General features: G+C 46.0%; 46 protein-coding genes, 5 tRNA genes and 1 rRNA gene. 14 read left to right on the top strand and 38 right to left on the bottom strand.

Translation table 11 applies throughout. The features are described 5' to 3' along the window. Nucleotides 1-213 (top strand): transposase (locus tag M3212_RS18950; RefSeq protein ID WP_251195522.1); only part of this gene is annotated, 213 nt, incomplete at its 5' end. A gap of 136 nt (nucleotides 214-349) precedes the next feature. Here the strand turns inward: M3212_RS18950 and M3212_RS18945 are convergent. The 5 genes from M3212_RS18945 to M3212_RS18925 form a co-directional block, all read right to left on the bottom strand. Beyond that, nucleotides 350-832 (bottom strand): TIR domain-containing protein, encoded by a 483-nt coding sequence (locus M3212_RS18945; protein ID WP_251195521.1) that lies wholly within the window; start codon nucleotides 830-832, stop codon nucleotides 350-352. Further along, nucleotides 832-2,217 (bottom strand): SIR2 family protein, encoded by a 1,386-nt coding sequence (locus tag M3212_RS18940; protein WP_251195520.1) that lies wholly within the window; start codon nucleotides 2,215-2,217, stop codon nucleotides 832-834. Before M3212_RS18940 ends, M3212_RS18945 begins: the two co-directional genes overlap by 1 nt. A 213-nt stretch (nucleotides 2,218-2,430) precedes the next feature. Continuing rightward, a complete protein-coding gene (gene rlmH, locus M3212_RS18935; RefSeq protein WP_251195519.1) occupies nucleotides 2,431-2,910 on the bottom strand; it encodes a 23S rRNA (pseudouridine(1915)-N(3))-methyltransferase RlmH in 480 nt (159 codons plus the stop codon). Between the two features lie 70 nt (nucleotides 2,911-2,980). Beyond that, entirely contained in the window at nucleotides 2,981-3,145 is a 165-nt protein-coding gene (locus tag M3212_RS18930) for a CxxH/CxxC protein (RefSeq protein ID WP_251195518.1), read from the bottom strand. A 138-nt stretch (nucleotides 3,146-3,283) separates the two neighbouring features. Beyond that, a complete protein-coding gene (locus M3212_RS18925) occupies nucleotides 3,284-4,501 on the bottom strand; it encodes a S1C family serine protease (protein WP_251195517.1) in 1,218 nt (405 codons plus the stop codon). A 297-nt stretch (nucleotides 4,502-4,798) separates the two neighbouring features. Here M3212_RS18925 and M3212_RS18920 point away from each other — a divergent pair, with 297 nt between their 5' ends. Then, nucleotides 4,799-5,740, top strand: coding sequence for an iron-hydroxamate ABC transporter substrate-binding protein (locus M3212_RS18920; protein ID WP_251195516.1), 942 nt, complete (start codon nucleotides 4,799-4,801; stop codon nucleotides 5,738-5,740). 120 nt (nucleotides 5,741-5,860) lie between these two features. Here M3212_RS18920 and M3212_RS18915 read toward each other — a convergent pair whose 3' ends face one another. The 22 genes from M3212_RS18915 to M3212_RS18810 all read right to left on the bottom strand — a co-directional run bounded on the left by M3212_RS18915 (nucleotide 5,861) and on the right by M3212_RS18810 (nucleotide 24,679). Further along, nucleotides 5,861-6,658, bottom strand: a complete 798-nt coding sequence (locus M3212_RS18915; protein WP_251195515.1) for an MBL fold metallo-hydrolase — start codon at nucleotides 6,656-6,658, stop codon at nucleotides 5,861-5,863. Between the two features lie 13 nt (nucleotides 6,659-6,671). Then, nucleotides 6,672-7,448, bottom strand: coding sequence for a two-component system regulatory protein YycI (locus tag M3212_RS18910; protein WP_251195514.1), 777 nt, complete (start codon nucleotides 7,446-7,448; stop codon nucleotides 6,672-6,674). After that, complete coding sequence (locus M3212_RS18905) at nucleotides 7,435-8,778, bottom strand: YycH family regulatory protein (RefSeq protein ID WP_251195513.1); 1,344 nt, start codon at nucleotides 8,776-8,778, stop codon at nucleotides 7,435-7,437. Before M3212_RS18905 ends, M3212_RS18910 begins: the two co-directional genes overlap by 14 nt. After that, nucleotides 8,775-10,595 (bottom strand): cell wall metabolism sensor histidine kinase WalK, encoded by a 1,821-nt coding sequence (gene walK / locus M3212_RS18900; protein WP_251195512.1) that lies wholly within the window; start codon nucleotides 10,593-10,595, stop codon nucleotides 8,775-8,777. The genes M3212_RS18905 and walK overlap by 4 nt, the downstream gene beginning before the upstream one ends. Beyond that, entirely contained in the window at nucleotides 10,596-11,306 is a 711-nt protein-coding gene (yycF, locus tag M3212_RS18895) for a response regulator YycF (RefSeq protein ID WP_251195511.1), read from the bottom strand. It abuts the gene before it with no gap. Nucleotides 11,307-11,472: 166 nt separating this feature from the next. After that, on the bottom strand, nucleotides 11,473-12,924 hold the full coding sequence (locus M3212_RS18890; RefSeq protein WP_251195510.1) for a peptidoglycan DD-metalloendopeptidase family protein: 1,452 nt from the start codon (nucleotides 12,922-12,924) through the stop codon (nucleotides 11,473-11,475). Between the two features lie 316 nt (nucleotides 12,925-13,240). Next, nucleotides 13,241-13,313: transfer RNA gene (locus M3212_RS18885), tRNA-Thr, on the bottom strand. Between the two features lie 160 nt (nucleotides 13,314-13,473). Then, a tRNA-Phe gene (locus M3212_RS18880) sits at nucleotides 13,474-13,549 on the bottom strand. A 24-nt stretch (nucleotides 13,550-13,573) separates the two neighbouring features. Further along, nucleotides 13,574-13,650, bottom strand: a tRNA-Asp gene (locus M3212_RS18875). Nucleotides 13,651-13,670: 20 nt separating this feature from the next. Then, nucleotides 13,671-13,745: transfer RNA gene (locus M3212_RS18870), tRNA-Glu, on the bottom strand. A 14-nt stretch (nucleotides 13,746-13,759) separates the two neighbouring features. Next, a tRNA-Lys gene (locus M3212_RS18865) sits at nucleotides 13,760-13,835 on the bottom strand. 313 nt (nucleotides 13,836-14,148) lie between these two features. Beyond that, nucleotides 14,149-15,435: an adenylosuccinate synthase gene (locus M3212_RS18860; RefSeq protein ID WP_251195509.1), complete on the bottom strand. Its 1,287-nt coding sequence runs from the start codon at nucleotides 15,433-15,435 to the stop codon at nucleotides 14,149-14,151. A gap of 236 nt (nucleotides 15,436-15,671) precedes the next feature. Continuing rightward, nucleotides 15,672-17,036 (bottom strand): replicative DNA helicase, encoded by a 1,365-nt coding sequence (gene dnaB / locus M3212_RS18855; RefSeq protein WP_251195508.1) that lies wholly within the window; start codon nucleotides 17,034-17,036, stop codon nucleotides 15,672-15,674. Between the two features lie 271 nt (nucleotides 17,037-17,307). Further along, entirely contained in the window at nucleotides 17,308-17,751 is a 444-nt protein-coding gene (gene rplI, locus M3212_RS18850; RefSeq protein ID WP_251195507.1) for a 50S ribosomal protein L9, read from the bottom strand. Then, nucleotides 17,751-19,718, bottom strand: coding sequence for a DHH family phosphoesterase (locus tag M3212_RS18845; protein WP_251195506.1), 1,968 nt, complete (start codon nucleotides 19,716-19,718; stop codon nucleotides 17,751-17,753). Before M3212_RS18845 ends, rplI begins: the two co-directional genes overlap by 1 nt. A gap of 11 nt (nucleotides 19,719-19,729) precedes the next feature. After that, a complete protein-coding gene (locus M3212_RS18840) occupies nucleotides 19,730-20,656 on the bottom strand; it encodes a YybS family protein (protein WP_251195505.1) in 927 nt (308 codons plus the stop codon). 212 nt (nucleotides 20,657-20,868) lie between these two features. Further along, nucleotides 20,869-21,102 carry a 30S ribosomal protein S18 gene (gene rpsR / locus M3212_RS18835; protein WP_251195504.1) on the bottom strand — a complete coding sequence of 78 codons (234 nt, stop codon included), beginning with the start codon at nucleotides 21,100-21,102 and terminating at the stop codon, nucleotides 20,869-20,871. Nucleotides 21,103-21,175: 73 nt separating this feature from the next. Further along, the gene (gene ssb, locus M3212_RS18830) at nucleotides 21,176-21,667 is read right to left on the bottom strand and encodes a single-stranded DNA-binding protein (protein WP_251195503.1); all 492 of its coding nucleotides are present in this window, start codon (nucleotides 21,665-21,667) and stop codon (nucleotides 21,176-21,178) included. Between the two features lie 24 nt (nucleotides 21,668-21,691). After that, nucleotides 21,692-21,979 (bottom strand): 30S ribosomal protein S6, encoded by a 288-nt coding sequence (gene rpsF, locus M3212_RS18825; RefSeq protein WP_251195502.1) that lies wholly within the window; start codon nucleotides 21,977-21,979, stop codon nucleotides 21,692-21,694. A gap of 194 nt (nucleotides 21,980-22,173) precedes the next feature. Continuing rightward, complete coding sequence (gene ychF / locus M3212_RS18820) at nucleotides 22,174-23,274, bottom strand: redox-regulated ATPase YchF (RefSeq protein WP_251195501.1); 1,101 nt, start codon at nucleotides 23,272-23,274, stop codon at nucleotides 22,174-22,176. A gap of 103 nt (nucleotides 23,275-23,377) precedes the next feature. Beyond that, nucleotides 23,378-23,575, bottom strand: a complete 198-nt coding sequence (locus M3212_RS18815) for a DUF951 domain-containing protein (RefSeq protein ID WP_251195500.1) — start codon at nucleotides 23,573-23,575, stop codon at nucleotides 23,378-23,380. A gap of 87 nt (nucleotides 23,576-23,662) precedes the next feature. Continuing rightward, nucleotides 23,663-24,679: a YkvI family membrane protein gene (locus M3212_RS18810; protein WP_251195499.1), complete on the bottom strand. Its 1,017-nt coding sequence runs from the start codon at nucleotides 24,677-24,679 to the stop codon at nucleotides 23,663-23,665. 83 nt (nucleotides 24,680-24,762) lie between these two features. Between M3212_RS18810 and yyaC the strand changes: the two genes are divergently transcribed. After that, nucleotides 24,763-25,404, top strand: coding sequence for a spore protease YyaC (gene yyaC, locus M3212_RS18805; protein WP_251195498.1), 642 nt, complete (start codon nucleotides 24,763-24,765; stop codon nucleotides 25,402-25,404). A 42-nt stretch (nucleotides 25,405-25,446) separates the two neighbouring features. Here the strand turns inward: yyaC and M3212_RS18800 are convergent, their stop codons facing one another. The 11 genes from M3212_RS18800 to rpmH form a co-directional block, all read right to left on the bottom strand. Further along, nucleotides 25,447-26,598, bottom strand: coding sequence for an aminotransferase class V-fold PLP-dependent enzyme (locus M3212_RS18800; protein ID WP_251195497.1), 1,152 nt, complete (start codon nucleotides 26,596-26,598; stop codon nucleotides 25,447-25,449). A gap of 98 nt (nucleotides 26,599-26,696) precedes the next feature. After that, a complete protein-coding gene (locus tag M3212_RS18795) occupies nucleotides 26,697-27,551 on the bottom strand; it encodes a ParB/RepB/Spo0J family partition protein (protein WP_251195496.1) in 855 nt (284 codons plus the stop codon). After that, nucleotides 27,532-28,332 carry a ParA family protein gene (locus tag M3212_RS18790; RefSeq protein WP_285874746.1) on the bottom strand — a complete coding sequence of 267 codons (801 nt, stop codon included), beginning with the start codon at nucleotides 28,330-28,332 and terminating at the stop codon, nucleotides 27,532-27,534. Before M3212_RS18790 ends, M3212_RS18795 begins: the two co-directional genes overlap by 20 nt. A gap of 352 nt (nucleotides 28,333-28,684) precedes the next feature. After that, nucleotides 28,685-29,524 carry a nucleoid occlusion protein gene (gene noc, locus M3212_RS18785; protein WP_251195495.1) on the bottom strand — a complete coding sequence of 280 codons (840 nt, stop codon included), beginning with the start codon at nucleotides 29,522-29,524 and terminating at the stop codon, nucleotides 28,685-28,687. 187 nt (nucleotides 29,525-29,711) lie between these two features. Next, complete coding sequence (gene rsmG, locus M3212_RS18780; RefSeq protein ID WP_251195494.1) at nucleotides 29,712-30,425, bottom strand: 16S rRNA (guanine(527)-N(7))-methyltransferase RsmG; 714 nt, start codon at nucleotides 30,423-30,425, stop codon at nucleotides 29,712-29,714. A 14-nt stretch (nucleotides 30,426-30,439) separates the two neighbouring features. Then, a complete protein-coding gene (gene mnmG / locus M3212_RS18775; RefSeq protein ID WP_251195493.1) occupies nucleotides 30,440-32,326 on the bottom strand; it encodes a tRNA uridine-5-carboxymethylaminomethyl(34) synthesis enzyme MnmG in 1,887 nt (628 codons plus the stop codon). A 23-nt stretch (nucleotides 32,327-32,349) separates the two neighbouring features. Further along, entirely contained in the window at nucleotides 32,350-33,726 is a 1,377-nt protein-coding gene (gene mnmE / locus M3212_RS18770) for a tRNA uridine-5-carboxymethylaminomethyl(34) synthesis GTPase MnmE (protein ID WP_251195492.1), read from the bottom strand. Nucleotides 33,727-34,072: 346 nt separating this feature from the next. Then, nucleotides 34,073-34,699: an RNA-binding cell elongation regulator Jag/EloR gene (jag, locus tag M3212_RS18765; RefSeq protein ID WP_251195491.1), complete on the bottom strand. Its 627-nt coding sequence runs from the start codon at nucleotides 34,697-34,699 to the stop codon at nucleotides 34,073-34,075. Then, on the bottom strand, nucleotides 34,696-35,469 hold the full coding sequence (gene spoIIIJ / locus M3212_RS18760; RefSeq protein ID WP_251195490.1) for a YidC family membrane integrase SpoIIIJ: 774 nt from the start codon (nucleotides 35,467-35,469) through the stop codon (nucleotides 34,696-34,698). The genes jag and spoIIIJ overlap by 4 nt, the downstream gene beginning before the upstream one ends. Nucleotides 35,470-35,507: 38 nt before the next feature. Continuing rightward, nucleotides 35,508-35,867 (bottom strand): ribonuclease P protein component, encoded by a 360-nt coding sequence (gene rnpA, locus M3212_RS18755; RefSeq protein ID WP_251195489.1) that lies wholly within the window; start codon nucleotides 35,865-35,867, stop codon nucleotides 35,508-35,510. A 102-nt stretch (nucleotides 35,868-35,969) separates the two neighbouring features. Next, nucleotides 35,970-36,107, bottom strand: coding sequence for a 50S ribosomal protein L34 (rpmH, locus tag M3212_RS18750; protein ID WP_003323480.1), 138 nt, complete (start codon nucleotides 36,105-36,107; stop codon nucleotides 35,970-35,972). A gap of 627 nt (nucleotides 36,108-36,734) precedes the next feature. Here rpmH and dnaA point away from each other — a divergent pair. The 11 genes from dnaA to M3212_RS18695 all read left to right on the top strand — a co-directional run. Next, entirely contained in the window at nucleotides 36,735-38,090 is a 1,356-nt protein-coding gene (gene dnaA, locus M3212_RS18745) for a chromosomal replication initiator protein DnaA (RefSeq protein WP_251195488.1), read from the top strand. Between the two features lie 177 nt (nucleotides 38,091-38,267). Next, nucleotides 38,268-39,404 (top strand): DNA polymerase III subunit beta, encoded by a 1,137-nt coding sequence (gene dnaN, locus M3212_RS18740; RefSeq protein WP_251195487.1) that lies wholly within the window; start codon nucleotides 38,268-38,270, stop codon nucleotides 39,402-39,404. Nucleotides 39,405-39,602: 198 nt separating this feature from the next. Continuing rightward, nucleotides 39,603-39,818, top strand: coding sequence for a S4 domain-containing protein YaaA (yaaA, locus tag M3212_RS18735; protein WP_251195486.1), 216 nt, complete (start codon nucleotides 39,603-39,605; stop codon nucleotides 39,816-39,818). Between the two features lie 11 nt (nucleotides 39,819-39,829). Continuing rightward, nucleotides 39,830-40,942 (top strand): DNA replication/repair protein RecF, encoded by a 1,113-nt coding sequence (gene recF, locus M3212_RS18730; RefSeq protein ID WP_251195485.1) that lies wholly within the window; start codon nucleotides 39,830-39,832, stop codon nucleotides 40,940-40,942. An 18-nt stretch (nucleotides 40,943-40,960) separates the two neighbouring features. Further along, nucleotides 40,961-41,236, top strand: coding sequence for an extracellular matrix regulator RemB (gene remB, locus M3212_RS18725; RefSeq protein WP_251195484.1), 276 nt, complete (start codon nucleotides 40,961-40,963; stop codon nucleotides 41,234-41,236). Between the two features lie 52 nt (nucleotides 41,237-41,288). Further along, complete coding sequence (gene gyrB, locus M3212_RS18720; protein ID WP_251195483.1) at nucleotides 41,289-43,229, top strand: DNA topoisomerase (ATP-hydrolyzing) subunit B; 1,941 nt, start codon at nucleotides 41,289-41,291, stop codon at nucleotides 43,227-43,229. Nucleotides 43,230-43,253: 24 nt separating this feature from the next. Continuing rightward, nucleotides 43,254-45,779 (top strand): DNA gyrase subunit A, encoded by a 2,526-nt coding sequence (gyrA, locus tag M3212_RS18715; protein ID WP_251195482.1) that lies wholly within the window; start codon nucleotides 43,254-43,256, stop codon nucleotides 45,777-45,779. Between the two features lie 119 nt (nucleotides 45,780-45,898). After that, nucleotides 45,899-46,996: an HD-GYP domain-containing protein gene (locus M3212_RS18710; RefSeq protein ID WP_251195481.1), complete on the top strand. Its 1,098-nt coding sequence runs from the start codon at nucleotides 45,899-45,901 to the stop codon at nucleotides 46,994-46,996. 142 nt (nucleotides 46,997-47,138) lie between these two features. Further along, nucleotides 47,139-49,784 carry a LuxR C-terminal-related transcriptional regulator gene (locus M3212_RS18705; protein ID WP_349774209.1) on the top strand — a complete coding sequence of 882 codons (2,646 nt, stop codon included), beginning with the start codon at nucleotides 47,139-47,141 and terminating at the stop codon, nucleotides 49,782-49,784. A 74-nt stretch (nucleotides 49,785-49,858) separates the two neighbouring features. Next, nucleotides 49,859-50,833, top strand: a complete 975-nt coding sequence (locus tag M3212_RS18700; protein ID WP_251195480.1) for an NAD(P)-dependent alcohol dehydrogenase — start codon at nucleotides 49,859-49,861, stop codon at nucleotides 50,831-50,833. Between the two features lie 392 nt (nucleotides 50,834-51,225). Then, a 16S ribosomal RNA gene (locus tag M3212_RS18695) occupies nucleotides 51,226-51,328 on the top strand; the annotation flags it as partial.

Genomic DNA, 51,328 nt, shown 5'->3' with positions numbered 1-51,328 from the left:
GCATGGAAAACCCTTTACAAGCAACGAAGTTCAGTCGAGCGAGTCATTGCGTATCTAAAAGAATTCTTCCAATTAAACAATATTCGCTATCGCACAGGAAAACGAGCAAAAGTACAATTTGATTTGACGCATTTGATTTATAACGCGGCGAAGCTCGCGTGTGATCGTATAGCCAAGTCCCTTTCTAGCAAGCAGACTAGTCAAGCCGCGTAATTAATTTTTTAAAAACACTAAAAGCGAAATGGGGGTCGTCTAACAATCGTGAACTAGGCTTTATGAAATTGATTCAATTAAATATCGTTGAATTAGAAAACAACCCCATCCAATATGTCGTTAATTAAGAGATTTTTTATTTATATGAGATTTCAGCCGCTTCTTCTATCCAATCTGAAAAATTATCATAGCCATTATCCAAATCCCAAAAATATGTTTTAAATACGTTTGAAGCTTTTTTGGTTTTTCCATCCACTTCTACATAATAATTATCTAGTGGATTATCACCTCTAGTATCTTTTTCCCCTTTTTGGTTTTTTAGTCGATGTATATAGATGCCCAAAAGCTTATTACCTTTTTTCAAACTTTCTTCAATCTCATATTTCACCCATTTTCTATTTGATGTCTCTTTGCCTATTAAAACTACAGTTACAGAGGTTCCTTTTAATTGTTCTGCTATCCAATCTTTTATTGATTTGTCACCCTTCTTCTTAACTTCTTCCCACTCAGCGGCATCAAGATAACCTTTGATTTCCTGTGTTATATTTGAATTTCTTACCTGTCCTGCTCTCCAAGCATCTCTTTCATAATGAAAACTAAAAAACACTTTCCTCGCCATTATAAACTCCTCCTTATTTTTTCTATAATTTTATGTGTTTCTTCTATTACTTTCTTCTCATCCCTTTCATTTTCTAGAGTATCTAATGAGTCTTCTAAATACCAATACCTATCTATATCTTTTTTAACTTCATTAAAGATTTTTTCTGTAACATATCCTGTAGAACCAATAGGGATAATATATTTATTTTTGTTTTTTGCTATTTGATACTCTTCCATCATCCCATCTGCTTCAATAGTTTTACCATCCTTGTCTTTATTTCCAAACAAAAATATAGTAACACCAGCATCATTAATCATGTCTTTTCTATATTCGGTCCATAGTTCTTTGAGAGTTTTTCCACCAGATTCATTCTGTGGAAATGGCCGAAGAGTTAAAAAGTCATTTGTTTTTTTATTCTTACTATTAAATATTTCTTCAAGAGCACCATTTATTACATAGCTTCCTACTCCTAGTCCAAAACCTGAGATTATATGGTGATTTTTAGATACTAATGATTTAGACAGATTATGTAATAAATTTTTAGCTTCATCCTCAGAATAGTTCCCATATTCTTTTGCACTACCAGAAATAAACACCTGATTTATTTTATGTTTTTTTTCTATATTGTTAAGAATAGTTGTGATATCTGAGTAATTATCAACAAGTACTGCATTAATACCATATCTTTTTAAATCTTTGATTTTTAACTCTTGTTTTACTTTATCGTAGCTAAATTCTTCTTGATTAATTGAACCGTCTTGATTTTTATATCTTTCATCTTGTTCTTTAACTTTCCTAAAAAAGCAATAATGATTTTTGGGACTTTTACCTAATAGCTCTACCCTTATTTTACTTAAGATTTGCTCTAAGTTAGGATCTTCAAAACTAAAACCAATAAACAGAAAAGTCTTAGAAATCAGTTCTCCTTTTAATTGGGTAGTAAAAAGCCTTCTATCATTATCGTATCTTTCATAATCATCTCTGGTTATGACAGCATCATCTGGAAAGTCTTTATCTCCATGCATTTTGTAAATTACAACATCTCTATCTGGCTTATAGTTTTTCATCTGACTTTGACTTATTTTTATATCCGTAACTTTATTAACACTTTGTAATGTATCCTCAATAATAGAATCATAGTTGGTTGTCCAATAAGTATCGATAGGCAATCTAGACAAAATATCCATATTATCATTCTTCTCAGCAGTTCGTTGAAATTCTTGAATAATTGCTTCATTAATAGTCTGTCTACCATTAGCATTAACATGGTATTGAGCAACAGATACTAAATCTAACTCTTTATCAATGTCCAATTCTAATTCATCTGCAATATCCCTTAACAATTCCTTCCAATCCACAAACCCTGATCCTCTTGATAATCCTGCCCCTGCAAATATAGCCAAGTTATCGTTTCTAAGTTCCTTTAAAATAGCTCTCTCAAATATAGCTAAGGAAGTACTAATAATTATTCACCCACATTTCTATGATTTTATTATCATACAGGTTAGGTAAAATATACCATTAATTAGGTAAAAAATCTAATAATTCTGTTTTTCATTGAATTAATCGACATAAATTTCTATGACTTACACTTACTTCATATCTTTGTTTTACCATCACTTGTGGTACGGTTCTCCCCTTACAATCCGAAATGCCCGATACACCTGTTCCAACAAAATCAACCGCATGAGCTGATGGGGAAACGTCATCTTCGAAAATGAAAGACTTTCATTTGCTCGTTCCATCACCTCATTGGATAGCCCGAGAGAACCGCCAATGACAAAGACGACTTTACTTTTCCCATAAGTGGCGAGTTTATCTATTATATCGGCTAATTCTTCTGAGCTTTTCATTTTTCCATCGATGGCAAGTGCAATAACATGGGCGTCGTCGGGGATTTTGGCGAGGAGTTTGGCGCCTTCTTTTTGTTTGATTAGTTCGCTGTCGGCGGGGCTGAGGTTTTCGGGTGCTTTTTCGTCGGGGATTTCGATGATGTCGAGCTTGGCGTAGGCGCTGAGGCGCTTTGTGTATTCGGCGATGCCTTGTTTTAAGTATTTTTCTTTTAGCTTGCCGACGGCAAGAATTGTGATGTTCACAGTGTTTGTAACTCCTTTCGGGGAAGGTTATCCACAACAGTTATCCACATATCAACATTGCGGATTGTGATTATTCGGCTTCTACCTTATATTTGGCTGTTTTTTCACAGAAGCTGCATGCTGTGGATAACGTTTCTTGCTCTGTTAGAGCTGTCATGATTGGTGCGCTTTCGTGCTCGTCGACGACTGTGTCGAGCGCGATGTCAATATGGTCGTGGCAGGCATAATAGGTCATGATAATCGTCCTTTCTCTAGTCCGCTTCCATTATAGCATACCCATTTCTGGCCTATGGATAAAATTATATGAGCTTAAATTAATAAAACAAAAAACCGGCCGCAAGCGATTTGAGCTTGTAGCCGGTTTCTCATCTAGTTAAAAATTTTGCTGTTCAGCGAGCTGAACTGTGACGGTTTGCTTACTGCCGTCCCGGTATACGGTGACTTCGACTTCGTCACCGATCTCGCGTTCTGTATATAGGAATTTGCGGAGAGCGTGACCGTCGCCGATTTCTTCGCCATCAATCTCTACGATGACATCATACTCCTGCAAGCCGGCGCGCTCCGCCGGTGACATTGGCGTGACGCTTGTGACAACGACACCTGCTTTCACACTTTCAGGCAGCTTCAATGTTTCCTGCCAGTGGAAGCTAGGGATTTCCGATAGCGAACGGATGCCGACCCCGAGCTGTGGCCGCTGAACTTCACCATAGCGCTCTAAGTCCTCAATAACCGGGAGGGCAATTCCTGTTGGAATCGCAAAGCCGATTCCTTCGACGGCGCCTTGGGCGATTTTCATTGAATTAATCCCGATGACCTGGCCTTCAATATTGACGAGGGCGCCACCGCTGTTCCCCGGATTGATCGCTGCGTCTGTCTGTAATACTTCGGCATGCCAGTCGACCTGGCCATTTCCTGTTAAGTCGACAGGGATGCTGCGTTCTGTCGCACTGATGATTCCTTGTGTTACCGAGCTGGAGAAACGCAGCCCGAGCGGATTGCCGATTGCGATTGCTGGTTCTCCGACACGTAGCAAGTCTGAGTTGCCGAATTCGGCGACCGTTTCGATGTTGCTGCCGTCGATTTCAAGAACGGCAAGGTCGGTAATCACATCTGTTCCTAACAGCGTCGCCGGGACGCGCGTGCCATCTGCCAGACTGACTTCAATTTGATTGGCTCCGTCAATAACGTGATGGTTGGTGACGACGAAGGCTTTGTCGCCCGCCTTTTTGTAAATGACGCCTGATCCGGTGCCTTCTCCCGCTTCCTGGGAAAAGACGCTTGACTGATGCATGTTGATTACTCCAACTACGGCATCAGACACATTTTCTACTGCTTTCACGACATCAGAATTCACGTTGACATTGACCGTTTCCAGTCCTTCCTGAGGGATGTTCGGTTCGATTACCTCATCACCCGTATCATTGTCTGCAAGACTGTACGGTAATAGGCCGGCATTTGAAAAAACAGGTAACATCAATAAAACAATCAGACCCCCGACAATAGCACCAAAAAAAGCTGATAGGCCAGAAAAGCGCTTTAAGCCTTTCTGTCTAGTAGGACGTTGATAATCTTGTTCGTCATAATAACCCATGACTGCACACCATCCTTTTTTTATATGATGTATTTGCTTCTTATTATAATGTCTGCATTTTAAAATGCCACTTGGAATCCTGTTTTTCATATATTTTTGATACTTCTACTATAATTCCCAACAAAAATGACGCATAACCATGTAAAATGACTGAGGAAAAAGGACCTTCACGTGCGGTAGATTAGTCGATCAGCTTGATACGTGCGATAAATGATTGACAAGCGCAGATAGAAAATTTATAGTGAAATATGTGATATTGAGAATCATTATTAATTAAATCTATGAGGAGGTCGGGAAATGAAACATAAGCTTTTTATCCTAATGTTGATATGGATGCTCGCCTTTATCAGCGCTTGCGGCAGTGAGACCAATTCGACTGATACTGGTTTAGACGATACACATACAGCCGATGAGGCGGACAATTCGGAGATGGTTACATATGAATCGGAAAATGGGCCGATTGACGTTCCGGCAAATCCACAGCGGATCGTCGCCTTAACAAATGCGCCGAATGTATTGGCGCTTGATGGCGCAATCGTTGGTGTTGATCAATGGACGAACATGAACCCGCTTTTCACCGAAAAATTAACGGATATTGCCGTCGTTTCCGAATCGGATCTGGAAACGGTTATCTCGCAAAATCCGGATCTGATTATTGCCGGTTCGACTACCGAAAATCTCGACCAATTGGAAAAAATCGCCCCGACCGTCGTCTATACATGGGGTAAGCTCGACTACTTGGAGCAACAGCTTGAGATCGGTAAATTGCTGAATAAAGAAGAGGAAGCGCAGCAGTGGATTGACGACTTCTCTGAGCGGGCGACAGAGCTTGGTGAAGCGGTAAAAGCAAAAGCCGGCGAGGATGTCACGGTGTCGGTGCTGGAGACGAACGGCAAGGATTTTTCCGACTTCGGTGATGATTGGGCACGCAGTACGGAAATTCTCTACCAGGCGATGGGACTTGGAATGCCCGAACTGGTGAAAGAGAATGCGTTAGGCGAGGGCTATTATATGCTGTCTCAGGAAGTGATCCCGGAATATGCAGGAGATTATATCGTCCTGAGCAGAAACCAAGGGGAAGACAATGCTTTTATGGAAACAGAGATGTGGAACAGCATTCCTGCGGTGCAAAATGGTCATGTGATTGAAATCGAGACAAAAGCGGTAACCTACAGTGACCCAATTACACTTGAATACTTGCTGGACATTTTTGCAGAAGGCTTCTTAGACGGCGAATAAGCGCTTGTGGCGGTTACGCTCATTGCTTGGAGGCCGGCGCAAAAGCTTTTCCCTTTGCCCAGTTCTCTATTAAGATAAAAAATGCCTCACAAGAGAAAGTACTCCTTGTGGGGCATTTTTTTAGGAAACGACAGCCAGTGCTGTTGGGGTGTGCGGGTCGGTATCGTAGAGCTCGAATTGCTCGCCGACAGCCATTCCTTCCTGCTTAAGCACTTGTTCGACAGACAGGCGGGCAAGGTCTTTCATATTATTATCGAGACTGAGGTGAGCCAGATAAATTCGGCTTGTCCGGTCACCGATTACTTCAGAAAGAGCGAGCGCGGCATCCTCGTTGGAAACATGGCCAACGTCGCTTAAAATCCGTCTTTTCACATTCCACGGATAGCGCCCCATTCGCAGCATATTTAAATCGTGATTCGATTCAAATATGTACATATCGGCATCGCGAATCGTTCCTTTAATCCGCTCGCTGACATAGCCCATGTCAGTAGCCAGCACGAGCTTCTTTCCTTCGTGATGAAAGCAGAAAAACATCGGTTCTGCCGCGTCGTGGGAAACTCCGAAGGTCTCGACATCGAGGTCGCCGAATGTCTTCACCACACCTGTGCCGAGCGTGAACTTCTGTTCAATCGGAATTGTGCCAAGCTGGTCCTCCATCGCCTGCCATGTTAACTGATTGGCATAGATCGGCAGCTTATGCTTTCTGGCAAAGATGCCGACTCCTTTTATATGATCACTATGCTCATGACTAACAAGAATCCCGTCAAGCTCTTTCGGATCGCGGTTGATATGGGTAAACAGTTCATCCATCTTCTTACCGCTCAAGCCGGCGTCGATGAGAAGCCGCTGCTTGTTCGTTTCCACATAAATCGCGTTCCCCGTGCTTCCGCTGGCAAGTACACTAAAGCGCAGTGTCATCGAAACACCCTTTCTACGTTATTTGCTGGACAGAGCCCTCTATCGCATTGACGAGGTACGTCTCATCCTCGACCATCACTCTCCACATCGGCGCAAACACCTGGACGCCGCCTTGCGGGCTGAAAAAGCTGTAATAGCCAAATTCAATGCTGGAAATGGTCTGGTTGGCTCTAATTAATTGGTCATTTAACAAGACCTCCAGTGCCTTTAAGCTGGAAAGCATTTCGCGCTCCCGGCCATCGAGGTCTTCAAATTCGTAATAGCTTTGTTCATAGCCGACAATTTGCTGGTTATCGTCAAACCAAATCACCAGAGGATCTTCATCAAAGGTATAGGCTGTTTTATCTTTAAATGTCTGATAGAGCTTCATCTGCCCCGTCTCCGGATCAAAGTGGCCGAAGCGGTACTCGTCTCCTTGATACACATACGTCGTCAAAAAGGTCTGTAGCTCCGTCCAGAATTGCTCGGAAGTTGTCGGGTACGGCTCGATCAGTTCGGAGATAATTTCGCCCTCTTCTGTCAGCCTGAGGCTTTGTTGCTCGGCCAGTCCCGCGGCGGCCTCTTCGGTGAGAGTGACTTTTTTACTGATAACATGGCGGCCAGGCAGCTCTTCCTCCGGGAGCTCGGCCTCAATCGTCACGTTCATTTGATTCAATCTCTCCTGAATTGTCGCTTCGGTTATGACGCTGATTTGATTGGCACTGTTCGTTTCAACGAGCTGCCACGTCAAAAATAAATTAAGGATGAGGAAGGTGACGATAAAGATTGTTTTCGTTTTACTCCAATCCATCCGTTTCACCCTCCTCCTCATTAAAGGTTACTTTCTGCCAATGGTTATCATAGAGAATAAACCAATATGGATTTACCGTTACAAAGGACGGGTTCGGCATAATCATTTCATAGCCGACCGTAACCTTCTGTAAACGCTGAAAATCAAAATATTCCTGATCACGCAGCCGTTCAAGAAGTTGTTCGCCACTCGGCAGTTCAACCTGCTGCCTCGCGTCAATCGGACTGCTGTCTAAATCGAATAATGGACGGGCATAGCTTTCAATTTGATTGCCTGACCGGGTTGCCGTGAGCTTCATCTGATCAAGTCCTTGGAAGGAAATGACCGGCAAGTCATTTACATGCATCCGATATTCGGCTTCATCGCGGGCATCAGTCGACACCCAGCGCGACAGCAGGTATTGATCGGACCAGCCTCCGTGACCGTTGATAAATTCATAGCTGCTTAAAATAATGTGCTTACTGCTCCGTTCCTGTGTACCCGTAAAAATAGGATTATTATACTCCATAAATAAACCATTGTTGTTAATATTAATAATCCGGTTTCCGTCTGTGTAAGACTCTTCGCTGCCAGACTGGCGATAATATTTGACCGAAGCTGGATCAGTAAATAATGACTGTCGGAAGAACGCGCCCGGTATTGGCGAAATGGTAAATGAAAGTCTTTCAGCTGTCAGCGGCTCATCTGGGAAATAGATCGCTTTATTGACAGACTTCAACGTCTCATCCATTTCTGACAGAGAGGTCACAGCTGGATATTCCTCGATTCCACGCACAACCGTTTCTTCAAGCTCACCAGGTGCAAGCGTTGTATCCAACTCTACCATTGGCTCATCCTCACTTGAAAGCAGCTGCATCCGCACTTGTTCCGACTGTTCATCAATGTAGATATACAAACGGTTCACCGCTGTGATCGGAATACTCATTTCTTCACGGTCAACCTGAAACAGTCCGAGAAAAATATCAATCGGCAATGAGGCAGGAAAGACAAACTCAATTCCGCCGCTTGCTCCTTCCTTCGGAAAAGGACCGGCGGACATCGGTTCACCTTCATCAAGACTGGCATTTAACAGCCCCTGATAGAGCTCTTCAAACTCTGCCGTCTGGCGGGGAATCATGCTCTTCTGATCCCCATAATGAATAATCATCTGCTCAGGCAGGATCAGATCAGTCAGCCTTCTCTCTTCGCTCATCGTTTCATTCGACACATAGCGTGTCGTTTCATCAAGCAGGGCGAAATTCGGCTGAAAGGTCCAGAGCTTCCATGTTAACACCATGCTTAAGGCGATTAGCCCGATTAGCAGTCCGGTTTTGATATGCTCGTAATTCATTCCTCTTCCCCCTTGAATGTGGAATAAGGCAATGTAAAGTAGATCGTTGTTCCTTCTCCATACTCACTTTGAACCCAGATTTCACCCCGGTGAGCATGGACAAGCTCCTTGGCAATCGCCAGCCCGAGGCCTGTCCCGCCGACGCTTCTCGCCCTTGCTTTATCAACACGGTAAAAACGGTCGAAGATTTTGCCCTGGTTTTCCCGGGGAATACCCATTCCCTGATCAGAGATGCTGACCCGGACATTATGGCCTTGATGAAGCAGGGTGATGACAACATTTCCTCCTTCCGGCGAGTATTTCATCGCATTGGAAATAATATTGTCGAGCACCTGGGTCATTTTATCGCGATCAATTTGGACATAGGTTGGATGAGCGGTGATGGCTCTGGAAAATTCGATATTTTTCTCCTCGGCTATCATTTCAAAACGGTCAATGACGCTATGTAAAAACTGGCCAAAATCGATCCATTGCAGCGTCAGCCTATAGTCTCTGCTGTCAATCTTCGAAAGTTGGAGCAAATCATTGACGAGGCGGATCATCCGCTCTGTTTCATTTTGTGTCACTTCTAAAAAGCGCGGCGCAATTTCCGGATCGGCAATCGCTCCATCCTCAAGCGCCTCGAGATAGCTTTTCATCGTCGTCAGCGGCGTCCGCAGCTCATGCGAAACATTGGCAACGAATTCACGGCGCTCCTGTTCAATTTTTTCCTGCTCTGTCACGTCATGCAGCACGGTAATCAGCCCATTAATCGGTCCGTTTTCTTCCTGTATTACGGAAAAATTGGCTTCCAGCATATATTCGCTTTCATCGGTACTAAAATCGAGCAAGACCGAGTCTGATTGATCGTATAAATCATAAATCGCAAAACTCTCCGACAGCTTCAAGACATCAAGAATCGGCTGCCCGATCACCTGATAGCTAGCAACTGAAAGCAGCTCCTCCGCCCGCTTATTCAGCAAAATGATCCGTCCGCGTTCATCCGTCGCAATGACGCCGTCCGTCATATGAGTTAACACGGATTTCAGCCGCTTTTGCTCACGGTCACGCGTCACTGTAGCATCGTGTAATTTCATCGTCAGCTCATTAAAGGATATCGCCAGCTGACTGATTTCGTCTGTACTATAGACCGTTACTTGACGGGAAAAGTCTCCGTGTCCCATCCGCAGTGCCTGCTTCCGCATATCAATAATTGGCGCCGTAATCGTCCGCGCCAACAGGACAACCAGCAGGGCGGAAATCGTTAAGGAAATGAATGCCCCGCTCGCCAAAATGCCGTTAATCTCCTGCACCTGTTCATAGATTTCTTCAATCGAAGCTTCAATATATAATGCGCCAATCGGTCCATCATCAGTCACAATCGGAACAGCGAGGACCGCCATCCGATGGCCCGTTTGCGGGTCACGCAAAATCGTTTGATCCGGCGTCCCGATCAAAGCGCGTGTCACCCGGACCTCCGTGCTTTGCTGACCGACGATATGCCGGTTTTGAAAGTTGGAGGTCCCGATCACAACCCGGTTCTGGTCAATGACCTGAACCTCGGCATTTTCAATCGAGAAAATATCCTGCAGCAAAGAGCGGATATCTGTTGTCAATGTACTGCGATCTTCCCGGACTTCCGTCATTTCCTTGGTGAGATTATAGGCGAGGAGGTTTCCCCGTTCCTTCAATAAGTCGAAATGGTTGGCGACAAGCTGATCCTCCAGCTGCCGGGTAAAGTAGACGCCGATAATTTGCATCGCAATTAAAAGGAGGAGAACATAAATAATAATCAGCTTAAAGCGAATCGACTTAAAGAAGCCAACTTTTCTGTTCATTTATGATTGCTCCTGTTTTTCCGGAGAGGACAAATAGTAGCCGACTCCGCGCCGGGTGATGATCCAGACCGGAAAGCTCGGATTGTCCTCCACTTTCTCACGCAGGCGCCGCACTGTTACGTCGACGGTACGGACGTCACCAAAGTAATCATAGCCCCATACCGCCTGAAGCAGATGCTCTCTCGTCATGACCTGACCGAGATGCTTGGCCAAATAATGAATCAGCTCGAATTCACGATGAGTCAGCTCGATTGTTTCACCGCGGCGCTTAACCTGGTAAGCCTCGGGATAAATCGTTAAATCACCAACGACAATTTCCCGCTGGGCGTTCGTCTCTTCCCCGCTCACTTTATGGCGGCGTAAATTAGCCTTGACCCGCGCCAGCAGCTCTCTCGTACTGAAAGGCTTCGTCACATAATCATCGGCACCAAGCTCAAGTCCCAGCACCTTATCAATCTCGGAATCCTTGGCCGTCAGCATAATAATCGGTGTATCGTATTTTTTGCGGACCTCTCGGCAAACTTCCATGCCATCTTTATGAGGCAGCATAATATCAAGCAGAATCAAATCAAACGACTCTCCGTTGACCGCCTCAATCGCTTCCAGCCCGTCATAGGCACATGTTACGGCGAAGCCTTCCTTCTCAAGATTAAATTTTAATATATCTGCAATCGGTTTTTCATCATCGACAACTAAAATTCGTTTATCCATTCAGAATCTCTCCCGTTTCAAGTAGTCTCCCTCACATTCTAACACATTAACGCCCTCTCGTTTTTAAGAACGATTTCCCATTTCGAAATTACGGTCCATTCTATTAGAAAAGGCTACCCTCAAAAGATAGTTTCACTCTTTTGAAGATAGCCATAAAAAAGCTTATTTAGCGGTTTAAATAATCCATCGGATTTTTCAACTGCCCATTTTCAGTTACTTCAAAGTGAAGGTGAATGCCGGTCGAGTTGCCGGTCGTCCCCATAACACCGATTTTCTGTCCCTGGGCGACAGTTTGTCCGACCTCGACATCAATCGAGCGCAGGTGGGCATACAAGGTTTCCATCCCGTTGTTATGATTAATCTTCACGACATTGCCGTACCCGCCTTGCCAACCGGCGAAGCTGACTGTGCCATTATCAGCAGCTAAAATGTCGTAGCTGCTCGGGCGGGCAATATCAATTCCGCGATGGAATCTCCCCCAGCGGTTCCCCTGGTAGCTTGAGATATAGCCGCCTACTGCTGGCCAGCTCAGCTCACCGGTACCGCGCGAAGGCATTTCCTTCGTTCCTCTTACGACTACTTTTGTTACCGGCTCCTGGAGCATTTCTTCCTGTACCGCTTCTTTTTTAACAAGCTGTCCATTTCGTTCGGTTAGCTGATAATCGACAAGCTGCAAACCATTCTGCCCCTTTTGCGTCACCTTCTGATCGCCCTTCCACATCGAGTCATCTTCCTTCACTTCAATTTGAAAAGGGATCTCTTCTTCTACCGACTTCGTCATCGTCGAGATGACTTCCATATAAGGCTCGTAGGCGGTGACTTTCAATTCCTGACCGATTTGCAGAACCGTTTCTTCTGTCAGTCCTTCATTTAATTCTAGCAGCTCAGCTGTCGTCAGATCGTGTTCATTGGCAATACTGCCGAGAACATCGCCTTCCTTCACCTCATACGGCTGCTCTTCGAGTACTCCTTTTGTCAGCTTTTTTACAGCTTCCTTAACAGTCAGAACATTTTCCGGGCTGGTCTTTTTCGCAACCTGCTCGACGTCCTCACTCAGCTTAACATCAACGAGCTGAGTCTCTCCGACCTCTGCCTCCGGGACAGTTGTCTCACCGGTCTCAGCAGTCTCCTCTGCCGCTTCTTTTTCGAGATAGGCCTCATATTGCTGCTCATTAACGTATTGCGTAATAAAGCTCTCCAGCGTCTGCTCGGCAGCTTCCCCCGTCGGCAAATAAACAGCGGCTTCTTCATTCACATAAATCGCCACCGCTTCTGCTTCCACAGAAAGCTTCTCTTCTAAAGCAGCGAGAGTTTGTTCATCCATGCTCTTTTGATGAAACACGAATTCAGGAATAATCTCAACCTGCTCGGCAATTTGAAGCGAATAATCCGGATACTGCTCTTGATAGGTTTCCACCATCTCTTCAACCAGGCTGTTATACTTTTCTTCATCCAGTAAATAACCGACATGATTTCCATCGACATATACGTGATAAATTGTATAGATCAGCTTTCCATCCGCTTTAACGATTTGCGCCGCCACGATCATGACAAGTAGCATCAGACCGATCAATACTTTTTTCCTGCTATTCAAAGAGCCTATGTTCGTAGAGCTCATCTATAAATTCCCCCCGTAAAACTCCCCTTCCACATTAAATCAGGAAGGGCACCTTACTATCACTCGGACACGACAGCACAACAATGGTTGACATTATTCGTCAACCTTCTCCATTCTAGCATACTATTAAGGTCAGGGGTCAAATGAAAAAAAATGATAAAAGATTGTAATATTGTTGTTACATTACTAGAATTTTAGCGAATTCTGGAAATCATTTTTCGAATTCCCCGCCTATTGTCGCGATCCCACCCCTGCCTAAGGATCGAAAACAAGACAAATGAAAAATCCACACGGATATCCATGTGGATTTGAGAAGTGCCGGCCAGAGGACTTGAACCCCCAACCTACTGATTACAAGTCAGTTGCTCTACCAATTGAGCTAGACCGGCATGTTGTAATTAGTGTTTCTTAGTTTATGCTGAGATTGTGTCTCTTCCTCTTAATAGCCTTTGCTTCGATGCGGCTGCGTCGAGACAACTCGTAGCCTATTCGACGATGACTTTGCTCGTCTCTACCAATTGAGCTAGACAACATTCCAACAAACAAAAATGGTGGCTTGGGACGGAATCGAACCGCCGACACATGGATTTTCAGTCCATTGCTCTACCGACTGAGCTACCAAGCCATGCTGTATATGTACTTATGGAAGTGGCGGTCCGGACGGGACTCGAACCCGCGACCTCCTGCGTGACAGGCAGGCATTCTAACCAACTGAACTACCGGACCAATAATCGCTAAACTATGTATGGTGACCCGTACGGGATTCGAACCCGTGTTACCGCCGTGAAAGGGCGGTGTCTTAACCGCTTGACCAACGGGCCAATCAAAGTAAAAATGGTGAGCCATGAAGGACTCGAACCTTCGACCCTCTGATTAAAAGTCAGATGCTCTACCAACTGAGCTAATGGCTCCTAGCTCCCTCGCTCAAATGTTGCATCTCTTCGTTGAAGGATCATCTTCAAATGAGTGTTATCTTAGCGACAAGATTTATAATAGCATAGCGCCTGACAATGCGCAAGAATTTTTTTGAAAAAGTTTTTATTTCCCGCGATTGCTTGATCCGTACTCTTTACAGAATAGCGAAAAATGACGTCCGATGCAAGTGCTTTTCCACGGAGACGGAAAGAAGGTTGCCGGTATTCCTCTCCCATTGTGCAGGAACGGACAAGTCCGCTGGAAGACTTTACGTCTCCGGTCAGCGGACAAGCTTCCTCCTGCTTTCCTTTATGCGAATACACCACGAACTAAATTCGTTTGGCTACGATCAGGTCCGACAGAAAAGATCGTCAATGGAATCCCGGTCAGCTGCGAGACACGTTCAATATAATGACGGGCATTGACTGGAAGCTCCCCTAATGCCTTCGCTCCAGTGATGTCCTCATCCCAGCCCGGGAGCTCTTCATAAACCGGCTCACATTCAGCCAGTACCTTTAAGCTTGCCGGGAATTCTTCCATGATCTCGCCACGGTACTTGTAGGCTGTACAAATTTTTAAAGTCGGAATGCCTGTCAGCACGTCAATTGAATTAAGCGAAAGATCCGTAATTCCGCTGACACGGCGAGCATGGCGGACAACAACACTGTCAAACCAGCCGACACGGCGCGGACGGCCTGTAGTTGTCCCATATTCATTTCCTACTTCACGAATCCGGTTTCCGGTTTCATCATGAAGCTCTGTCGGGAAAGGACCATCTCCTACCCGTGTCGTATATGCTTTTGAGACACCGACCACATGGTTGATTTTGGAAGGACCAACGCCTGAGCCGATCGTAACGCCGCCGGCAATCGGGTTGGACGATGTAACAAATGGATATGTCCCCTGGTCGATATCAAGCATGACCCCTTGCGCTCCTTCAAAAAGCACGCGTCTTCCTTCATCAAGGGCGTCATTCAACACGACCGATGTATCGCAAACATACTTTTCAATCTGTTGGCCATACTCGTAATATTCTTCAAGAATCTCTTCCTTTGTAAAGCCTTCCACCTCATAATACTTCTCAAACATGCGGTTCTTTTCAGCCAGATTACGCTCGAGCTTCTCTTCAAATGCTTCCTTATCAAGAAGGTCGGCAATTCGGATGCCGATTCGCGCCGCCTTGTCCATATAAGCCGGGCCGATCCCTTTCTTCGTCGTTCCGATCTTATTTGCCCCTTTACGCTCTTCCTCAACGATATCGAGCTTTAAGTGATAGGGAAGAATGACGTGGGCACGGTTGCTGATCCGCAAATTGCTCGTATCGACATTGCGCTCGTGCAAGTAAGCAAGCTCTTCGACAAGTGCCTTCGGATCAATCACCATTCCGTTTCCGATCACACATCTTTTATCTTTATAAAAAATCCCTGATGGAATCAAATGAAGCTTATATTTTTCTCCTCCGAAGACAATCGTGTGACCAGCATTATTTCCACCTTGGTAACGAGCAACGACTTCTGCCTTTTCAGAAAGATAATCTGTAATTTTTCCTTTTCCTTCATCTCCCCATTGGGTACCAACGACTACAACTGATGACATTTGATGCACCTCCACCTTAACGATCATATAGTCAAGTTTTTTCCAAAGCCTTGTTAAGTATACCAATTCCCTCTATCGTCGTCAACGAAAATCCGAACATTGAATTCGTTGATATCTGGTTTTGTTCGTTAAATTTTCGATTATTCGCACCGGACGCTCTTGCTGCCCAACAAGCGTTCAGCCTTTGGCCCTGTTTTTCCTTTTTTAACAATTTCAAAAAAAATACCGCAAGCTTTTTAAGCTCCCGGCGGCATATCGCGTTCATCATGACGGCGATCCAAATTAACGAATTTGTTGTATTCTTTTACAAACGCCAGCTCCACGGTTCCAACAGGGCCGTTACGCTGCTTGGCAATAATAATTTCGATGATGTTCTGATTTTCCGTTTCTTTATCATAGTAATCATCACGATAAAGGAAAGCGACAATATCGGCATCCTGCTCGATACTTCCCGATTCCCGAATATCGGACATCATCGGACGCTTGTCCTGTCTTGATTCCACGCCGCGGGAAAGCTGGGAGAGTGCGATTACAGGCACTTCCAGTTCACGGGCAATCGCTTTTAGCGAGCGCGATATTTCAGATACTTCCTGCTGGCGGTTTTCCCCGCTGCGGCCGCTGCCTTGAATGAGCTGCAAATAATCAATCATAATCATCCCAAGGCCGTGCTCCTGCTTTAAGCGCCGGCATTTGGCGCGGATATCATTGACCTTAATCCCGGGCGTATCATCGATGTAAATTCCCGCTTTCGCCAGGCTCCCCATCGCCATCGTCAGTTTCTGCCAATCTTCGGTATTGAGCGCCCCTGTCCGCATCCGCTGGGCATCAATATTGCCCTCTGCGCAAAGCATCCGCTGGACAAGCTGACTCGCTCCCATTTCCAAGCTGAAGATCGCGACATTTTCATCTGTACGGGTGGCGACATTTTGAGAGATGTTCAAGGCAAAAGCCGTCTTACCGACTGACGGCCGGGCGGCGACAATAATTAAATCATTCCGCTGAAAGCCGGCCGTCATGCGGTCAAGCTCAACAAACCCGGTCGGAATCCCGGTAATGTCCCCTTTATGGTGCTGAAGCATTTCGATTTTATCATATGTCTCGATCAACACATCCTTGATCGAGATAAAAGCACTTGTATTTTTACGCTGTGAAACGTCGAGAATGTTCTTTTCCGCTTCGTCAAGAATTGCGTCAACTTCTTCTTCACTCGCATAGCCTTCGGCAGCGATGCTTGTCGCCACTTTGATCAGACGGCGCAATAATGACTTTTCCTCAACGATCCTGCTGTAGTACTCCACATTGGCCGCCGTCGGCACAGCATTGGCCAAGTCGCCGAGATAAGCGACGCCGCCAATATCATCGAGCCATTTGCGATCCTGGAGTTCAGCCGTCACCGTTACAAGATCGACCGGCTCTCCCTTTTCAGCCAGTTCAAGCATGACTTGATATACCCGCTGGTGAGCCGCACGATAAAAATCTTCAGGTGCAAGACGTTCAGAAGCTGTCACAAGGGCTTCATCGGCCAGAAAAATAGCGCCCAGTACGGCCTGTTCAGCTTCAATATTCTGCGGTGGTGTGCGATCAGCAAACAGATCACTCATGCATGTTCATCCTTTCATAGAAGGACTGTGCGGAGCCAGTGCCTTCCTCAAATTATCCCACAAAAGTGCCGTCCAGAGCTGCTACGTATTTTTGTAACGAGCCCCAGCCGACATTTTCACGCGAATTAACCTGCAAAATTGTAAACTTTGAAAAAGGGTGACATCCGCGAATGCCTCCTCTTCCTAGTGAATGGATAAGCTAGTTCAGCCCTAATTATACCACCACTGGTCAAGAGAACACTCGTTTTTGTCACCCTTCTCTCTTATGCTGTTATGCTTCTACGACATGGACTTTGACGGTTGCGATCACTTCCGGATGAATTTTGATCGGGACGTTTGTATATCCCAATGAACGTATCGGTTCATCAAGCATAATTTTCCGTTTATCGACTTTCTTTTTCATCTTCGCCAATGTTTCGGCAATCTGCTTTGTGGAAATCGCTCCGAACAGGCGTCCACCTTCCCCGGCTTTCGCTGTGATTTTCACTTCAAGCGCTTCAAGCTCCGCTTTGTAGGCCTCAGCTTCAGCGAGGTTTTCTTCCTGCTTCTTTTGCTCACTTTTCTTTTGCGCTTCCAGGTTTTTCATATTGCCTTTTGTCGCTTCAACAGCAAGCTGATTGGGGATAAGATAGTTTCTGGCATAGCCTTCAGAAACATTTTTTGTTTCGCCTTTTTTCCCTTTTCCTTTTACATCCTCTAGAAATATGACTTTCATTATGATTGACCTCCTTCAACATAATCATCAATCGCTTCCTGCAGCCGCTCTTTCGCTTCCTCAATCGTCACTTCCTCGAGCTGCGCAGCTGCGTTGGAGAGGTGCCCTCCGCCATTTAGCTTTTCCATGATCAGCTGAACATTGAAGTCCCCAAGCGATCTGGCACTTATACTAATCATACCATCTTTTCGTTTGGAAATAACGAATGATGCAACGACATCCTTCATATTCAATAACGTATCGGCAGCCTGGGCAATAATAATCTGGCTGTAGGTTTCTTCTTCCTCCGCTACCGCAATCGCCAAGCCATCGCGGTAGTATTCGGCGCTTTCGACGAGCTTTGCCCGTTTCACATACTGCTCAAGATCCTCCTTCAGCAGCTTTTGTACGAGCGTCGTATCTGCTCCGTTTGAACGTAAAAACGAAGCCGCATCAAAGGTTCTAGCGCCGGTGCGCACGGCAAAGCTTTTCGTGTCGACGATGATTCCCGCCAGCAAAGCGGTTGCTTCGAGCCGATCCATTTTCAGCTGCTTCGGCTGATACTCCAGCAGCTCGGTAACGAGCTCAGCAGTTGATGACGCATAAGGCTCCATATAAACGAGAACAGGGTCTTTTATAAATTCCTCGCCGCGCCGATGATGGTCAAGCACGATAATCCGCTCTACCCGGTCCAGCAGCGCGGGCTCAATCACCATCGACGGTTTATGAGTATCAACGATAATTAACAGCGTCTGTGGCGTAATCTGCTCCTCTGCTTCTTCCGGTGTCATAAACTGTGACCAGAGATGGTCATGGTTTTCGACTTCCTCGATCAGCTTCTGAACGTCATGGTTAATGTCGCTCGGATCAAGAACAATATAGCCTTCCTTGCCATTCACTTCAGCAATTTTCTGCACACCGATCGCCGCGCCAATCGCATCCATATCCGGATTTTGATGACCCATGATCATCACTTTTTCACATTCAAGCACGAAATCACGCAAAGCATGAGAAATGACGCGTGCCCGCACCCGTGTCCGTTTTTCCATCGCATTTGATTTACCACCGTAAAAGCGGACTTTGCCATTCCTTTGTTTAATCGCCACCTGGTCTCCTCCACGGCCAAGAGCGAGGTCAAGACTTGATTGAGCAAGCTGCCCCAGCTCTCTTAATGAATTCTCTCCCGTCCCGACACCGATACTTAAGGTAATCGGGACTTTATCCTTTCCGGTAAGCTGGCGAATTTCATCAATGATATCAAACCGTTGCCCTTCAATCATCTCCAGTGTCTTCGCATTAAACACCGCGATAAAGCGGTCAGACGACGTTCTTCTTAACAGCATATCGTTCTCATTTGCCCAGTTGTTAAGGGCAGCTGTCACCTGGCTGACTAAACGGCTTCTAACCTGATCCTCCATGCCTTGAGTGATTTCATCATAATTATCCAAGTAAATCAGGGCAACAACAGTCTGTGTTTCTTCAAAGCGCTCCTTCGTTTTCTCCTTCTCGGTCACATCAAGGAAGTAAATCAGGCGCTCTTCTCTTTCAAGCGTCACATGATAATAGCGGTCATCGAACGTGATCACGCGCTCTTCCTCTTCTTGACGAAGCATTTCGACGATTTCCTCACTCAGCTCTTCCAACCCTTTATTTAACAGGTCTTCGTCAATCAACGTCGCCATAAATGGATTGACCCACTGAATGTTTCCCGCTTCATTATAAAGAAGAATCCCAATTGGCATTTTGGTAACTGCGTCTTCTCCCGCTTTGTTCACCCGATAAGTCAGCGTCATGACATAATGCTCAAGTTCCCGCTCGAAGGAGCGTTTGGCCTGAGCAGAATATATCGCTAACACTCCCAGAATAAAAAAGCCAAACACGCCAATTTGCCATTGAAAATATGTCAAGATGCCGAGAAAGAGAATGGCGACAGCAAAAAGAGCTTTGACGTGGTAGCCGTGCCACCGTTTCATTAAAAACTCAGGCATAATGTCAGCTCCTATTTTTTCTGGCTTATGACGCGTTTTCGCAAATCAAAGCCTAAATCAATGATTCCCAGAATTCGAATGATGAATAATAAAGGCGACATAATGATCGCTGAAATGACTAAAAGAATCGGCACAGCCTTCGAAATTCCCCGATGATGGCAAAAGAAAAAGATAAAAGCAAACCCTTGCACAGCTAATATAATCTCAAGCAACGGGAACAGGTTCCAGACGATCGCATACATCGTCGTCCCTTGTTCAAATCCACCCATGGCAAGGATCAGCACAATTAAGTAATACCACAGAAATGATTTTGGAAACTGCCAGTCGCGAAACGGAGGCAGTCCATGAACCTCATGACCTAAACGGCGTAAGACGAGCCGGCTGATCAATAATGTAATCAGCGCACAAAATACTCCCGCCCCAACGATCATTAACGGTGCCAAATAGCCAAGCTGATTGAGCATCTCATTCATTTGCGCTACAGACTCGGCGGGCATATCAAAAGCTGATTCAGCAAATTCAATTTGTTCGCGGGTTAAATCCACTGCCATTTGCATTGGATTTTCTCCTAATAGGAAAACAAGTCCTAAAAAAACAAGCAGCATATTAACGGTATATGTTAAGCCTGCGCCAATTAAAACCGTCAATCCCGGCTGTTCCCTGCGGTATAATTCACCAACGACCAACCCGGCACTCCCAAATACAAGCGCCGCCGGAACAGAAGGAAGTCCTCCGACCAGAAAAGCAAGAAAACAGGCGACCGCCACGAGCATGAAGCCCGCCTTTAAACCGCGTCGCAGTACATAAATTACAAATGGGAGCGGCAGCGCCCAGAGGGTAATCATCCCGACAAGCGGGACATATGCCGTCACCAGTAAAAGAATCGCAAACACAGCGGCTAAAATAGCCCCTTCTGTCAGTGTTCTTATGTCTTTCACATATCCACCTCATTTTTTTAACATCGCAGCCGAAACTACATCCTTTGTTTTCGCTTGTCCTCACAATTTTTGATGGTTTCCCATATCCTTGTCTATTTTAGCGTATCCAGCTACAAAATTAAAGCGAACGCCGAGGATTGTCACATCTTCCTGACCGTATGAATGAAAACAGGCTGCTGAGCGATATACTCAACAGCCTGATTGAAATACAATTAGTTAACTTCTGATACATAAGGCAATAAAGCGATTTGACGAGCACGCTTGATTGCGATTGTTAATTGACGTTGATACTTCGCTGACGTTCCAGTTACACGACGAGGTAAGATTTTACCACGCTCAGAAATGAAACGCTTCAGAAGATCCACATCTTTATAGTCGATCTTTTCGATTTTGTTTACTGTAAAAAAGCAAACTTTACGACGTTTTGGACGACCACGACGAGCCATTTGACAGCACTCCTTTCCTATTGAAATAGTATCTCTATTTTAATAAACTGCCTGACTAAGGAGGAGAGGTTGATTAGAACGGCAAATCATCATCCGAAATATCAATTGGCTTTCCATCATTGGAAAATGGATCATCATTAAATCCGCCAGATGATCGGTTCTGATTAGCGTTCTGTTGATTCCCAAAGTCGTTTCCACCTGAAGGCGGGCCACCGAAATAATCATTTCCCTGACCCTGGCTGGCGCCACGGGGCTCAAGGAATTGCACACTGTCTGCGACAATTTCAGTTACAAAGACTCGACGACCTTCGTTGTTGTCGTAGCTGCGTGTTTGAATTCGGCCATCTACTCCGGCAAGACTGCCTTTTTTCAAGTAGTTCGCCACATTCTCAGCCGGCTTCCGCCAAACGACACAATTGATAAAATCAGCATCGCGTTCGCCCTGCTGATTGGAAAATGTGCGATTTACCGCTAATGTGAAATTCGCAACCGCAACGCCATTCGGCGTATAGCGAAGCTCAGGATCACGCGTTAAGCGTCCTACAAGCACGACTCGGTTAAGCATCCGTACCCCTCCCCATTGTATTCATTAATCTTCGTCTTTTGTAATAAGAACACGAATCACGTTGTCGTTGATCTTAATTAGACGGTTGAATTCTGCAATCGCTTCAGAGTTGGCTTGTACATTTAGCAATACATAGAAACCTTCACGGAAATCATTGATTTCATATGCTAAACGACGTTTGCCCATCTCTTCTACCTTTTCGATCTCAGCACCATTGTTTGTCAAAACACCATTGAAACGTTCAATGATCTCTTTTGTTGCTGATTCTTCTAGGTTTGGAGCGATGATGTACATAATTTCGTACTTACGCATTCCGGTCACCTCCTTTTGGTCTAACGGCTCCATTCGGAGCAAGGAGCAAAACTCATCAATAGGAGTCATTTTACTCGCATTAATAGATTATACCAGAACCGATGGATGACTGCAAGCTATTTTCCAGCTGCTCCGCGGCATAACGAAAAGGTGTGCCAAAAGACAATCTTTTGGCACACACCCTATTTTCGTGCTTATACATTGAAACGGAAATGAATGACATCCCCATCCTGAACGACATAGTCTTTTCCTTCAAGCCGTACTTTTCCTCTTTCCTTGGCAACGTTCATTGAGCCGGCGTCGACAAGATCTTCATAGGATACTACTTCGGCCCGGATAAAGCCGCGCTCGAAGTCGGAGTGAATAATGCCAGCGGCCTGGGGTGCTTTGATCCCTTTGCGGAATGTCCAAGCGCGAACCTCCTGCACTCCTGCCGTGAAGTACGTCTGCAAGCCGAGCAATTCATAGGCGGCACGGATCAGTTGATCGAGCCCCGACTCTTGAATTCCAAGCTCTTCAAGGAACATTTGCTTTTCCTCTCCTTCAAGCTCGGCAATTTCCGCTTCGATTTTCGCACATACGACGATCACCTGGCTATTTTCAGCAGCAGCAAATTCCTTCACCTGTTTAACGTAGTCATTATCTTCCGGCGACAGCAGATCCTCTTCACTGACATTGGCGACATAGAGCACCGGCTTGCTCGTTAACAGATGGAGCTGTTTGACGATTTTCTGTTGTTCCTCGGTAAACTCAATGCTGCGCGCCGGCTTTTCCTCTTCAAACGCATCGCGCAACAATTCAAGCACCTCCAGTTCAGCGACAGCGTCCTTATCCTTTGTTTTGGCAAGCTTTGCCGTGCGGGTAATACGCTTGTCCACCGTTTCAAAATCGGCGAGGATCAACTCTAAATTAATGACTTTAATGTCATTGAGCGGATTGACGCTTCCGGCGACATGGGTAATGTTCTCATCCGCAAAGCAGCGGACGACATGGGAGATCGCATCAACTTGGCGAATATGGGAAAGGAACTTATTTCCCAGCCCTTCTCCTTTGCTCGCCCCTTCGACAATCCCGGCAATATCTGTAAATTCAAAAGCAGTCGGAACTGTTTTTTTCGGTTCAACGAGCTCGGTTAATGTATGCAAACGGTGATCGGGCACCTCGACAATGCCGACATTTGGATCAATTGTGCAAAATGGGTAGTTGGCGGACTCTGCTCCCGCTTGTGTGATTGCATTAAAAAGCGTCGATTTACCTACGTTCGGCAAACCGACAATACCTGTTGTTAAGGCCATGGCGACTCACTTCCTTCGTTCTATTTTCATCTATAGCTTCATTTCTATGATATTGATACCAATTATAGAGACTTCCTTTGAAAAAGACAAACGCTCCGTGCGCTTATTCGCCTGCTTTTTCAATTACTTTTTTCATTTTTTTCGCAAATTCCTTACGGGGTAGCATCACACTATGCTGGCAACCAAGACATTTAATCCGGACGTCCATTCCCATTCGGATGATTTTCCAGCGGTTTTCTCCACAAGGATGCTGCTTTTTCATCTCAACGACATCATGCAATGCAAACTCCTTATCAGCCATGCCAGGTGCCTCCTTCCCTCTACTTTCCCTATGCCCGTCTATTATACACGAAACAGGCTACAAGGAATAGCCGTCCCCTACTATATTCTACAAGGAACGGTGATGGAAAATCGGATAAAGCAAAATCGCGGCAAAGACATATAAATTCAGCACCCCATATAACGGATATAGAATCGCAATTAAGTTGGAAAAACCGAACGTCGTCAACGGGGACATGATAGCAATTAGCAATAAAGCAAGCAGCCACGCTGGTCCTTTGATCCAGTCCTTCATCCGCGAAAGCAGCCCAAATACGCCCGCCGCAGCTGTCGTGTAAATCGCCATCCACAAAAGAAGGGTCATAATCAGCACCATATAATACGGATAATGCTTTAAGATCGCGAATAACGGAATCTCGTAAAGCATAATATCTCCGGCGACCTGGAGCAGGGATTCATTATAGAGAAAGGAGACACTCCCAAGGATGATGCCGCTGCCAATGCTGGCAATCCAGATTTCTCCCTTATGCTTCATTTCATCGCCAATCGCCGCCAGAACGGCGACCAGCGGTAAAATGTTCAAGGCGGTAAAGGTGAGCGCCGACGGCCAGTTGCTTTGCTCGGCAAAGGAAAGCCGAATCGGAAAACCTTGCAGTGACTGAAAGGCTATTAATACCCCGACCAAGCAAAAAATTAAAATCGGAATTAAAATTGCGTTCATCGCTGTTACCCCTTTTGTGTCCCAGACAAATAAGAGAATAACAAATCCGCCTAGTATAACGGTTCCGACCCAATAAGGAAACTGAAATACTTCAAGCGTCGCCCCTCCACCGGCGAGCATAATGACCGTTGTTGAAAAGAGATAAAGCATAATCATAAAATCATAGAGCTTCGTCAGCTGCTTTCCCATCAGCAGCTGAAGGATGGGAAGATAATGGCGTGACTTATGTGTATAGCTGATTGTCATAATCACCATACAACATATTGTAAAAAGAATGGTAAATAGAATAATTGCTAGTCCACTTTCCGCTCCGAAAAATTCCCATAATTCCCTGCCGGAAGCATAGCCTGCCCCGATCATCGTCCCAATGATCAGGAACATCCATTTCAGCCCATTTGCCCACATCCCCATCGCTCCTTTTAATCTGCATGTATAGAAAGGAAAAACTTTCCGTATACTATTACTATTATGGGAAAGGAGGCGATGATATGAGTACAAACCATCGTCTGTTCGCAAAAAAACATTCCCCCTTACGCGTTCACATGGAGGCAGAGGGCGTTATTGATGTACTAGCAGATCAGCTCACTTGTATGACAGAAAACCATACTCGATCCGATTTGGTTATTATTTGTATCGGCACCGATCGCTCGACCGGCGACTCTTTGGGCCCGTTAATCGGCTCCATCCTTGCCCATCAAAAGCTGCGCCACTTCATCGTTTACGGGACGTTGGAGCACCCGGTGCATGCGGTTAATCTGAAGGACAAATTAGAGGACATAAAAAGAAAGCATCCACGCTCTTTTATCTTGGCGATCGATGCTTGTTTAGGCCGACTATCAGGAGTAGGCAAAATCACGTTGGCTGAAGGGCCACTCCATCCCGGGGCCGCCGTCCAGAAGAAACTGCCGGAGGTCGGCGATATTCATATGACCGGAATTGTCAATATTGGCGGAATGATGGACTACTTCATTCTCCAAAATACGCGCCTTTTCACCGTCGTTCAAATGGCTGAAACGATGGCCGCCTCTATTAAAAAAGCAGATGAGAAATTGCCAGAAAAGGAATCACGTCCTTCCTTTTTTCGTTCTCTCAGTTTAAAATCGACATCAAAAGAAGGGGATGTTTCATAAGGATTCACCACCTTTTGAACATCCCCGTTACTCCATAGCCTCTTAAACAAAAGCTTGTTGGATCTCCTTTAAAGCCCGCACGAGAGTCTTGACCTCTTCTTTCGTATTATAAGGGCCGAAGCTAACGCGAACGAGACCGCTGTTGCTCGTCTCCAGCACTCGATGCGTTTGCGGCGCACAATGAAGGCCGGCCCGGACTGCAATCTGATAATGCTCATCCAAAATGATCGCCAGCTCATGGCTGCCAATGCCCTCTAAATAAAAGGAAGCTACAGCGACACGTTTAGCCAGATCTGCCGGTCCGTAATGCCTGAGTCCCGCTATCTGCTCCGTTTCCTCTATAAACAGTGTTAATAACTCCTGCTCATGCTCATAGATCGTGGCAATCCCTTTTTTCACGATTTCGTCAACCCCTGCCGCCAGGCCGGCAATGCCCGGTGTGTTCAACGTCCCGGCTTCATAGCGGTCAGGCCATACATCCGGTTGAACAGGCAATTCGGAATAACTTCCCGTCCCCCCGACAACGAGAGGAAGCAAACCATAATCCTCCCTGCTGATGAGAACGCCTGTCCCCTGTGGACCAAGCAGTGATTTATGACCGGCAAAAGCGAGCAGGTCAATTCCATCCTTCTCCATATGAATCGGCAAAGTTCCTGCTGTCTGCGAAGCATCAAGCAAAACAGTAATCTCATTTTCTTTTGCAAAAGAAGCTAGTTGATCAATTTGAATAAACGCACCCGTTACATTAGAAGCATGACTGAGGGCCAGCATTTTTGTCTTTGCTGTACAGGCCTCCATCAATGCCTGGGCTGTAATCTCATCCTCTTCATTTGGTTTTACATAGGTAACGTTGATCCCTTTTTCCCGTTTTAACCGTTCAAGCGGCCTCAGCACGGAATTATGCTCAAAGGCTGTCGTGACGACATGATCGCCCTCTTCGAATTGAAAGCCGAATAAAGCCTGATTTAACGCCATTGTCGCATTCTGATAGAACCAGACATGCTTAGGTTGGGGGGCGCCAAATAATGCCGCCAGCTTGGCTCGTGCTTCTTCAACAGTCAACCGTGCCCGCTCAGCGAGGACATGCCCGCCACGCCCGGGATTTGCAGCATATTGGGTGACCGCTTCATACATGGCATCAGCGACCGCCTTCGGTTTCGGAAATGAAGAAGCAGCGTGATCAAAATAAATCATCTCATAGTCCCCTCTTCTTTTATTTATTCTAGCGCGATTCGATTCGATATGTTAAAAAAAGAAAAACTGACTCAACTATCAATGAGCCAGTTTTCATCTTACACCTTTTCTTCCACATTTAACAATTGGATGATTCGTTCCAGATCTTCATCCGAAAAAAATTCAATTTCAATTTTTCCTTTTCGCTTTCCCGGTTTGATCGCTACCGACGTCCCTAAGCGGCTGCGCAAAGCATCCTGATGCGTCTGTAAAAACGGAGAAAGCTTCGTTTTTTTTCGTTTTGTTTCACGTGGAACATGCTCATTTACTTGATTGACTAAGCTTTCAACCTCGCGAACGCTCAGCCTCTCCTGTAAAATCTTTTCAAGAAGTGCGGAAAGCTTTCGCTTGTCTTTCAGTCCTAACAGAGCCCGTCCATGCCCCATTGAGAGTTTGCCGTCAGAAATAAATTGCTGAACTACTTTTGGCAGCTGCAGCAGCCGCAGGTGGTTGGCAATATGAGGACGACTCTTTCCAAGTCGGGCGGCCAGCTGCTCCTGAGTTAACGAGAGCTGCTCCATCACCTTTTCGTAAGCGACGGCCTCCTCAATAGGATTGAGGTCCTCCCGCTGTAAATTTTCAATTAAAGCCAGCTCCATCATTTTCTGTTCATCAAATTCTTTCACGATGACCGGAACTTCTTTTAAACCGGCTTTTTGCGCGGCCCGATAGCGTCGCTCGCCAACCACAATTTCGTAGCCTTTAATGCTTTTTCGCGCTGTGATCGGCTGCAGAATGCCATGCTCGTTAATGGAATCAGCAAGCTCAGCAATCGATTCTTCCGAAAATGATTGTCGAGGTTGATATGGATTTGGTCGCAATTCTTTAATGGCAACGTGTACAATCTGATCTTTCTGGTCACCTGTCTGGTCAGGAAATAACGCTTGCAACCCTTTACCTAACCCTTTCGCCACTTGCTACCACTTCCTTTGCTAATTCTATATAGACATCGGCTCCACGGGATTTCGCATCATAGACAATAATCGGCTGCCCATGACTTGGAGCCTCTCCTAAACGAACATTTCGCGGAATGATTGTTTCAAACACTTTCTCACGGAAGTATTTTTTGACTTCATCAATAACCTGAATTCCCAAATTTGTCCGGGCATCAAGCATCGTCAGCAATACTCCTTCAATTTCAAGCTCTGTATTTAAATGCTTTTGCACAAGTCGGACCGTATTCAGCAATTGACTTAATCCTTCCAGTGCGTAATATTCACATTGAACCGGGATTAAAACCGCATCAGAAGCCGTCAGCGCATTAATTGTCAGTAACCCTAAGGAAGGCGGACAATCGATAAAAATATAATCATATTTATCAGAAATGGCAGCTAACGCTCTTTTGAGACGAACCTCCCGTGAAATCGTCGGTACAAGCTCGATTTCAGCTCCCGACAATTGAATCGTCGAAGGCAAAACCTCCAATCCTGCTAAAGGAGTAGATCGAATAACCTGAGTCGCATCCAAATCCTCAACGAGAATGTCATAAATGCATTCATCAACCTCACCCTTCTCCACACCAACTCCACTTGTTGCATTCCCTTGTGGGTCGATATCGACAAGCAATACTTTTTTGCCCAAATGAGCTAAGCACGCGCTTAAATTGACAGCTGTCGTCGTTTTACCGACGCCACCTTTTTGATTTGCTACCGAAATAATTCTGGCCACACTGTCACCTGCTTTCCGTCCAAACATTCGCATTGCTGCTTTTATTCTACCATAATTATTTGCATTCGTTTTCAGAAAGTTATAAATCGTAACTTCTGAGGATGTCAAAATAACCAATTATCCTGTTTACAGCCTCATTTCGAAGTCATAACCTTTTAAAAAATCCCCCGACAATCTTTTTTGTCAGGGGAGACAACATCCAGAATTATGCCACTTCTTGAACGTGCTGTCAGAAAATGATAAAAATAGAGTTTAAAATGTGGGCAGCGCTTTACTTGCCACAAGCCCGTTATGAGAAACCCACTCACAACGGGCTGATGTTCATTGCTTAGAGACCAGGGCAAACGAAAAGGAAATAAACAACCTTTCGCCCCAGTCTCTATTTCTTTGGAATGCGGATCGTGAATTGATAAAATTCCTCATGCTCTTCTTCATCTGTATCGACATGTAAGCCACTTTTCATCACCATGTCAACGGACTGTCTGATCGTATTCATCGCAATCCGCATATCCTTTGAGTAAGACTTTCTTTTTGGCTTCTTTTTTGGAACAGGTTCTCCTTCGAGCAGGAGTTTGACTCGCTCTTCCGTCTGCTTCACATTCAATTGCTTTTCTTTTATTTCATCCAAAAGCTTAGTTTGAAGCTGTTGATCCTTTAAGGCCAATAGCGCACGCGCATGCCGTTCTGATATATCCCTGTTCATGATAGCTGTTTGTACGATTTCCGGAAGGTGTAGCAATCTCAGCTTGTTGGCAACCGTTGATTGGCCTTTTCCTAATCGTTGGGCTAAGCTTTCCTGGGTCAATCCATGGATTTCAATTAATTTCGCGTAAGCGACCGCTTCTTCTATCGCCGTCAACCCTTCTCGCTGCAAATTCTCAATTAAAGCAATAGAGGCCGTCTGGGAATCATTAAATTCTTTTATAATGGCAGGGATCGTTTCCCATCCAAGTGACGTAACAGCTCGCCATCTTCTTTCCCCTGCAATGATTTCATACTTTCCGTCGCGTTCTCTGACCACAATTGGCTGAATGACACCATGGGTACGAATCGTCTGTGCCAACTCATCAATTCGTTCCTGGTCAAATACGGTCCGGGGCTGAAAACGATTGGGAACGATCTCTGTAATCTTGAGCTGCTTTACTTCTTCATTCCCACTCACTTCAACCTCTTCCTGCTTATCACTAAAGCCAAAAAGGCGGGAAAACGGTTGCTTCATCGCCTGACACCACCTTCTGATAGTAACCGTCTTTCTACATTCGACATTTGTTAATCATGTCCTGCTTTTCTCTCTAGTTCTTTTATATCGCTCACATGAGATACCGTCAAGTGAAATTTCCGTGAGGGTATGCCAAAAGTTTTTGTCCTCATGAAACAGCGCCTTAATGTTTCACGTGAAACATTGTTTATAAAGGCGTTTTATTTGGCGTTCCCGGCTTGCGCGGGTATTTCTTCGGTGTTGGTTTTTGCTTTTTAATATGAACAATATGCCGTTCGCTTTCTTCAATCGGCAGGCGGAAATGGTAGTCGCGAACGACTTCCCCTCCGAGCAATGATAATGCCTTGGAAGCATCAGACACCTCTTCTGCTCCTCCTGCCCCCTTCATCGCCAGAAAATCTCCATTTTTCTTTACTAACGGCAAGCAAAGCTCAGCCAGAACCGACATTCTAGCAACCGCCCGAGCGGTCGCTATATCATAGGTTTCGCGATGCTTCGGATTTTGACCGAATGTTTCCGCCCGATCATGATAAAAGGATACATTTGTCAGCTCCAATTGCGACGCCAGATGCTCTAAAAAATGGATGCGCTTCTTCAAGGAGTCGACGATGCTGACATGCAGCTCAGGGAAAAGAATCTTGAGCGGGATACTTGGAAATCCGGCACCAGCGCCGACATCAATTAAGCGCTGGCCCGGTTGAAAAGAATAATAGAAGGCGGCAGACAACGAATCATAAAAATGTTTCATATATACTTCATTCACTTCGGTGATCGCCGTCAAATTCATTTTCTCATTCCATTCGACAAGCAGTTGAAAATAGGAAAAAAACTGCTCTTCCTGTTTTGCTGACAGTTTTATTCCTTTTTCTTCTAATAAAGGTATAAATTGTTGTTTACTCATCCGTCCGCTCCATTTTATTGGATTTTTGCCAGTCTGCCTTGTTCTAAATAAACGAGTAAAATTGATATATCGGCCGGATTCACACCGGATACACGAGAAGCCTGACCAACCGACAATGGTCGAACCTCGCTCAGCTTCTGTTTCGCTTCAGATGCAAGGCCGTTAATTGCAAAGTAATCGAGATCCTCCGGAATTTTTTTGTTTTCCATCTTTTGCGCACGCTCTACTTGCTGAAGCTGCTTTTCAATATATCCTTCATACTTCACTTGAATTTCAACCTGCTCTGTAACATCGTCACTTAACGCTTCCGCCGGTGGTTCAATTACTTTAGCGACATCCTTGTAGCCGAGCTCAGGACGCTTTAAGAGCATCGTCGCGCGAACCGCTTCCTGCAACGGCGCTGACCCGGTTTCTTCAAGCAATTGAGCGAGCTCTGGCGATGGCTTGACGATAATGGCTTCAAGCCGCTTTTTCTCCGCTTCAATTTGCGCTTTCTTCGCCAAAAAGCGCTCATAGCGGTCATCTGGAATGAGTCCGATTTTGTGACCGAGCTCTGTCAGACGAAGATCAGCATTATCATGGCGTAAAAGCAGACGGTATTCAGCCCGTGATGTAAGCAGGCGGTACGGCTCATTTGTCCCTTTTGTAACAAGGTCATCAATAAGAACGCCGATATAGGCTTCAGAGCGGTCAAGAATAACGCCCTCTTCCCCCTTTGCCTTGCGGGCAGCGTTAATTCCCGCCATGATCCCTTGGCCGGCGGCCTCCTCGTAGCCGGAAGTCCCGTTAATTTGGCCGGCGGTGAACAAGCCCTCCACAGCCTTTGTTTCCAATGTTGGCCAGAGCTGGGTCGGCACAATCGCATCGTACTCAATTGCATAACCAGGGCGCATCATCCGCACTTCCTGCAGTCCTGGAATGCTTTTTAATATATTTAATTGTACGTCCTCCGGTAAGCTCGTCGACAGCCCCTGAACGTATACTTCAGACGTATTGCGTCCTTCAGGCTCCAAAAAGATTTGATGACGCGGCTTATCAGAAAAGCGGACAATCTTATCCTCAATCGATGGACAATAGCGTGGTCCCGTCCCTTCAATCACTCCGGAATACATCGGCGAACGATTTAAATTACCGGAAATGATCTGATGGGTCTCCTCGCTCGTATACGTTAACCAGCATGGAAGCTGATCGGTAATATACTTCGTCGTTTCATAGGAAAACGCCCGCGGCTCGTCATCGCCCGGTTGAATTTCCGTCTGGGAATAATCAATTGTGCTCCCGTTAACACGTGGGGGCGTACCGGTTTTAAAGCGAACCATGTCAAATCCCAGCTCTTGCAAATGATAAGAGAGCTGCACAGACGGCTGCATATTGTTCGGACCGCTTTCGTACGCCAGTTCTCCGAGGATTATTTTCCCGCGCAAGTATGTTCCGGTCGTAATGACAACGGACTTGGCATAATATTTCGCCCCGGTATTTGTTTCGACTCCTTGGCAGACGCCACCCTCGACGATCAGCCGCTCCACCATTCCTTGTCTGAGCAAAAGGTTTTCCTGCTCCTCAATCGTCTTCTTCATTTCATGCTGATACATAAATTTATCGGCCTGCGCCCGCAGCGCTCTTACCGCCGGTCCTTTTCCAGTATTGAGCATCCGCATTTGAATATGGGTTTTGTCAATGTTTCTGCCCATTTCACCGCCGAGCGCGTCAATTTCCCGGACCACGATCCCCTTTGCCGGCCCCCCGACAGAAGGGTTACACGGCATAAACGCCACGGCATCAAGATTCAATGTCAGCATCAGCGTATTCGCGCCCATTCTTGCCGAGGCGAGGCCCGCTTCAACTCCCGCATGACCGGCACCAATGACGATCACGTCAAAATGACCACCATCATAACTCATCATTAACTACCTCCTTATATGGTTTATTTCCCAAGACAAAATTGTGAAAAAAGCTGATCTATCAAGCTTTCCTGTACACTCTCACCAATGATTTCACCAAGCAGTTCCCATGTACGCGTAATATCAATTTGAACGATATCAATCGGCACATCGGCTTCTATTCCGTCCAGTGCATCTGTAATCGTCGCTTTCGCCTGCTCCAGCAAGGCAATATGCCTAGAATTGGAGACATAGGTCATATCGCCGCTCTCAATGCCTCCGCCAAAAAACAGCTCAGCAATCGCTTGTTCCAGTTGGTCCACCCCTTCATCATGAAGGAGGGAGGTGGTGACAAGCTTCTCTCTTTCAGCCAATTGCCGAACCTCTTCCAAATTTATTTTCTGCGGCAGGTCCGTTTTATTGACAATGACGATCACATTCATGCCGGCCACCGCTTCAAACAACGCCTTGTCCTCAGCCGAAAGCTCCTCGCCATAATTTAATACGAGCAGGATCAAATCAGCCTCCTTCAGCACCTGGCGCGAACGCTCCACGCCAATTCTTTCGACGATATCCTCGGTTTCCCGGATGCCGGCTGTATCGACAAGCCGCAGAGGCACCCCGCGGACATTGACATACTCTTCGATCACATCCCGTGTCGTTCCGGGAATGTCTGTGACGATCGCTTTGTTTTCATGCACTAGGCTATTCAATAAGGAAGATTTTCCGACATTCGGTCGTCCGATAATCACCGTCGAAAGCCCTTCACGCAATATTTTCCCTTGTGCTGCTGTGCGAAGCAGCTTGTCGATTTCCGTTTTGACGAACTCCGCCTTTTCACGTAAAAGCGCATGCGTCATCGTCTCTGCGTCATATTCGGGATAGTCAATATTCACCTCGACATGGGCGACCGTCTCCAACAAGGCCTGACGCAGCGTCTGCACCTTAGTGGAAAGCTTCCCTTCGACCTGTTTCAAGGCAACATTCATCGCCTGGTCGGTTTTGGCACGAATGAGGTCCATCACTCCCTCAGCTTGTGACAAATCAATTCTCCCGTTAAGGAACGCTCTCTTCGTAAATTCGCCGGGCTCCGCGAGGCGCGCGCCATTTTTCAGCGCGAGCTGGAGGACACGATTGACAGAAAGCAGACCACCGTGACAATTGATTTCAACGACATCCTCTCTCGTAAACGTCCGCGGCGCTCTCATCACCGAAACCATCGCTTCCTCAATCAGTTCCTCCGTAGTCCGGTCGATAATATGGCCGTACACAATCGAATGAGAAGCAACTTCAGCAAGGACCTCTTTCCCTTTATACATTTTATCAGCGATTGCAATCGCTTCCTCGCCACTTAAACGGACAATTCCGATTGCTCCTTCTCCTAACGCGGTCGAGATCGCTGCAATTGTATCGGATTGCATGCTCTCTCACCTCCTTATCGTTTCATCGTCCCACATACATTCTTATCTATTGTTCGGTTGCTTCGCTTCATTTCATACATAGAAGACCTTGCCCTGAACAGCAACGAGCAACCGGAAACATAACCTATCATCTAAAAGATTAGAATAGCACAGCATGAGTCGAATTACCATGAACAGGCCGCTGCACAGTCCGATAAAACGACTGCAGACCCTTGCAGCGGCTCCCCACATTGCTTAAGGGGTGTGCCAAAAGGGCTGATTCTCCTTTTGGCACACCCCCGAAACGGAGTCTGCATATTGCGCAGTACGCTGCTGTCTCCTTCTGAGACAGCCCGCTATCATTTAGTTACGATTGATGAGGCTGAATGACGACATGGCGTTTCAACCCTTTTCCTTCTGAAACTGTTTCGACTCCTTGTACCCGCTGCAGCGTTGTATGAATGATTTTCCGTTCCATGGCATTCATCGGCTCCAGCGCAACCCGCTCTTTTGTTGCTTTCACTTTATACGCAACGCGTTCGGCTAATTGCTCCAACGTTTGCTTGCGGCGCTCGCGGTAGTTTTCGGCATCCAGCTCAATCCGGGTATACGTTCCTTCCTGACGGTTCGCGACAAGGTTCGTCAAATACTCTAATGACTCAAGCGTCTGTCCGCGCTTGCCGATCAGGCGGCCAAGCTCTTCCTCGCTCGACAGGTTAAAGACAATATGCTCACCCATTTCGTTCTTCGTCAGGGTCGCATCCACCTTCATCAACGCAACTGTTTGTTCTAAAAACTGAAAAGCGACATCGACTGGATCAGGTAAAAGATGTGCTTCAATCATCGCAGGCTTTGAACCAAGAATACCGAAAAAACCTTTTTGAGGTTCCTGAACAACACGATAAGACAGCCTGTCTTTTGTTGTTTGTAATTCGTTGATCGCCTTCTCGACAGCTTCATCTATCGTTTTTCCTGAAACAATCACTTTTCTCACTTCTTTTTGCCTCCCGAACTGGCCTCAGCGACATTCGATTTGCCGACGTTCGGTCCAGTTATGAAATAGGTTTGAACTATCATGAAGATATTACCAACCACCCAGTATAAAGTAAGAGCTGTTGGGAAGAAGATAGCAAACGCACAAATCATAATCGGCATCATGTAGAGAAGAATTTTCATTTGCGGGTTATCCGGAACCATCATCATTTTCTGCTGGATAAATGTCGTGATACCAGCGACAACCGGCAAGATGAAATATGGATCTGGCTGATCAAGCGCAAACCAGAGGAAATGATGTCCGCCAATTTCTTCTGTTCTCATAATCGCATGGTAAAAAGCTAGCAGAATCGGCATTTGAATCAACAAAGGCAAACAGCCGGCCAACGGATTGACACCCTTTTCCTGGAACATCGCCATCATTTCCTGCTGAAGCTTCTGTTGCGTTTTCTGATCCTTCGCGCTGTACTTTTCACGCAGCTTGACCATTTCAGGCTGAATCGCCTGCATTGCCTTCGCACTCTTCGTCTGTTTAATCATTAACGGCAAGATTAACAGGCGAAGCAAAATTGTAACGACAACAATTGATAAACCAAAGTCATCATTAAATAAATCGGCAAAATAAATAATTACCCATGAAAGAGGGTAAACAAGATAAGAATCCCAAAAACCCTCACTATTTTCATTAATTGGTTGGTCAACATCAAAGCAGCCCGTCAGCACAACAAGCAGCCCAACCATCATCGCAACCAAGCCAAATTTTTTGAGCACGTGTTCTCCTCCTTGTTTCGCTTCTTTTCATCTATATGTCAACGCTTTAATCCCGTTCTCTTCTTGATCGCCCGGGCCTTTCTCAGCACATGCAGCATGCTTTGCTCAATTTCTTGTAAATTCATCTCTGCCGTCGGCTTTCTCGCAATCACCACATAATCTGCTCCTGCCTCAAGCTGCTCCCGCTTTGCCTGGAATACTTCCCGTACATAACGCTTAATCCGATTACGGGTAACTGCATTCCCTACACGTTTGCTGACCGACAAACCTAACCGGAAATAGGTTTGTCCCTCTTTTGGCAGGACATAAAGAACGAACTGTCGATTCGCAACGGAATGACCTTGCTTAAAAACTAGAGAAAAATCTTCATTCTTTTTAATCCGCTGCTTTTTTTTCAACCTCTTCACTCCTTACACTTGCCAGCGTCTTTCTCTTCCTCCCTCTCTTCCTAACCTTCTCCGGGATAAACATGAAGAAAAAGACCACTGACATTCAGTGGCCTATGCAGATAAAACTTTTCTTCCTTTACGACGACGACGCGCTAACACTTTACGGCCGTTTTTAGTGCTCATACGCGCACGGAAACCGTGGACTTTTTTACGCTTACGATTATTCGGTTGAAATGTTGGTTTTCCCATTTATTACACCTCCCTGAGGATACTATTCAAAAAGACATTCTTGTAAATTATAAGGAACATTAGGTGCAGTTGTCAAGAAACCTTTTTAACTTGTTTCTCTCCCTCTCTCTCATTTACCAATCTGTTAAATTCTTTCTAGCAATTTTTTCTTTTTCCCTCTTGTGGATAACCATTTCTCGACACAATCCGACTTCTCCACAAAAATACTGACAACTTGTTCACATATCTTGTGCTGTGGATATTATCTGGACACAAGATGCTGTGTTATGTGGATAAATGCAACAAAGCGTTGCCACTCAAGTGTTTTTTTGCTATGATTAAGTTGTTTTCACTCGTGGACAGCCATCCACGACCACAATCTTGTCCACAGTCTGTGGGTAACGTTGTGGACATCTTTTATATCTTGTGAGTTTTTTTCTCCACAGCCTGTTCAAAAAAAACTTCGCGACGTTTTTCTACTATATTATATCCTTTTCACATTATATGTGCATATGTATATTTATACGAACGCATCTCAAGATTGTACAAAGGTTGAACAGCTAAGCGCTTTGTATCGTTCATCGCCTTATACATACGGTAGATGCTTGTTTGGTATTGTATTGAAAAAAGGACAAGGAGGCGAAACTTTTGGAAAATATCCATGATTTATGGAACCAGGCTCTTGCTGAAATTGAAAAAAAGGTCAGCAAGCCTAGTTTTGAGACATGGTTAAAAGCGACGAAAGCGAATGACATCCAAAACGATGTCATTATTATTACGGCGCCGAATGAATTTGCCCGTGATTGGCTTGAAGATCATTATGCTGATTTAACCTCTGACACGATTGAACAGCTGACAGGAACCAGGCTCCAGCCTAAATTCGTCATTCCTCAAAATGAAATGGAGGAAAGCTTTCTGATTGAACCGCCGCCAAAAAAGCGGCCCGCGCAGGACAACGGCCAAACCAATCAAACGACGAAAACGATGCTAAACGATAAATATACGTTTGATACGTTCGTAATCGGTTCTGGAAACCGGTTTGCCCATGCCGCTTCACTCGCTGTCGCCGAGGCCCCGGCAAAGGCGTATAACCCTCTTTTCATTTATGGAGGGGTCGGACTTGGAAAGACGCACTTAATGCACGCGATCGGCCATTATGTGATGGATCATAATCCAAATGCGAAAGTTGTTTATTTGTCTTCGGAGAAATTTACGAATGAATTTATCAATGCTATCCGTGATAATAAAGCCGTCCATTTTCGGAACAAATACCGGAATGTAGACGTGCTTCTAATAGATGATATTCAATTCCTAGCAGGAAAAGAACAGACTCAGGAAGAGTTTTTCCATACATTCAATGCCCTTCATGAAGAATCAAAGCAAATCGTCATTTCGAGTGACAGACCGCCAAAGGAGATCCCGACACTTGAGGATCGGTTACGTTCCAGGTTCGAATGGGGCTTAATTACTGACATTACACCGCCGGATTTAGAAACGAGAATTGCGATTCTGCGCAAGAAGGCGAAAGCGGAGAACCTTGATATTCCTAATGAAGTGATGCTTTATATCGCCAATCAAATTGACACGAATATCCGCGAGCTGGAAGGAGCATTAATCCGGGTCGTCGCTTATTCCTCTCTTATTAATCAGGATATGAATGCTGACCTGGCCGCCGAAGCATTAAAGGATATCATACCGAATTCAAAGCCGAAGGTGCTGACGATCACCGACATTCAGAAATTTGTCGGCGAGCACTACCATGTGAAACTTGAGGATTTCAAAGCAAAAAAGCGTACAAAATCCGTCGCTTTTCCGAGACAAATTGCGATGTATTTATCAAGAGAACTAACAGATGCCTCCCTTCCTAAAATCGGAAGTGAATTTGGCGGCAGAGATCATACGACAGTGATTCACGCCCATGAGAAAATCTCCGCCTTGTTGGCAAGCGATCAGGAATTTCAGGATAAGATTCAGGATTTAATGGACCAGCTCCGGACTTCTTAGTTTTTTTATTTTGTGTGAATTGTGGATAATGTCTACTCGCCTATCAACATACTGCCCACATGTGGATAGGCTGCTTTTTTCGTTCTTTTTGGTAGTTTTCCACAAATCCACAGGCCCTATTACTAGTACTTCTACTTTTTATTAAAAATATTAATGAATTATAAGGAGTTTTTCAGAATGCAATTTACAATTACGCGTGATCGATTTGTTCAAGATGTCCAGCATGTAGCAAAAGCCGTTTCATCAAGAACGACAATTCCGATTTTGACTGGAATTAAAATTGTCGCAGCGGAGGATGGAATCACGTTAACTGGCAGTGACTCGGATGTTTCGATTGAAACGTTTATTCCGAAGGAGGATGCTGATTCGGAAATCGTGACCGTTCAACAGCCTGGAAGCATCGTGTTACAAGCCCGTTTTTTTGCGGAAATTGTCAAGAAATTACCCGGTGAGGATATTGAAATCAGCGTGACAGATCAATTTGCAACGACGATTCGGTCGGGGTCTTCCGTCTTTAATTTAAATGGTCTTGATCCTGAGGAATATCCACGTCTGCCACAGCTTGAGGAGGACCTCCTTTTCAAACTTCCTCAGGATATGCTGAAGAACATGATCAGACAAACCGTCTTTGCTGTGTCCACTCAGGAAACACGCCCGGTGTTGACAGGTGTAAACTTAGAGACGGAGGAAGGTGAATTGATCTGTACTGCAACAGACAGTCACCGGCTGGCAATCAGAAAGGCGAAAATCGAAAAAAACGATAATTCCCTTACATTTGAAAATGTTGTTATTCCTGGGAAGAGTCTGATTGAACTCAGCAAAATCATTGACGATTCCAATGATTTAATTGATGTCGTCGTGACGGAGAATCAAGTTTTATTCAAAATGGAGAACCTGCTCTTTTTCTCAAGGCTGCTGGAGGGGAAATATCCGGTCACGAAAAGTATGATACCGACCCAATCAAAAACGTCGCTTCACTTAAAGACGAAGTCGTTCCTACATACATTAGAGCGGGCTTTGCTGTTATCGAGAGAGGGCAAGAACAATGTGATCAACTTAAAGACGCTTGATGGTCAGGTTGAGATTACGTCGATTTCACCAGAGGTTGGTAAAGTGACGGAGCATATTGACGCGAAAATTGACGGAGAAGAGATGAGAATTTCATTTAACGGGAAAAATGTGATCGACGCACTAAAGGTCATTGACAGCGAGGACATTCATGTAATGTTCACCGGGGCGATGAGCCCGTTTGTCATTAAGCCGATTGATCATGATCATTATTTACATCTCTTTTCACCGGTAAGAACGTATTAAAGCTGCTGGGGAGAAATCCTTGATAGGAAAAGAGTTAGCTAACTCTCACAATAAGACTTGGCTAGTCAGCTTTGGTTTAGTACAATATAAAGTAAGATAAACGAAAATGACATGATTTTTTGAAGACAGCAAATCATACGGTGAATTGCTGTCTTCCCTTTGATACGCCAAGGAGTTCATGCAGAAAAGAGTGATGAAATGCACCAGATCGCCATTTCGACGGAGTACATAACGTTGGGACAATTTTTAAAAGAAGCAGGAATCATTGATACGGGTGGAATGGCAAAGTGGTATCTTGCTGAACATGTAGTATGGGTGAATGGGGAGGAAGAAAACCGGCGCGGGAAAAAACTCAGCCCCGGTGATACGGTGACACTCGCCGATGGAACAGAATTTGAAATTGTAGCGGAATAGGGGGACTCCCTTTGGATTTAAAGCAGCTTACGCTTCGGCAATTCCGCAATTATGACCAGGCAGCCTTATCATTTCAACAACCCGTAAATATTTTTCTTGGGGAAAACGCGCAAGGGAAAACAAATGTGCTGGAGGCAATTTATGTTCTTGCTCTGGCAAAATCCCACCGGACGACGAAGGACAAGGAGCTCATTCGCTGGGGAGAGGAGTTTGCGCGGATAGAAGGTCATTTCACAAGAAAGACGGGTCCTTTTGAATTGGAGCTGATCTTGTCGCTGAAAGGGAAGAAGGGCAAGGTCAATGGTCTTGAGCAGCGCAAATTAAGCGAGTATGTCGGGGCGGCGAATGTCGTCATGTTTGCGCCGGAGGACCTCGGGCTTGTCAAAGGAAGCCCGCAAGTCCGCAGAAGGTTTCTCGATATGGAAATTGGCCAGATCAGCCGCGTCTATTTGTATCATCTTGGTCTGTATCAGAAAGTCCTTGTTCAGCGCAATCATCTGCTGAAGGATCTTCAGGCGAGAAAAGGCTCAGGTGAGATGCTTGATATTTTGACGGATCAGCTTATCGCGCTGGCGGCAGAGGTGATCAGTCGCCGGCTCGCTTTTGTAAAACGGTTGCAGGAATGGGCCTTTCCGATTCATTACGATATCAGCCGGGGAAAAGAAAAGCTCAAAATCAGCTATGTCCCCCCGGGTGAGGTATCAGACGAGATGGATTTGTCGAACATAAAAGAAGAACTCTATCAAGTGTATAAGCAAAAGCGGGATAAGGAGATTCAGCGCGGCGTCACGCTCTTTGGTCCACAACGGGATGATCTCAGCTTTCAGGTGAACGGGCATGATATTCAAACATACGGCTCGCAGGGGCAGCAGCGGACTACGGCGCTTGCCCTTAAATTAGCCGAAATTGAATTGATTTACGCCGAAGTTGGCGAGTACCCGCTCCTGTTATTGGACGATGTCCTCTCAGAGCTTGATGATTATCGTCAGTCGCATCTTCTGCGCTCGATTCAGAATAAGGTCCAAACGTTTGTGACAACGACAAGTGTCGAAGGAATTGATGAACAAACGTTGAGGCAGGCGGCTGTATTTGAAGTGACAGAGGGCACGATTGAAAAAAGATGACTGAGGAGGCGTGGACTGATGTTTATTCATTTAGGTGGCGATGTGCTGATCCGTTCAAAAGATATTATTGCTATTTTAAATCGTGATGTCCAGGAGCATTCCTCGATCACAAAGACGTATTTGAAGGAAGAAGAAGCGCGTAAGACAAAGACGATCATTTCAGCAGATTATATTAAATCAATCGTCATTACGGACAACGACATCTATTATTCTCCGGTTTCTTCTTTGACGCTGAATCGGCGGGCGATGGGAAAAACGATGACAGATTTCGCCCTTGAGAAGGAAGCTGAATGAGAGAGAACCGGCGGCGGGCGATTTTTACAATAGATTTGATAGATAAATGAGAATGAAGGTGAACAAGGTGACGAATGAACAACATCCTGAACAACAATCCTATGATGAAAGTCAGATTCAGGTTTTAGAAGGACTTGAAGCGGTACGGAAACGACCGGGGATGTATATTGGCTCTACTAGCGCTCGCGGATTGCATCATTTGGTTTGGGAAATTGTAGATAATAGTATTGACGAGGCGATGGCCGGATATTGTGATACGATTCACGTCACAATCGAAGAAGATAACAGCATTACGGTTGAGGATAATGGACGCGGAATTCCTGTTGGAATTCAGGAAAAAATGGGCCGTCCGGCTGTTGAAGTTATTATGACCGTGCTGCACGCCGGCGGAAAGTTCGGCGGCGGCGGTTATAAGGTTTCGGGCGGGCTGCACGGGGTTGGAGCTTCTGTTGTAAATGCTCTGTCCACAGAGCTGGAAGTAAAGGTTCACCGCGATAGTCAGGTTCATTACCAAAAGTATCAATTAGGGGTGCCTGCCGCTGATTTGTCGGTTATTGGGGAAACAGATAAGACAGGCACGATCATTCATTTCAAGCCGGATCCGACGATTTTCACGGAAACGACGGAATATGATTTCGATACGCTCGCGACACGCTTGCGTGAGCTGGCTTTTCTTAATAAAGGATTAACGATCAAAATCACGGATAAACGTCAAGAGGAAAAGGAAGCTACCTATCACTATGAGGGCGGAATTGCTTCCTTCGTTCAGCATCTTAACCGGTCAAAGGAAGTGCTGCACGAAGAACCGATTCATATTGAAAGTGAAAAAGACGGCTTAGCTGTCGAGGTCGCTGTGCAATATAACGACAGCTACAGCAGCAATATTTATTCCTTTGCGAACAACATCAGCACCCATGAAGGCGGAACACATGAATCCGGCTTTAAAACAGGACTGACGCGGGTCATTAATGATTATGCCCGGAAAAATGGCCTTTTCAAGGAAAATGACCCGAATTTAACCGGGGAAGATGTGAGAGAAGGACTGACGGCGATTATTTCCGTGAAAATTCCTGATCCCCAGTTCGAGGGGCAGACTAAAACGAAATTAGGAAACAGTGAAGCCCGGACAATTACCGATTCCTTATTTTCTGAGCATTTTTCACGGTTTTTGAATGAACATCCGCAAGTCGCACGGAAGATTGTCGAAAAAGGGCTGATGGCCTCCAGAGCCCGGGAAGCGGCTAAAAAGGCGCGCGAATTAACAAGAAGAAAAAGCGCTCTGGAAGTCAGTTCGTTGCCAGGGAAGCTGGCCGACTGTTCGTCGCGTGATGCGTCGATCAGTGAGGTTTATATCGTCGAGGGGGATTCGGCTGGCGGCTCAGCGAAACAAGGGCGTGATCGGCATTTCCAGGCGATTCTTCCACTTCGGGGAAAGATTTTGAACGTCGAAAAGGCGAGATTGGATAAAATTCTGGCCAACAATGAAATCCGGGCGATTATTACCGCGCTCGGCACCGGCATTTCCGATGATTTTGATATTGAAAAAGCCCGTTACCATAAAGTGATCATTATGACGGATGCCGATGTTGACGGAGCGCATATCCGGACCTTGATCCTGACATTCTTCTACCGCTACATGCGGCCGTTGATTGAAAAGGGCTATATCTATATTGCTCAGCCCCCGCTTTTTAAACTAACCGTGGGCCGGGATGTCAGCTATTTATACAGTGAGAAAGAGCTGGAGGAAGCCTTGAAGGAAGTTGAGGACCGCAGCAAGGTCGGCATTCAGCGCTATAAAGGTCTTGGTGAGATGAACCCGACTCAGCTTTGGGAGACGACGATGGATCCCGAGCATCGGACCGTGCTTCAAGTCACGTTAGAGGATGCGATGAAGGCGGATGAAATTTTTGAGATTTTGATGGGAGATCGAGTAGAGCCGCGCCGTGATTTCATTCAGGAAAATGCGCAGTATGTCAAGAATCTCGATGTCTAGGCGTTAAGATGGAGGTTAATACAAATGGCTGAGCAAAATCAATCGAAAGTAAAACCGATAAATATAAGTCAGGAAATGAAAGAGTCCTTTATGGACTACGCGATGAGCGTCATCGTCAGTCGCGCCCTTCCTGATGTACGAGACGGCCTGAAGCCGGTACATCGCCGGATTTTGTTTGCGATGAATGAATTAGGCATGACGCCAGATAAAGCTTATAAAAAGTCAGCCCGTATTGTCGGTGAGGTTATCGGGAAGTATCACCCACACGGTGATTCCGCTGTTTATGAGACGATGGTTAGAATGGCGCAGGATTTCAGCTTCCGTTACATGCTGATTGACGGACATGGAAATTTCGGTTCTGTCGATGGCGATGCAGCGGCTGCGATGCGGTATACCGAAGCGAAGATGTCGAAGATTTCGATGGAACTAGTGCGCGATATTAACAAAGATACGATTGATTATACGGATAACTACGATGGCTCAGAAAGAGAGCCGGTCGTACTTCCGGCGCGCTTTCCGAACCTGCTCGTGAACGGGGCGTCAGGGATTGCCGTTGGAATGGCGACCAATATCCCGCCGCATCAGCTGGGCGAAGTGGTTGATGGTGTGCTCGCTTTATCGCATAACCCTGAGATGACGGTCGAAGAGTTGATGGAGCATATTCCAGGACCTGACTTTCCGACTGGCGCAGAAATCCTTGGCCGTTCCGGGATCCGCCGCGCTTACCAAACAGGGAGAGGCTCAATTACGCTGCGGGCGAAAACAGTGATCGAGGAGAATAATGGCAAAAGCCGAATCCTTGTTCACGAATTGCCGTATCAAGTAAACAAGGCAAAGCTGATCGAAAAAATCGCCGAGCTAGTCCGTGATAAGAAGATTGATGGAATTACGGATCTTCGTGATGAGTCCGACCGGACCGGAATGAGAATCGTGATTGAGCTGCGCCGTGACGCCAATGCAAATGTGCTGCTCAACAATCTTTATAAGCAAACCGCCTTGCAATCAAGCTTTGGAATTAATCTGTTGGCGCTAGTTAAAGGGCACCCGCAAGTGCTGAACCTCAAGCAATGCCTCGAGTATTACCTGGAGCATCAGATCGAGGTCATCCGCCGGCGTACGGCGTTTGAGCTGCGCAAGGCGGAAGCGCGGGCCCACATTCTAGAGGGCTTGAGAATTGCGTTAGATCATCTTGATGAAGTGATCAGCCTGATCCGTTCTTCAGAAACGACGGAAATTGCCCGCAATGGCTTAATGGAGCGTTTTTCATTAAGCTATGAGCAGGCCCAGGCGATTCTTGATATGCGTCTTCAGCGCCTAACGGGTCTGGAGCGTGACAAGATTGAAAACGAGTATAAAGAGCTAATGGAAAGAATCGCCGAGTTGAAAGCGATTCTTGCTGATGAGGAGAAGGTACTTGAGATCATTAGAGAAGAGCTTACGGCGATTAAAGAGAAGTTCAATGACGAGCGCCGTACGGTGATTTCGATGAGTGAGGATCATTTAGAAGATGAAGATTTGATTCCGCGGCAGAACATCGTCGTGACGATTACCCATCACGGCTATATTAAACGGATGCCGGTTTCCACCTATCGAAGTCAAAAGCGGGGCGGAAAAGGGATTCAGGGAATGGGGACAAATGATAATGATTTTGTTCAGCATCTCTTCACCACAAACTCCCATCATACGATTCTCTTTTTTACAAACAAAGGGAAGGTCTATCGTCTGAAAGGGTACGAAGTCCCTGACTTAGGCCGGACGGCGAAAGGGATCCCGATTATTAATCTTCTGCAAATTGAACCGGGCGAATATATTAGTACGGTGATTCCGATCGAGGAGTTCAGGGAAGACGCCTATCTGTTCTTCCTGACAAATCAAGGGGTCGCCAAGCGGACGGAACTATCTTCTTTTGCCAATATTCGTCGCGGTGGGTTATTTGCGATCAGCCTGCGCGATGAGGACGAGCTTCATGGTGTCCGTCTAACTGACGGGAACCAGGAAATTATTATCGGTACACGGCAGGGAATGTCGATTCGCTTTCATGAGCAGGACGTCCGCTTAATGGGACGAACGGCGGCCGGAGTGCGCGGGATTACACTCGGTGACGATGACTGCGTCGTTGGAATGGACATGGTCGTTGAAGGACAAGATGTGTTAATCGTAACGAAAAAAGGTTACGGGAAACGGACGCCGATTGAGGAATATCGGATTCAAAACCGTGGCGGTAAAGGGATCAAAACATGTAACATCACCGAAAAAAATGGTCCGCTCGTTTCGTTAAAAGTCGTTTCGGCAGATCATGACATTATGATTATTACCGCCAGCGGCGTGATTATCCGTACGCAGGTCGAAGGAATCTCGACGACCGGACGAAATACGCAGGGTGTGATGTTAATTCGCGTCGATGAAGGCGAGGAAGTGGCGACAGTCGCCCGTGTTGATATTGAAGACGAAGAGGATGCAGAGTTTGCAGAGGAAAATGAAGAAGTGAATGCAGAAGCAGAAGAAACAGAAGAAACAGAAGAAACGAATGAAGAAGAAAGCAACGAATAATGTTCCACATTTTAAGAGCTATACGGACAGGCTGTTTAATGCCAGGACGTATAGCTCTTTTTGTAATGTGCCGATATAATAGATAGAGGATAAGGTCGAAATAAGAGGAGATGAGCGGGATGGAAGTGAAAGTAGCACAGCTTCAAGCAGGGTGCGTGACGTCAAAGGATGTGCCGGGCTTAACAGAAGTTCCATTAGTGAAGCGGAATACGGTTTTAGATGAGGTGCATCTTGATTTTTTAAAAGCATTTCTCGTGGAAACTGTTGAGGTAAGGCCGCGCCTCGCCAATGGAAAGACGTTTATTCCAGGTGAGGTGAAAGAGGAGCCGCAGGCTGAAGAGGAAAAGGCAACATCGTCACGCGATACGACTTTAGTCGAGGATTATCTCGCGACCGTTAAAATGTACAAAAAGCTTTGCGGGTCCTGGAAAGAAGGAGCAGCAGTTGATATGGCTGCGGTCCGCTCGACCTTTCTAACGCTGTTTGAAAAAACCCATCATTCACCTGATTATTTGCTCCATCTCCATGACTTGAATGATAAAACCGATTATATGTACCATCATTCCGTGTATGTCGGAATGCTCTCAGCTTTCCTGGCAAAAAAATTACGACTGACAGATGAACGTGCTAACCAGGTCGGTCTGTGCGGGGCAATGGCCGATGCAGGAATGGTAAAGCTGCCTTCATCAATTTTAAGGAAAACAGGTTCTTTAACGGAAGAAGAGTATGAAAAGGTGAAGAAGCACCCGATTCACAGCTATAAGATGCTAAAGGACGTTCCCGGTGTAAGTGATTCGATGTTAGTCGGGGTTCTGCAGCATCATGAGCGATATGATGGCAGTGGCTATCCTTTGGGAGTGACTGCGGAAAAAATTCATTTGTTCAGTCAAATTGTGGCGGTCGCCGATGTTTACCATGCGATGATTTCCGAGCGCCATCACCGCCCGAAACGTTCGCCTTTTCAAGTACTGGAAGAGATTGAGAAGGAACGGTTTGGCAAGCTTGAAACAAAAGTCGTGGAAGCCCTCGTCCAGAGTTTTGTTCAAAGTGCCATTGGCAGCCGGGTCTGTTTATCAACAGGAGAAGAGGCGGAAGTGATCTTTTTTGACCAGCAGGCGCCAACGAGGCCGATGGTGAAATTGCTCAGGGATGGTACCATTATTCAGCTCGTACAGGAGCCTAAACTTCATATTGTTGAAATATTAAAAAAACAGTAGCGTTTCCTTTCGAAAGAAGACAATGACGGTGCTCACCGGTTGCCTTTTCGAATGCTTTTATCAAGATGTACTGGTCCGCACATTGCTTAGGTTTTATCCCGGGGTAAGGCCGGGCCCAACAGTTTTTAGGATGGTGAAAAAGATGCATATGAAAGATGCTCTCATTTCCACTAAACTCTTTATTCCATTCCGTTCACCTAAAGCAGTCCCTCGTATCCGCTTAATGAACCGCTTAAACGAGGGGCTGCATCGAAAACTGACATTGATCTCTGCCTCGGCCGGGTTTGGGAAAACAACGGTGGTCAGTGAATGGCTCGCCCAATGTGAGCGACCTGCCGCCTGGCTGTCATTAGATAAAGAAGACAATGATCCGAAGCGCTTTATCACTTACTTGATCGCCGCTTTGCAAACGATCCAGGAAAAGACAGGCGAACAGTTGGTGAAGCTGCTTCAAATGCCTCAATCACCGTCGATTGAATTCATTTTGCCCTCCTTGCTTCATGAGATTGAGGCAATCGAGTGTTCGTTCATCCTCGTACTTGATGATTACCACCTTATTGCTGATCGTTCCGTTACCAATGTTCTTCTCTTTTTGCTTACCCATCTCCCGTCTACTATGCACCTTGTCGTTATCACTCGTGAGGACCCACAGTTCCCTCTTGCCCGGCTGAGAGCGTATGATCAATTGACCGAGCTGCGAGGAGCTGATTTGTGCTTCAATGAAAACGAGTCGGTTCAGTATTTTGATGATGTAATGAGTCTCGACCTCTCACTTGAAGAGGTGGCCTTGCTCAAGTCGCGTACGGAAGGTTGGATTGCCGGACTGCAATTAGCTGCAATCTCATTACGCGAGACGGAAGATAAATCTCATTTGATTGACTCGTTTAGCGGCACCCACCATTTTATTTTCGATTATTTGGCAGATGAGGTTTGGCGGCATCTGCCCGTAAGCATGCAAACCTTTCTTCTCCGAACATCAATCCTCGAACGATTTTGTGCTTCACTTTGTGATGCCGTTCTTGGTGAACAGGCACTCTCTCCAGACGGCCAGGGCAGCGAGGAGATGCTCCAGCAACTGGTCCGGCTCAATCTGTTTATTTTTCCGTTGGATCAGGAAAACCACTGGTTCCGCTATCACCATCTTTTCGCTGATACTTTACGGAAGAAATTCGCCGCTGTCGAAGGAGCGGAAGCAGAGCGGGCTGTTCTTCACAGTAGAGCGAGCCTCTGGTTTGAACAGCATGGTCTGGAGATAGAGGCCTTTTCGCATGCCGCCGCTGCAAGTGATATCGAGCGGGCCGGCTGGCTGATGGAGGGGGGCGGAATGCCGCTGCACTTTCGCGGTGCAGTGAGACCGGTTTTAAACTGGCTGGAATCTTTACCTGCTGCGGTCCTGGCTGAGCGACCGGCATTTATCGTCGCGCATGCTTCGGCTTTACTTTTTATTAGCAAATTAACCGGAATAGAACAAAAGCTGCAAATGGCGGAAGCAGCTTTGCTGGACGCTGAGCAGAATGGTGACAATCAGAATGTACGCGGCCATATTGCCGTAATTAGAGCGACTGTCGCTGTCAGTCTCCATCAGCCTGAAACGATTATCCTCCAATCAGAACGGGCGCTGCGCTATTTGCTGCCGGATAACGTGCCTGTCCGGACTGCTGCTACCTGGACGCTTGGTTACGCTTATCAGCTTCAAGGGAAGCGTTTGGCTGCCGGCCGGGCATATACGGAGGCGATTTCCGCCAGCAAAGCGATCGGGCACTCGATGATTACGCTGATGGCAACAATCGGACTTGGCAATGTTCAGGAAAGTGAAATGCTGCTCGAATCGGCGGCGAGGACCTATCAGAATGCACTGCATCTGGCCGGTCATCCGCCGTTGCCTGTGGCATGTGAGGCCTATCTTGGGTTAGCGCGAATCTTCTATGAATGGAATGATTTGAACACCTCCTTACAGCATGTCAAACAAGGGGCGCATTTAGCAGGCCAACTGGGAAGCTCAGACAGGGCTGCGGCCTGTGAGTTGTTTTTGATTCGGCTTCGACTGACAGAAGGAGATACAGCAGGTGCCTTAGCCCGGTTAGCTGAGCTTGAGCAAATTGCCCGACAGAAGCAGTACGACAAGCTTCAGCCTGATATTGCTGATTTACGCGGGCGCATCCTGCTGCAGCGCGGGGAGCTGCAAGCCGCTCTTCAATTAGCCAGTTCCATCGATTGCGCGCTTCTTCAGGCCCGGGTGTACCTCGCGGCAGGAGATGTTCCTATGGCGCTGAAGACGTTAACGGGCTGGGACAGATATGTGGAAGAAAAAGAATGGCTCGATGAACAGCTTAAAGTAGAGATCCTTCAATCACTTATTCACCACGCACGCGACGAACAGAAGCAGGCGCTGCAAAAGTTGAAAAACGCTTTGCAGATCGCCGAGCCGCATGGCTTTATCCGTCTTTTTCTAGATGAAGGTGGGCCGATGGTTAATTTGTTAGCGGAAGCGGCGACCCGAGGTCTGCTGACGTCTTATGGCCATAGATTGCTTTTGCTTGGTCGTGCAGAGCGGCGTGCTTTCAAGGACGTAGGCGCAAAAGCTGTACCATTGCTTGCCCCTTTGACTGCACGTGAATTGGAAGTGTTGCGGCTGATCGCGAAGGGACTGTCCAATCGTGAAATTTGCGACAGGTTATTTCTTGCGTTGAGCACGGTAAAAGGCTATAACCGTACTATTTTTGATAAGCTGCACGTTCATAGACGGACAGAAGCGGTTGCCCGCGCCCGCGATTTAGGATTGATTTAAAAACCATACTTTAGTAGCTGCACAACCTCGAGTTAAAACCTTACGTTATAGATAAAAGGGAGAGGTGTGATCAAGTGAGAGCAATCGTTTGTGAAAGCTATGGACCGCCGGACGTTCTCCGGCTTGAGAAAGTGGCAAAGCCTGTGCCAAAAAGACAGGAGGTAGTAGTCAAAGTATTGGCCACCGCCGTAAATTCCGCAGATTGGCGTCTGCGAAAGGGAGATCCGTTTCCTGTTAGGCTTTTCTTTGGGCTGACGAAACCGAAAAGGCCGATCTTAGGCGGGGTATTTGCCGGAGTAGTTGAGGAGACCGGTCAGGATGTCAGTTGCTTTAGACCCGGAGATGCCGTTTTTGGAGCAACAGGAATGACATTTGGGGCCTATGCTGACTATATCAGCTTGCCGGAAAAAGCTGTCTTGGCATTAAAACCGTCTACCATCACTTTTGAGGAGGCAGCATCTGTTCCTTTCGGTGGACTAACCGCCCTGCATTTTTTGAAAAAGGCGAATATAGAAGGCGGGCAGCGGGTGCTCATTTACGGTGCCTCCGGAGCAGTCGGGACAGCTGCGATCCAGCTCGCCAAAACTTACGGGGCGCTTGTTACGGGGGTTTGCAGTACAGCAAATGTCGCTTTAGTCAGATCATTAGGTGCAGATGACGTGATCGATTACACTAAGGAAGACTTCACCGCGAGTGAGGAACAGTATGATATGATCTTTGATACAGTGGGGAAAATATCCGTCCTCTCCAGCCAGAAACGGCTAACGAAAAACGGACGCTTGATCCTGGGGGCCGGCGGCTTTTCGCAAATATGGCAAAGTTTCGCTGTTTCAATCGCAAGTCGTACGAAAGTGATTTCCGGAGTTTCTGCTGAGAGATCGGATCAACTCGTCATATTAAAGGAGTTGCTTGAGGCCGGAGCTATCAGACCGGTTATTGACCGCTGCTATCCTTTAGAAAAAATCGCGGAGGCACATCGTTATGTAGAAAAAGGACATAAAAAAGGAAATGTAGTGATTACGATGACAGATGCGGACGAAAACTTATGAGCGTGTCACTATTAAACAAAGAGTGGGCAAAGCAGAGGAAATATGTCCTAGGAGATAAATAAACTTTTTCAAAAAAAACTGTTGCATTAATCTTTTTAGATATGTTATATTATTTCTTGTCGCCAATGACGAATGAAACTTAATTAAAAAAAGTATTGACGAGTGAGTCAGTATTTGATATGATAATTAAGTCGCCATAAACGACAACGAGTTCTTTGAAAACTGAACAAAAGCCAAGCGAAAAAAGGTGACGAATGTCACCGTCAAAAAAGCCAGCGGAGCCTGCACAAGGTTTTGGAAGCAAGAAACGAAGTGGTTTTCTTCGGCTATTGCTGAGTGCAGAGTGGAGCGGCTATCAATTTAAAACGTAAGAGCTTAATCAGCTCACCATTTTCATGGAGAGTTTGATCCTGGCTCAGGACGAACGCTGGCGGCGTGCCTAATACATGCAAGTCGAGCGGGTGAACCTGACAGATTCCTTCGGGATGACGTCAG

Source organism: Halalkalibacter oceani (genome assembly GCF_023715705.1).
Lineage (GTDB): Bacteria > Bacillota > Bacilli > Bacillales > Bacillaceae_D > Halalkalibacter > Halalkalibacter oceani_A.
Note: the sequence above shows the minus strand (reverse complement) of the source record. Positions and strands in the feature narration are given on the sequence as shown.

Bases quoted from the DNA above. Each gene is read 5' to 3' on its own strand.
- M3212_RS18945 (WP_251195521.1), bottom strand. From the start codon at position 832: ATGGCGAGGAAAGTGTTTTTTAGTTTTCATTATGAAAGAGATGCTTGG.
- M3212_RS18930 (WP_251195518.1), bottom strand. From the start codon at position 3,145: ATGACCTATTATGCCTGCCACGACCATATTGACATCGCGCTCGACACA.
- M3212_RS18925 (WP_251195517.1), bottom strand. From the start codon at position 4,501: ATGGGTTATTATGACGAACAAGATTATCAACGTCCTACTAGACAGAAA.
- M3212_RS18920 (WP_251195516.1), top strand. From the start codon at position 4,799: ATGAAACATAAGCTTTTTATCCTAATGTTGATATGGATGCTCGCCTTT.
- M3212_RS18915 (WP_251195515.1), bottom strand. From the start codon at position 6,658: ATGACACTGCGCTTTAGTGTACTTGCCAGCGGAAGCACGGGGAACGCG.
- M3212_RS18910 (WP_251195514.1), bottom strand. From the start codon at position 7,448: ATGGATTGGAGTAAAACGAAAACAATCTTTATCGTCACCTTCCTCATC.
- M3212_RS18905 (WP_251195513.1), bottom strand. From the start codon at position 8,778: ATGAATTACGAGCATATCAAAACCGGACTGCTAATCGGGCTAATCGCC.
- walK (WP_251195512.1), bottom strand. From the start codon at position 10,595: ATGAACAGAAAAGTTGGCTTCTTTAAGTCGATTCGCTTTAAGCTGATT.
- yycF (WP_251195511.1), bottom strand. From the start codon at position 11,306: ATGGATAAACGAATTTTAGTTGTCGATGATGAAAAACCGATTGCAGAT.
- M3212_RS18890 (WP_251195510.1), bottom strand. From the start codon at position 12,924: ATGAGCTCTACGAACATAGGCTCTTTGAATAGCAGGAAAAAAGTATTG.
- M3212_RS18860 (WP_251195509.1), bottom strand. From the start codon at position 15,435: ATGTCATCAGTTGTAGTCGTTGGTACCCAATGGGGAGATGAAGGAAAA.
- dnaB (WP_251195508.1), bottom strand. From the start codon at position 17,036: ATGAGTGATCTGTTTGCTGATCGCACACCACCGCAGAATATTGAAGCT.
- rplI (WP_251195507.1), bottom strand. From the start codon at position 17,751: ATGAAAGTCATATTTCTAGAGGATGTAAAAGGAAAAGGGAAAAAAGGC.
- M3212_RS18845 (WP_251195506.1), bottom strand. From the start codon at position 19,718: ATGCCTGAGTTTTTAATGAAACGGTGGCACGGCTACCACGTCAAAGCT.
- rpsR (WP_251195504.1), bottom strand. From the start codon at position 21,102: ATGGCTCGTCGTGGTCGTCCAAAACGTCGTAAAGTTTGCTTTTTTACA.
- ssb (WP_251195503.1), bottom strand. From the start codon at position 21,667: ATGCTTAACCGAGTCGTGCTTGTAGGACGCTTAACGCGTGATCCTGAG.
- rpsF (WP_251195502.1), bottom strand. From the start codon at position 21,979: ATGCGTAAGTACGAAATTATGTACATCATCGCTCCAAACCTAGAAGAA.
- ychF (WP_251195501.1), bottom strand. From the start codon at position 23,274: ATGGCCTTAACAACAGGTATTGTCGGTTTGCCGAACGTAGGTAAATCG.
- M3212_RS18815 (WP_251195500.1), bottom strand. From the start codon at position 23,575: ATGGCTGATAAGGAGTTTGCATTGCATGATGTCGTTGAGATGAAAAAG.
- M3212_RS18810 (WP_251195499.1), bottom strand. From the start codon at position 24,679: ATGTGGGCAAATGGGCTGAAATGGATGTTCCTGATCATTGGGACGATG.
- yyaC (WP_251195498.1), top strand. From the start codon at position 24,763: ATGAGTACAAACCATCGTCTGTTCGCAAAAAAACATTCCCCCTTACGC.
- M3212_RS18800 (WP_251195497.1), bottom strand. From the start codon at position 26,598: ATGATTTATTTTGATCACGCTGCTTCTTCATTTCCGAAACCGAAGGCG.
- M3212_RS18790 (WP_285874746.1), bottom strand. From the start codon at position 28,332: ATGTTTGGACGGAAAGCAGGTGACAGTGTGGCCAGAATTATTTCGGTA.
- noc (WP_251195495.1), bottom strand. From the start codon at position 29,524: ATGAAGCAACCGTTTTCCCGCCTTTTTGGCTTTAGTGATAAGCAGGAA.
- rsmG (WP_251195494.1), bottom strand. From the start codon at position 30,425: ATGAGTAAACAACAATTTATACCTTTATTAGAAGAAAAAGGAATAAAA.
- mnmG (WP_251195493.1), bottom strand. From the start codon at position 32,326: ATGAGTTATGATGGTGGTCATTTTGACGTGATCGTCATTGGTGCCGGT.
- mnmE (WP_251195492.1), bottom strand. From the start codon at position 33,726: ATGCAATCCGATACAATTGCAGCGATCTCGACCGCGTTAGGAGAAGGA.
- rpmH (WP_003323480.1), bottom strand. From the start codon at position 36,107: ATGGGAAAACCAACATTTCAACCGAATAATCGTAAGCGTAAAAAAGTC.
- dnaN (WP_251195487.1), top strand. From the start codon at position 38,268: ATGCAATTTACAATTACGCGTGATCGATTTGTTCAAGATGTCCAGCAT.
- yaaA (WP_251195486.1), top strand. From the start codon at position 39,603: ATGCACCAGATCGCCATTTCGACGGAGTACATAACGTTGGGACAATTT.
- remB (WP_251195484.1), top strand. From the start codon at position 40,961: ATGTTTATTCATTTAGGTGGCGATGTGCTGATCCGTTCAAAAGATATT.
- gyrB (WP_251195483.1), top strand. From the start codon at position 41,289: ATGAAGGTGAACAAGGTGACGAATGAACAACATCCTGAACAACAATCC.
- gyrA (WP_251195482.1), top strand. From the start codon at position 43,254: ATGGCTGAGCAAAATCAATCGAAAGTAAAACCGATAAATATAAGTCAG.
- M3212_RS18710 (WP_251195481.1), top strand. From the start codon at position 45,899: ATGGAAGTGAAAGTAGCACAGCTTCAAGCAGGGTGCGTGACGTCAAAG.
- M3212_RS18705 (WP_349774209.1), top strand. From the start codon at position 47,139: ATGCATATGAAAGATGCTCTCATTTCCACTAAACTCTTTATTCCATTC.